The sequence below is a fragment of the Virgibacillus sp. W0181 genome (genome assembly GCF_051846915.1).
Taxonomy (GTDB): domain Bacteria; phylum Bacillota; class Bacilli; order Bacillales; family Amphibacillaceae; genus JBPYCR01.
In genome coordinates, this window is the sequence record NZ_JBPYCR010000002.1 from 1 (window position 1) to 57,671 (window position 57,671).

Annotated in this window: 62 protein-coding genes (1 of these 62 running past the window's edge); all 62 read right to left on the reverse strand. The window is 37.6% G+C overall.

Annotated features, from left to right (window positions below; all coding sequences use genetic code 11):
- Positions 1-225: 225 nt before the first annotated feature.
- Positions 226-495 carry a 30S ribosomal protein S15 gene (gene rpsO / locus ACLIBG_RS01300; RefSeq protein ID WP_439310895.1) on the reverse strand — a complete coding sequence of 90 codons (270 nt, stop codon included), beginning with the start codon at positions 493-495 and terminating at the stop codon, positions 226-228.
- Positions 496-618: 123 nt separating this feature from the next.
- Positions 619-1,572 carry a bifunctional riboflavin kinase/FAD synthetase gene (locus tag ACLIBG_RS01305; RefSeq protein WP_439310896.1) on the reverse strand — a complete coding sequence of 318 codons (954 nt, stop codon included), beginning with the start codon at positions 1,570-1,572 and terminating at the stop codon, positions 619-621.
- 18 nt (positions 1,573-1,590) lie between these two features.
- The gene (truB, locus tag ACLIBG_RS01310) at positions 1,591-2,484 is read right to left on the reverse strand and encodes a tRNA pseudouridine(55) synthase TruB (protein ID WP_439310897.1); all 894 of its coding nucleotides are present in this window, start codon (positions 2,482-2,484) and stop codon (positions 1,591-1,593) included.
- Between the two features lie 86 nt (positions 2,485-2,570).
- The gene (rbfA, locus tag ACLIBG_RS01315; RefSeq protein ID WP_439310898.1) at positions 2,571-2,912 is read right to left on the reverse strand and encodes a 30S ribosome-binding factor RbfA; all 342 of its coding nucleotides are present in this window, start codon (positions 2,910-2,912) and stop codon (positions 2,571-2,573) included.
- A gap of 85 nt (positions 2,913-2,997) precedes the next feature.
- The gene (locus ACLIBG_RS01320) at positions 2,998-3,276 is read right to left on the reverse strand and encodes a DUF503 domain-containing protein (protein WP_439310899.1); all 279 of its coding nucleotides are present in this window, start codon (positions 3,274-3,276) and stop codon (positions 2,998-3,000) included.
- Positions 3,273-5,402 (reverse strand): translation initiation factor IF-2, encoded by a 2,130-nt coding sequence (infB, locus tag ACLIBG_RS01325; protein WP_439310900.1) that lies wholly within the window; start codon positions 5,400-5,402, stop codon positions 3,273-3,275. Before infB ends, ACLIBG_RS01320 begins: the two co-directional genes overlap by 4 nt.
- A gap of 20 nt (positions 5,403-5,422) precedes the next feature.
- A complete protein-coding gene (locus ACLIBG_RS01330; RefSeq protein WP_439310901.1) occupies positions 5,423-5,728 on the reverse strand; it encodes a L7Ae/L30e/S12e/Gadd45 family ribosomal protein in 306 nt (101 codons plus the stop codon).
- Complete coding sequence (gene rnpM, locus ACLIBG_RS01335; protein ID WP_439310902.1) at positions 5,725-6,000, reverse strand: RNase P modulator RnpM; 276 nt, start codon at positions 5,998-6,000, stop codon at positions 5,725-5,727. Before rnpM ends, ACLIBG_RS01330 begins: the two co-directional genes overlap by 4 nt.
- A gap of 12 nt (positions 6,001-6,012) precedes the next feature.
- On the reverse strand, positions 6,013-7,110 hold the full coding sequence (gene nusA / locus ACLIBG_RS01340; RefSeq protein WP_439310903.1) for a transcription termination factor NusA: 1,098 nt from the start codon (positions 7,108-7,110) through the stop codon (positions 6,013-6,015).
- A gap of 14 nt (positions 7,111-7,124) precedes the next feature.
- On the reverse strand, positions 7,125-7,595 hold the full coding sequence (rimP, locus tag ACLIBG_RS01345; protein WP_439310904.1) for a ribosome maturation factor RimP: 471 nt from the start codon (positions 7,593-7,595) through the stop codon (positions 7,125-7,127).
- A 353-nt stretch (positions 7,596-7,948) separates the two neighbouring features.
- Positions 7,949-12,238: a PolC-type DNA polymerase III gene (locus tag ACLIBG_RS01350; RefSeq protein ID WP_439310905.1), complete on the reverse strand. Its 4,290-nt coding sequence runs from the start codon at positions 12,236-12,238 to the stop codon at positions 7,949-7,951.
- A 231-nt stretch (positions 12,239-12,469) separates the two neighbouring features.
- Complete coding sequence (rseP, locus tag ACLIBG_RS01355) at positions 12,470-13,732, reverse strand: RIP metalloprotease RseP (protein ID WP_439310906.1); 1,263 nt, start codon at positions 13,730-13,732, stop codon at positions 12,470-12,472.
- Positions 13,733-13,808: 76 nt separating this feature from the next.
- Positions 13,809-14,603, reverse strand: a complete 795-nt coding sequence (locus ACLIBG_RS01360; protein ID WP_439310907.1) for a phosphatidate cytidylyltransferase — start codon at positions 14,601-14,603, stop codon at positions 13,809-13,811.
- Between the two features lie 14 nt (positions 14,604-14,617).
- Complete coding sequence (locus ACLIBG_RS01365) at positions 14,618-15,379, reverse strand: isoprenyl transferase (protein ID WP_439310908.1); 762 nt, start codon at positions 15,377-15,379, stop codon at positions 14,618-14,620.
- Between the two features lie 180 nt (positions 15,380-15,559).
- Positions 15,560-16,117: a ribosome recycling factor gene (gene frr / locus ACLIBG_RS01370; protein WP_439310909.1), complete on the reverse strand. Its 558-nt coding sequence runs from the start codon at positions 16,115-16,117 to the stop codon at positions 15,560-15,562.
- A 1-nt stretch (position 16,118) separates the two neighbouring features.
- On the reverse strand, positions 16,119-16,841 hold the full coding sequence (gene pyrH / locus ACLIBG_RS01375; protein WP_439310910.1) for a UMP kinase: 723 nt from the start codon (positions 16,839-16,841) through the stop codon (positions 16,119-16,121).
- An 87-nt stretch (positions 16,842-16,928) separates the two neighbouring features.
- Entirely contained in the window at positions 16,929-17,813 is an 885-nt protein-coding gene (tsf, locus tag ACLIBG_RS01380; protein WP_439310911.1) for a translation elongation factor Ts, read from the reverse strand.
- A 139-nt stretch (positions 17,814-17,952) separates the two neighbouring features.
- Positions 17,953-18,696 carry a 30S ribosomal protein S2 gene (gene rpsB / locus ACLIBG_RS01385; RefSeq protein WP_439310912.1) on the reverse strand — a complete coding sequence of 248 codons (744 nt, stop codon included), beginning with the start codon at positions 18,694-18,696 and terminating at the stop codon, positions 17,953-17,955.
- A 164-nt stretch (positions 18,697-18,860) separates the two neighbouring features.
- Positions 18,861-19,307 (reverse strand): helix-turn-helix domain-containing protein, encoded by a 447-nt coding sequence (locus ACLIBG_RS01390; protein ID WP_439310913.1) that lies wholly within the window; start codon positions 19,305-19,307, stop codon positions 18,861-18,863.
- 11 nt (positions 19,308-19,318) lie between these two features.
- A complete protein-coding gene (locus ACLIBG_RS01395; RefSeq protein WP_439310914.1) occupies positions 19,319-19,627 on the reverse strand; it encodes a hypothetical protein in 309 nt (102 codons plus the stop codon).
- A 118-nt stretch (positions 19,628-19,745) separates the two neighbouring features.
- Positions 19,746-21,107 (reverse strand): DUF342 domain-containing protein, encoded by a 1,362-nt coding sequence (locus ACLIBG_RS01400; protein WP_439310915.1) that lies wholly within the window; start codon positions 21,105-21,107, stop codon positions 19,746-19,748.
- A gap of 21 nt (positions 21,108-21,128) precedes the next feature.
- On the reverse strand, positions 21,129-21,908 hold the full coding sequence (locus tag ACLIBG_RS01405; RefSeq protein WP_439310916.1) for a FliA/WhiG family RNA polymerase sigma factor: 780 nt from the start codon (positions 21,906-21,908) through the stop codon (positions 21,129-21,131).
- Positions 21,909-21,954: 46 nt separating this feature from the next.
- Complete coding sequence (locus ACLIBG_RS01410; RefSeq protein WP_439310917.1) at positions 21,955-22,452, reverse strand: chemotaxis protein CheD; 498 nt, start codon at positions 22,450-22,452, stop codon at positions 21,955-21,957.
- Positions 22,445-23,086: a chemotaxis protein CheC gene (locus ACLIBG_RS01415; protein ID WP_439310918.1), complete on the reverse strand. Its 642-nt coding sequence runs from the start codon at positions 23,084-23,086 to the stop codon at positions 22,445-22,447. The genes ACLIBG_RS01410 and ACLIBG_RS01415 overlap by 8 nt, the downstream gene beginning before the upstream one ends.
- A 3-nt stretch (positions 23,087-23,089) precedes the next feature.
- On the reverse strand, positions 23,090-23,560 hold the full coding sequence (locus tag ACLIBG_RS01420) for a chemotaxis protein CheW (RefSeq protein WP_439310919.1): 471 nt from the start codon (positions 23,558-23,560) through the stop codon (positions 23,090-23,092).
- Between the two features lie 66 nt (positions 23,561-23,626).
- On the reverse strand, positions 23,627-25,642 hold the full coding sequence (locus tag ACLIBG_RS01425; RefSeq protein ID WP_439310920.1) for a chemotaxis protein CheW: 2,016 nt from the start codon (positions 25,640-25,642) through the stop codon (positions 23,627-23,629).
- Positions 25,643-26,713 (reverse strand): chemotaxis-specific protein-glutamate methyltransferase CheB, encoded by a 1,071-nt coding sequence (gene cheB, locus ACLIBG_RS01430; protein WP_439310921.1) that lies wholly within the window; start codon positions 26,711-26,713, stop codon positions 25,643-25,645.
- A gap of 5 nt (positions 26,714-26,718) precedes the next feature.
- Positions 26,719-27,582: a MinD/ParA family protein gene (locus ACLIBG_RS01435; protein WP_439310922.1), complete on the reverse strand. Its 864-nt coding sequence runs from the start codon at positions 27,580-27,582 to the stop codon at positions 26,719-26,721.
- Positions 27,575-28,702 (reverse strand): flagellar biosynthesis protein FlhF, encoded by a 1,128-nt coding sequence (gene flhF, locus ACLIBG_RS01440; protein ID WP_439310923.1) that lies wholly within the window; start codon positions 28,700-28,702, stop codon positions 27,575-27,577. Before flhF ends, ACLIBG_RS01435 begins: the two co-directional genes overlap by 8 nt.
- Complete coding sequence (gene flhA / locus ACLIBG_RS01445) at positions 28,692-30,728, reverse strand: flagellar biosynthesis protein FlhA (protein ID WP_439310924.1); 2,037 nt, start codon at positions 30,726-30,728, stop codon at positions 28,692-28,694. Before flhA ends, flhF begins: the two co-directional genes overlap by 11 nt.
- A gap of 15 nt (positions 30,729-30,743) precedes the next feature.
- Entirely contained in the window at positions 30,744-31,826 is a 1,083-nt protein-coding gene (flhB, locus tag ACLIBG_RS01450) for a flagellar biosynthesis protein FlhB (protein WP_439310925.1), read from the reverse strand.
- Between the two features lies 1 nt (position 31,827).
- Entirely contained in the window at positions 31,828-32,607 is a 780-nt protein-coding gene (gene fliR / locus ACLIBG_RS01455) for a flagellar biosynthetic protein FliR (RefSeq protein WP_439310926.1), read from the reverse strand.
- A gap of 3 nt (positions 32,608-32,610) precedes the next feature.
- On the reverse strand, positions 32,611-32,880 hold the full coding sequence (gene fliQ / locus ACLIBG_RS01460; protein WP_439310927.1) for a flagellar biosynthesis protein FliQ: 270 nt from the start codon (positions 32,878-32,880) through the stop codon (positions 32,611-32,613).
- A gap of 198 nt (positions 32,881-33,078) precedes the next feature.
- Positions 33,079-33,744: a flagellar type III secretion system pore protein FliP gene (gene fliP / locus ACLIBG_RS01465; protein WP_439310928.1), complete on the reverse strand. Its 666-nt coding sequence runs from the start codon at positions 33,742-33,744 to the stop codon at positions 33,079-33,081.
- Complete coding sequence (locus ACLIBG_RS01470) at positions 33,728-34,381, reverse strand: flagellar biosynthetic protein FliO (RefSeq protein WP_439310929.1); 654 nt, start codon at positions 34,379-34,381, stop codon at positions 33,728-33,730. Before ACLIBG_RS01470 ends, fliP begins: the two co-directional genes overlap by 17 nt.
- A gap of 16 nt (positions 34,382-34,397) precedes the next feature.
- Positions 34,398-34,760: a response regulator gene (locus ACLIBG_RS01475; RefSeq protein ID WP_439310930.1), complete on the reverse strand. Its 363-nt coding sequence runs from the start codon at positions 34,758-34,760 to the stop codon at positions 34,398-34,400.
- A gap of 22 nt (positions 34,761-34,782) precedes the next feature.
- Positions 34,783-35,955, reverse strand: coding sequence for a flagellar motor switch phosphatase FliY (gene fliY, locus ACLIBG_RS01480; protein ID WP_439310931.1), 1,173 nt, complete (start codon positions 35,953-35,955; stop codon positions 34,783-34,785).
- Between the two features lies 1 nt (position 35,956).
- A complete protein-coding gene (fliM, locus tag ACLIBG_RS01485; protein ID WP_439310932.1) occupies positions 35,957-36,943 on the reverse strand; it encodes a flagellar motor switch protein FliM in 987 nt (328 codons plus the stop codon).
- 33 nt (positions 36,944-36,976) lie between these two features.
- On the reverse strand, positions 36,977-37,396 hold the full coding sequence (gene fliL / locus ACLIBG_RS01490) for a flagellar basal body-associated protein FliL (protein ID WP_439310933.1): 420 nt from the start codon (positions 37,394-37,396) through the stop codon (positions 36,977-36,979).
- The gene (locus ACLIBG_RS01495) at positions 37,389-37,607 is read right to left on the reverse strand and encodes a flagellar FlbD family protein (RefSeq protein WP_439310934.1); all 219 of its coding nucleotides are present in this window, start codon (positions 37,605-37,607) and stop codon (positions 37,389-37,391) included. The genes fliL and ACLIBG_RS01495 overlap by 8 nt, the downstream gene beginning before the upstream one ends.
- Positions 37,608-37,661: 54 nt before the next feature.
- A complete protein-coding gene (gene flgG / locus ACLIBG_RS01500; RefSeq protein WP_439310935.1) occupies positions 37,662-38,588 on the reverse strand; it encodes a flagellar basal body rod protein FlgG in 927 nt (308 codons plus the stop codon).
- A gap of 83 nt (positions 38,589-38,671) precedes the next feature.
- Positions 38,672-39,037, reverse strand: coding sequence for a TIGR02530 family flagellar biosynthesis protein (locus ACLIBG_RS01505; protein WP_439310936.1), 366 nt, complete (start codon positions 39,035-39,037; stop codon positions 38,672-38,674).
- A gap of 1 nt (position 39,038) precedes the next feature.
- The gene (gene flgD, locus ACLIBG_RS01510) at positions 39,039-39,512 is read right to left on the reverse strand and encodes a flagellar hook assembly protein FlgD (RefSeq protein WP_439310937.1); all 474 of its coding nucleotides are present in this window, start codon (positions 39,510-39,512) and stop codon (positions 39,039-39,041) included.
- Positions 39,513-39,521: 9 nt separating this feature from the next.
- Positions 39,522-40,841: a flagellar hook-length control protein FliK gene (locus ACLIBG_RS01515; RefSeq protein WP_439310938.1), complete on the reverse strand. Its 1,320-nt coding sequence runs from the start codon at positions 40,839-40,841 to the stop codon at positions 39,522-39,524.
- Between the two features lie 33 nt (positions 40,842-40,874).
- Complete coding sequence (locus ACLIBG_RS01520) at positions 40,875-41,459, reverse strand: MotE family protein (protein WP_439310939.1); 585 nt, start codon at positions 41,457-41,459, stop codon at positions 40,875-40,877.
- A 5-nt stretch (positions 41,460-41,464) separates the two neighbouring features.
- The gene (gene fliJ / locus ACLIBG_RS01525) at positions 41,465-41,896 is read right to left on the reverse strand and encodes a flagellar export protein FliJ (RefSeq protein WP_439310940.1); all 432 of its coding nucleotides are present in this window, start codon (positions 41,894-41,896) and stop codon (positions 41,465-41,467) included.
- Positions 41,897-43,216, reverse strand: a complete 1,320-nt coding sequence (gene fliI, locus ACLIBG_RS01530) for a flagellar protein export ATPase FliI (protein ID WP_439310941.1) — start codon at positions 43,214-43,216, stop codon at positions 41,897-41,899.
- Positions 43,216-43,971 (reverse strand): flagellar assembly protein FliH, encoded by a 756-nt coding sequence (fliH, locus tag ACLIBG_RS01535; protein WP_439310942.1) that lies wholly within the window; start codon positions 43,969-43,971, stop codon positions 43,216-43,218. The genes fliI and fliH overlap by 1 nt, the downstream gene beginning before the upstream one ends.
- Positions 43,964-44,977: a flagellar motor switch protein FliG gene (fliG, locus tag ACLIBG_RS01540; RefSeq protein ID WP_439310943.1), complete on the reverse strand. Its 1,014-nt coding sequence runs from the start codon at positions 44,975-44,977 to the stop codon at positions 43,964-43,966. The genes fliH and fliG overlap by 8 nt, the downstream gene beginning before the upstream one ends.
- 11 nt (positions 44,978-44,988) lie before the next feature.
- Positions 44,989-46,581 (reverse strand): flagellar basal-body MS-ring/collar protein FliF, encoded by a 1,593-nt coding sequence (gene fliF / locus ACLIBG_RS01545; RefSeq protein ID WP_439310944.1) that lies wholly within the window; start codon positions 46,579-46,581, stop codon positions 44,989-44,991.
- 108 nt (positions 46,582-46,689) lie between these two features.
- Positions 46,690-46,995, reverse strand: a complete 306-nt coding sequence (gene fliE, locus ACLIBG_RS01550; RefSeq protein WP_439310945.1) for a flagellar hook-basal body complex protein FliE — start codon at positions 46,993-46,995, stop codon at positions 46,690-46,692.
- An 18-nt stretch (positions 46,996-47,013) separates the two neighbouring features.
- Complete coding sequence (flgC, locus tag ACLIBG_RS01555) at positions 47,014-47,469, reverse strand: flagellar basal body rod protein FlgC (RefSeq protein ID WP_439310946.1); 456 nt, start codon at positions 47,467-47,469, stop codon at positions 47,014-47,016.
- Entirely contained in the window at positions 47,470-47,865 is a 396-nt protein-coding gene (flgB, locus tag ACLIBG_RS01560) for a flagellar basal body rod protein FlgB (RefSeq protein ID WP_439310947.1), read from the reverse strand.
- A 356-nt stretch (positions 47,866-48,221) separates the two neighbouring features.
- Entirely contained in the window at positions 48,222-49,001 is a 780-nt protein-coding gene (gene codY, locus ACLIBG_RS01565; RefSeq protein WP_439310948.1) for a GTP-sensing pleiotropic transcriptional regulator CodY, read from the reverse strand.
- Positions 49,002-49,116: 115 nt separating this feature from the next.
- Positions 49,117-50,520 (reverse strand): ATP-dependent protease ATPase subunit HslU, encoded by a 1,404-nt coding sequence (hslU, locus tag ACLIBG_RS01570; RefSeq protein WP_439310949.1) that lies wholly within the window; start codon positions 50,518-50,520, stop codon positions 49,117-49,119.
- 19 nt (positions 50,521-50,539) lie between these two features.
- Positions 50,540-51,085, reverse strand: coding sequence for an ATP-dependent protease subunit HslV (gene hslV, locus ACLIBG_RS01575; protein ID WP_439310950.1), 546 nt, complete (start codon positions 51,083-51,085; stop codon positions 50,540-50,542).
- A gap of 29 nt (positions 51,086-51,114) precedes the next feature.
- A complete protein-coding gene (xerC, locus tag ACLIBG_RS01580; protein ID WP_439310951.1) occupies positions 51,115-52,017 on the reverse strand; it encodes a tyrosine recombinase XerC in 903 nt (300 codons plus the stop codon).
- Positions 52,018-52,292: 275 nt separating this feature from the next.
- Positions 52,293-52,601 carry a hypothetical protein gene (locus tag ACLIBG_RS01585; RefSeq protein ID WP_439310952.1) on the reverse strand — a complete coding sequence of 103 codons (309 nt, stop codon included), beginning with the start codon at positions 52,599-52,601 and terminating at the stop codon, positions 52,293-52,295.
- Positions 52,602-52,719: 118 nt separating this feature from the next.
- Positions 52,720-54,798: a type I DNA topoisomerase gene (gene topA, locus ACLIBG_RS01590; protein ID WP_439310953.1), complete on the reverse strand. Its 2,079-nt coding sequence runs from the start codon at positions 54,796-54,798 to the stop codon at positions 52,720-52,722.
- Positions 54,799-55,358: 560 nt separating this feature from the next.
- On the reverse strand, positions 55,359-56,255 hold the full coding sequence (gene dprA / locus ACLIBG_RS01595) for a DNA-processing protein DprA (protein ID WP_439310954.1): 897 nt from the start codon (positions 56,253-56,255) through the stop codon (positions 55,359-55,361).
- A 189-nt stretch (positions 56,256-56,444) separates the two neighbouring features.
- Positions 56,445-57,347, reverse strand: coding sequence for a succinate--CoA ligase subunit alpha (sucD, locus tag ACLIBG_RS01600; RefSeq protein WP_439310955.1), 903 nt, complete (start codon positions 57,345-57,347; stop codon positions 56,445-56,447).
- A 57-nt stretch (positions 57,348-57,404) separates the two neighbouring features.
- On the reverse strand, positions 57,405-57,671 hold the end of the coding sequence (gene sucC / locus ACLIBG_RS01605; protein WP_439310956.1) for an ADP-forming succinate--CoA ligase subunit beta. 894 nt of this gene lie beyond the right edge of the window; only the last 267 of its 1,161 coding nucleotides appear in the window; its start codon lies off the right edge, out of view — the gene reads right to left on this strand; the stop codon is at positions 57,405-57,407.

The following is a 57,671-nucleotide window of genomic DNA, read 5'->3' on the forward strand; positions in this document are numbered from 1 at the left end:
CCCAAGTATTAAATGTATAATTTTACCAAATGGACAGTGCCACCTTTATTAGGTTGTTATCTTTTTTGTCTTATAGAGAAATAAATAATTTACCGAATAATTAAAATACATTTATGCAACGCTAGTGATCTAATGTACAAAACAACAATCTTTTAGAAAACAGCCTTTTTGATATAATAATAGCAAAATGACGTAAAAAAAGCAGGATTGCTCCTGCTTTTAATATTACCTGCGTAATCCGAGTTTTTGAATCAAGTCACGATAACGCGTAACATCTTTTTTACGTAAATAATTCAATAAATTACGGCGTTTACCAACCATTTTCAAAAGACCACGACGTGAATGATGATCTTTTTTATGCGTACGTAAATGATCATTTAATGTAGTAATTTCTTCTGTAAGCACAGCAATCTGCACTTCAGGAGAACCCGTATCATTATCATGAACCTTATGCTCGTTAATAATCTCATTTTTACGTTCTTTCGTTATAGCCAACAGGCCCACCTCCTATAATTTTTAAGATCCCCATTCCCCCAGCAATCGTCGGAGTAAACGTACTGCCAAGCGAAGGTTACGTGTTTAATCGTACATCTTTCACAGTAAAATTGCAAGCAAAATTTATTTTTCGGGGTCTTGAAAAATTGCTCTTATTGTCTGTTCATCCTCTTGTATTTGCTTGATAAGATCATTTACATCATCGTATTTTTCTTCGTCACGAATAAATTGATGCCATTCAATTGTAAGGTTCTTTCCATATAAATCTGCATCGAAATCAAGTAGATGAACTTCCAGTGAGACATCAGTATCATCTGTAAACGTTGGGTTTGTACCTAAATTGGCCATTCCTTCCCACGCTTTTTCATCACCTTGTATATACGTTTTAACCGCATATACTCCCGTCTTAGGCAGTAAAGCTTCTTTATCTATTTGTAAGTTTGCAGTTGGATACCCGATCGTTCTTCCCCGCTTAGCTCCATCAATCACTTTACCACTTACGGTTAAATGTCTGCCCAATAATGTGTTTGCTTTTTTCATATTTCCTTCATTTAGAAGCTTTCTAATTTTCGTAGAGCTAATTTTTTCATCATCTTCCTCAACTTTATCAATAGCTTCTGAGGAAAACAAACCGCTGGAAAACTGGTTAATATTCTGCATATTTCCTTTTCCTTTGTAACCGAAAGAAAAATCAAATCCGGCAACAACATGTTTAATATTAAGGCCAATAATAAAATGATCTATGAATTGCTGTGGAGGTAATGCTGAGAGTTCATTATTAAACGTAATAATATATAGTCGATCCACCTGTAATTTTCTCATAAGCTCTTGTTTTTCCGGAAGAGGCGTAATATATTTTACGTCGACCGTCTGATCCCTTTTTAAAATGACAGAAGGATGTGGAGAGAAAGTAATAACCGCACTTGCCATCTTTTTTTTCTGCGCTTGTTTGACTGCAGTTCTAATTACTTTCTGATGTCCCTTATGAATTCCATCAAAAAAACCAATTGCAGCTGTTGTTTCCGGCAGATTCTCAACTTGATATGGATGTGGATATGTTAAATAAATTGTTTCCATATTGTTCACCTTCACTTTTTATCCATTAAAAATACGAACAGGTTTTATTTTATTCGAGTCTCTTGGGTGTGTTTGATAAATTCCGAGCAACTGATCATGATTAATCATTAAAAAGGGATCGGTTGCTATTGGGCTTGTTGGCTTATCAAGAACTTGCCCGTGCAAAATTTTTCCTTTTTCTTCATCTGTTACTTCGATTCGGCCCATTCCTTTCAGACCAGATACCATCGGCATCAGTAGAGAACGCTCTTTCTGTTCTGCTTTCGCTTGCTCTATAGTAGCAAAATCAACCGTATCTTCTGCTGCAATGGTACAGCTTTCCACACGAATTAAATGAGCCATGTGGGCGGGGTATCCTAATTGCTTACCAATATCAACACATAAAGTTCGAATATATGTCCCTTTGGAACATACGACCTTGATTTGAAATGTGTTATCTTTATCTTTGTCGTTCAATTTTGTAATTTCGTGGATCGTCACTTTTCTTGAGGGCCGCTCCACCTCTTGATTAGCGCGTGCATATTCATAAAGCTTTTTTCCATTCACTTTTACTGCAGAATACATCGGAGGAATTTGTGTAATAACTCCTTCAAATCGCTTTAAAGCATAAGTAATTTCATCATCGGTTGGCGGTGTAATCACTTCTTTTTCCGCGATGACCGCTCCTTCTGCATCTTCCGTTTCCGTTGCTTTCCCTAAAGCTACACGAGCAATATATGTTTTCTTTGCTTCTTGCATGAAAGGTACAAGTTTGGTTGCTTGTCCTATGCAGATGGGCAATACCCCTTCTACTTGCGGGTCGAGCGTGCCGGTATGGCCAACTTTTTTCGTTCCATATATTTTTCTTACTTTTATAACACAGTCATGGGATGTCATCGCTGTTGGTTTCCATAAAGGTAAGATACCATTCAACTTCATCCCCCCATTCTTGTTTTTTTAATGTAATCAAATGGAAAAATCTGACTCGCGGTTACTTAAATCGTGAGTCAGACTTTAGTTTATTTATCTAAATCTCGCAGCAGCGTTTCGATTCTATTACCGTACTCGATTGATTCATCTATTTCAAAAAAAAGTTCAGGTGTTTTTCGTAGCCTTATTCGATTGCCTATTTCGGCTCGGATAAAACCATTTGCTTTAGCCAGGCCAATTAGAGATTCCTTTTTTTCTTCTTCATCCCCAAGTACAGAAATAAAAACTTTTGCTTGCTGCAAATCTCCTGTCACTTCCACATCCGTAATCGTAACAAAACCTACTCTAGGATCTTTAATTTTACGATTTAAAATGTCTCCAATTTCTTTTTTCATTTGCTCTGCTATTCGATTTGCTCGTACATCGCTCATTCCATTCACCTCAAATTAGAAGATAGGAAAAGATCTTCTTATTCTTTGGATAATTAAACATTTTAATACGAAAGAAACATAACGGTTAAATACGATTTACATTTGTTATTGTGCGTTCCAACTCCGTATTTTGATCAATTGTTTTTAATGCTTCTTGAATGATTTTTTCGGCCATTTTACGTTCATTGGATATAGTCACAATTCCAATTTTTGTCCGCTGCCATAAATCATGATAGTCCAGTTCAGCTACCGTAACATTAAAATCTTTACGCAATTTGACAATCATACTTTTTAAAATGGAGCGCTTTTGTTTTAGCGATTGCGTATCGTAAATAACGCATTCCACCTCAGCATACATTATCATTTCCGTTCGATTTCTTCCATGACGAATGCTTCAATAATATCGCCTTCTTTAATATCATTAAAGTCTTTGATCGTGATTCCACACTCGTAATTTTGCTGCACTTCTTTTACATCGTCTTTAAATCGTTTAAGCGCGTCAATCTCCCCTTCATAAAGGACAACGCCATTTCTTATTAAACGAATACTTGCATTGCGCAAAATTTTTCCATTCGTTACGTAGCTTCCTGCAATGGTTCCAATTTTAGATACCTTAAATGTTTCGCGAACTTCTGCTTGCCCAATAACTTTCTCCTCATATTCCGGATCAAGCATCCCTTTCATCGCAGCTTCAATTTCTTCAATAGCTTTATATATAATCCGGTGCAACCGTACATCGACTTTTTCCAATTCAGCTGCTTTTTGTGCGTTTACGTCAGGCCGTACGTTAAAACCGATGACAACACCGTTAGAAGCAGATGCTAAAATTATATCAGATTCGGTAATCGCTCCAACACCGATATGAATAATTTTAATTTGTACATTTTCGACTTCAATCTTTCTTAAGGACGAAGCAAGCGCCTCTGCCGAACCTTGAACATCCGCTTTAATGATAATATTAATTTCTTTCATATCACCTTTTTTAATTTGTTCGAATAAATCATCCAAACTTACTTTCGCTTGACCGCCACGTGATTCTTGGATGTGTTTTTGCTCTCGGGTTTCACCAATTTGCCGGGCTTTTTTCTCGTCGGAAAATACGAGGAATTGATCGCCAGCTTGTGGCACAGCATTTAATCCGGTTATTTCTACTGGAGTGGACGGCCCTGCCGCTTCTACTCGCTTACCAAGGTCACTGACCATAGCACGAACACGACCATACGTGTTACCAATTACAAGCGTTTGTCCAACCCGTAGTGTTCCATCTTGAACTAACAGACTTGCCACTGAACCGCGTCCTTTATCCAACTGGGCTTCAATCACCGTACCAAATGCCTTGTTTTTCGGATTAGCTTTTAATTCTTCCATCTCTGCAGTAAGAAGAATCATTTCGATCAATTCTTCTATTCCTTCACCTTTAACCGCAGAAAGCTGAACAAATATGGTGCTTCCACCCCAATCTTCAGGGATCAATTCATATTCGGTCAGTTCCTGCATGACACGATCTGGATTAGCCGCTTCTTTATCCATTTTGTTAACAGCGACGATAATTGGTACCTCTGCAGCCTTCGCATGGTTGATGGCTTCCACTGTTTGAGGCATAACCCCGTCATCTGCAGCAACAACCAAAATCGCAATATCGGTTACCTGTGCTCCTCGGGACCGCATGCTCGTAAAGGCTTCGTGACCCGGGGTATCAAGAAAAGTAACTTTTTGTCCTGCACTTTCCACTTGATATGCACCAATATGTTGGGTGATCCCGCCTGCTTCACCCGCAGTTACTTTTGTATGGCGGATGGAATCAAGTAATGTTGTTTTTCCGTGATCAACGTGACCCATGATCGTCACAACAGCTGGACGGCTCACAAGATCTTCTTCTTTATTTTCTACCAAATACTTTTCAAAATCAGTATCTTCCAGAATGATTTCCTTCTCTACTTCTACACCATATTCTGTGCAGATTAATTCAATAGTATCATCATCAAGGTCTTGATTTTTTGTGGCCATAACACCTAAAAGCATCAGCTTTTTAATAATTTCAGAAGTGTCTTTATGAAGTTTTTCAGCTAATTCATTTACCGTCAATGTCTCATGGTAAACAATTTTCTTCGGTGTCTCTTTGACTGGGGCCTGTTGCTTGGGCGCTATATTTTTCTGTTGTCTCCGCTGGTTATTCTTATTCGATTTACTCTTTCTTTGTACTCCACTATTATTCTGTTGTTTTTGTTTCGTTTGGTTTTTATTCATATTCCCTGCCTTGGGTTGTGATTTATTTGTTTGATTTACCTTATTGTTCTTGTTCGTAGGTTCACTTTTTTTGCTCGCTGTTGTTGCTGGTTTTATTTTTTCATCAAGTTTCGCAGCCGTGCTTGCCGATATTGTAGACATATGATTGGAAACTTCTATATTTAAATCTTTTAATTTCTGAATAACATCTTTACTTGCTAAATTGTTTTTCTTGGCATATTCATATACACGCATTTTACTCATACGTTCACCCCCGAGTTTATTTAACCAAGTAGTGATTTTATTTTAGTGGCAAAGCCTTTATCTAAAATAGCAACACCTACTCTTTTCGTTTTACCAATTGCTTGAGACAATACTTCCCGATCTTCTTCCAATACGACGAATGGAATTTCATAAGTTCTACACTTATCAATCAATTTTTTCTTTGTTCTAGGACCAATATCATTTGCCAAAAGTACAAGCGCTGCTCGTTTTTTCTGGATATCTTTCACAATATTTTCTTCCCCGACTGAACATTTTCCGGCTCGTAATGCTAATCCTACAATATTTAAGTAGCTGTTTTTTTTCATTTCTGTTTACCTTGTGCTAGTGAAACGAGTTCATCATAAATACTGGCATCAATTTCAATTTGAAACGTTTTTTCTAAAACATGTGCTTTTTTCGCCTTTTCAATAGTATCCATATCCAAAGATACGTAAGCGCCTCGGCCATTTTTCTTACCGGTTGGATCTACAAAAACTTCGCCTTCTTTATTACGGACAATTCGTATTAATTCTTTTTTAGGCTTCATTTCATTTGTTACGACACATTTACGCTGTGGGATTTTTCTTTTTTTAGCCATGTAAACCGCTCCTTATTCGAACAGGTTATCATCTAAATAAGTAGAGTCTTCATCTTCATCTGTCAACAATCCTTCTTCTTTTGCGACTGTTTCACTTTTTATATCAATTTTCCAACCTGTAAGCTTGGCCGCCAATCTGGCATTTTGCCCACGCTTTCCAATAGCTAATGAAAGTTGATAGTCCGGTACGATAACCGTAGTGGCTTTATCCTCTTCATCTACGAGAACGTTAATAACTTTGGAAGGACTGAGTGCATTGGAAACATATACAATTGGGTCGTCTGACCATTCTACGACATCAATTTTCTCACCGTTTAATTCATTTACAATAGCTTGCACACGTTGTCCTTTTTGACCAACACAAGAGCCTACTGGGTCTATTTCAGGGTCAGGTGCATGAACGGAGATTTTTGAACGGTCTCCTGCTTCGCGGGAAATCGATTTAATTTCCACAATGCCTTCGTAGATTTCCGGCACTTCCATCTCAAAAAGACGTTTTAATAAGCCCGGATGTGATCGGGATATATATATTTGAGGCCCTTTACTCGTATTTTCTACTTTGGTAACAAATACTTTGATCCGATCATGAATATGATATGATTCAGATGGTATTTGTTCGGCTTCAGCAAGTTTTGCTTCAATTTTTCCCAAATTAACATAAATAAATCTGGAATCTTTTCGTTGAATAATCCCGGTCATGACATCTTCTTCTCTATCGGCATATTCACTGAAAATGACACCACGTTCCGCTTCCCGTACACGTTGCGTAACTACTTGCTTTGCTGCTTGTGCCGCGATCCGGCCAAAATCTTTCGGTGTAATTTCCACCTCGACCACATCATCAATTTCATAATTTGGATCAATATCTTGTGCTTCTTCCAACGATATCTCTTCCTGATTATTTTCAATTTCTTCTACAACTGTTTTTCTGGAATACACTTTCATTGAACCTTCATTTTCATTCAAAGCAACACGTACGTTTGTCGCTGACTTGAAGTTTTTCTTATAAGCTGAAATTAAGGCTGCTTCAAGAGCTTCCAATAAAATTTCTTTATCGATCCCTTTCTCTTTTTCCAAAAAATTAATTGCATCGAACAATTGATTGCTCACTCTTTTCTCCCCCTTTAAAACACGACAGCAAGTCTAGCATGGGCGATTTTATCGTATGGAATTTCAACTTGCTTTTTTTGTGTTTTTAATTTGTATTCAATTGTTGCGGAATCATTGATAAACGCTTTTAATGTACCTTCATATTCTTTTTCTCCGTTAAGAGGTGCGTATAATTTAATATATACATGATTGTTTACATTTTTAATGAAGTCATCTTTCGTTTTTAATGGACGTTCCGCTCCCGGAGAGGATACTTCAAGAAAATAAGTACCTTTAATCGGGTCCAATTCATCCAACTTCGCGCTTAACTGCTCGGAAACTTGGCCGCATTCGGTAATATCCAAACCTTCCTCTTTATCAATATAAACACGTAAAAACCAATTTTTTGCTTCTTTTACATATTCAACATCAACCAGTTCCAATCCTTTTTCTGTTAAAATAGGCTGCACTAGTTCTTCTGTAATATCTATAATTTTTGAACTCAAGTTAGCATCCTCCTTTATTTCGTAATATGTATACTTATTATTAACAAGTCTCCAGTTTTTCATTTCACGATATCACGATATCAACACAAAACCCTTGCCGGGTGCTGTGGCAAGGGGGAAGTTAGAAAGCTGTTGTATGAAGAAAGAGTGGGAATGTCCCCACTCTTTTAGTCCGTACATTATGATTACTTACCAAAAAAATCATATCACAAGTATTTCGTTCGTGCAAGTCTTACCTGTTTTGCGGGCTTGTACAGGATGTACTGACTTCGACATTCGACACACGATGTGTCGGTACTTAGTCGAAGATCCCCATGATCAAAACGTTTTTTACCGTACTTTTTGAACAGCCCCTAAAAAAGAGACAGTTGATTTTCTTCGGCCATTCCTTGCAAACAACCGTGTGTATCCAAGTATTCCAGTACCGTTTTTGATATTCGGCTACGTACACGAAGATCTTGTTTGGACAGGAATTCACCGTCTTCTCTTGCTTTAACAATATTGATGGCCGCATTCGTCCCAAGCCCGTCCACCGCATTAAATGGCGGTATTAATGTATTGTCCTCGACAATAAATTCCGCTGCATTCGATTTATACAAGTCGACTTGTTGAAAAGAATAGCCACGTTCACACATTTCCAGTGACACTTCCAGAACAGTTAATAAGTTTTTTTCTTTTGGCGAAGCATCGTTACCTTTCTCTTTAATATTTTCAATTCTTTCTCTTAACGCCACTGGACCTTTAACCATTGTTTCCAGTTCAAAATCCGCGGCTCGTATGGAAAAGTAAGAAGCATAAAATAGGATTGGATGGTGCACTTTAAAATAAGCAATTCTTACAGCCATTAATACATAGGCTGCAGCATGGGCTTTTGGAAACATGTATTTGATTTTTTTACATGATTCAATATACCAATCCGGAACATCGTGCTTTTTCATTTCTTCAATCCATTCCTCTTGCAGCCCTCTGCCTTTCCGGACAAATTCCATAATCTTAAAAGCAAGGGATGCTTCTAGCCCTTTATGCATCAAATACACCATAATATCATCACGACAACCGATGACATCAGCGAGCTCACAAATACCATTATTTATTAACTCTTCTGCATTGCCAAGCCATACATCAGTTCCGTGCGAAAGACCTGAAATAATAACCAACTCAGCAAACGAATTTGGCTTTGTGTCTTCTAGCATTTGTCGAACGAAAGATGTGCCAAACTCTGGAACACCTAGTGTCCCGGTCTTACAATTGATCTGTTCTGGTGTAACACCGATCGCTTCTGTTCCGGAAAATATTTTCATGACTTCCTTATCATCCGTTGGAATTGTGAATGGATCAATGCCGCTTAAGTCCTGTAGCATGCGGATCATCGTTGGATCATCGTGTCCAAGAATATCCAGCTTCAGCAAATTGTTTTCAATGGAATGAAAATCAAAATGGGTCGTCCTCCACTCACTTTTTCTATCATCAGCAGGAAACTGTATCGGCGTAAAATCATAAATTTCTTTGTCGGTAGGGACAACGATAATTCCACCTGGATGCTGTCCGGTTGTTCTTTTAACACCCGTACATCCTTGAACAAGCCGATCGGTTTCCGCCCCTTTATAAAAAAGTTGTTTATCGGAAGCATAGCCTTTTACGTAGCCATAAGCCGTCTTATTTGCAATTGTTCCAATCGTTCCGGCTCGAAAAACATTATCAACGCCGAAAAGTTCCTTTGTATAGTTATGGGCCTTTGGTTGATACTCACCGGAAAAGTTCAAATCAATATCCGGGACCTTATCTCCTTTAAATCCTAAAAATGTTTCAAACGGGATATCCTGCCCATCTTTCATTAACGGTTTTTCACAATTCGGACAGTTTTTATCCGCTAAGTCAAAACCACTAGCGACCGAACCATCGGTAATAAATTCGTTGTAATGACAGCTTGTGCAAGCGTAATGAGCAGGTAGTGGATTTACTTCTGTAATTTCCATCATTGTTGCTACAAGCGATGAGCCAACTGAACCTCGGGAGCCTACTAAATATCCATCTGTCAACGATTTTTTTACTAGTTTATGAGATATTAAATAAATAACCGCGAATCCGTGACCGATAATACTACTCAACTCTTTTTCCAGCCGTTGTTCTACAATATCAGGTACAGGCTTTCCATATATCGCTTCTGCATTACTATAAGTCAAATTCCTAACCTCTTCATCGGCACCTTCAATATTTGGCGTATACAAACTATCTTGAATTGGCGAGAGTTCCTCCATTTTATTGGCAATATTGTTCGTATTCAAAACAACTATTTCATGTGCTTTATCTTCACCTAGAAACTGAAAGGCCTCTAACATATCGGAAGTTGTGCGAAATGGTGTGTCAGGTATTCTTTGTCTGTTTAACGGGTTACCTTTTTGTGATGCAATTAGTATTTGTCTATATAGCTTTTCATGATCGTCTATATAATGGACGTTACCGGTAGCTACTACAGGTTTGTCCAGCCGTTTTCCTAAGTTTACGATATTGGAAATAATGTCCAGTACTTGTGCTTCGTTCGCGATCAGATCACCTAGTAGATTACTGTAATTGGACGGCGGCTGCACTTCTATATAATCATAAAACGCAGCAGCTTTTTCCGCTGCATCTGCTGATTTTTGCATCATCGTCTCAAATACTTCTCCTTGCGCACAACCGGATCCTACTAATAATCCTTCCCGATGCTTTGTTAGAAGCGACCGTGGTATTCTAGGAACACGATAAAAATAATGAATATGCGAATAAGATACCAACTTGTACAAATTTTTAAGTCCGGTTTGATTGGTAGCAAGCAATATACAATGGTTCGGTCTGGAATTTTGATATGCATTCCCTTCGCCCATATGATCATTCAATTCATTATGGTTCGTTATCGCCTTATTTATGAGTTCTTGGACAAATTTCCAAAATAAATAGCCGGTTGCTTCTGCATCATAAATCGCACGGTGATGTTGAGTCAATTCAATATCAAGTAATTTACACAATGTATTCAAACGATGGTTTCCTAGATCAGGATATAAAAATCGAGCTAACTCCAATGTATCGATCACAGAATTTTTCACTTGCTCAATTTCTATTCTTTTAAACCCTTCATTGAGAAATCCAATATCGAAGCTTGCATTATGAGCAACTAAAATACTATCTCCCATCCACTCATGGAAATCTCTCAGTACGTTATTTACTTCGGGGGCATCTATAAGCATATCATCTGTAATACCGGTTATTTCTGTTATACGGGACGACAACGCTTTATGCGGATTTGCAAAAGATTCGAAACGGTCAATAATTTCCCCTTGATAAATTTTAACACCAGCAAGCTCAATAATTGTGTCATATACAGCGGAAAGACCTGTCGTCTCCACGTCAAAGACGACATAAGTCGCATCTTTCAAGTCGATATCTTTTGAATTGTAAGCAATTGGTACGCCATCATCGACAAGGTTCGCTTCCACCCCATAAATAACTTTCACTTGATGTTTTTCTCCGGCAGCATGGGCTTCTGGAAATCCTTGTACACCAGCATGATCAGTGATAGCAATGGCTTTATGCCCCCATTTTGCTGCTTGTCCGATAAGTCTCGCAGGAGATGTAACGGCATCGAGTTGACTCATTGTCGTATGGGCATGCAATTCCACACGTTTATCATCTTCTGGAGCGGTGTCCATTCGCGATGCAACATTTATTTGATTAATATCATTTGCCATCATCGCCAATTCATTTGAATACATATCTGTTTGAATGCGGCCTCTTGCTTTAATCCATATTCCTTCTTTTACCGCACCAAACATAATTTCATCCTCATCATTTCTGGAGAACATCTTTATTTCAAGAGAATCTGTATAATCAGTCGCTTTAATAATTAATAAACTACGCCCCGAACGAAGTTTTCGGACTTCTGCATTAAAAATATATCCCTGAACTACTGCCCGGCGCTCTTCTTCTTGAATCTCCACCATTTGCATTGGTTCATCTTTTACTTCATAACCAAGCATTAAAGTTTTCGGTATATCATGGTTTTCCTTTTCTTTATCTCTTTTTTCTTTATCCTGCATCGTTTTTAATACTAGTTCTTTGTCTTCCAAAGACTTTTGCTCGCGAAATTTTTGCATGTCTGTTTCTTTTGTCTTAACAGCAACTTCCAATACATAAGGACGTGAACCTATTTTTTGACAAAAAGTTTGAAACTCCGCTTCGAGTCTCCGCTTTAATGAAAACGCCTCTGCTTCATTGCGAGCTGTTAAATGCAATTTATTTTGATGTACTTCGGGCGTTTGTTTATGTATTAAATCGTTATATGCCGGGGATAAATTGGATATGGATTGCAGAAAAAAGTGCCAGTACTCACAAATCGTTTCTTCTTCACACACATTATTTTCTGCTAGAATAACAAGATCTGTTTGAGCAATTTCTTGAAATTCTTCTCTACACTTCGTCAACAGAAGTTGATAAACAGACAAAGGCAGAATCGATGGTACTCGGAGATGAAAGATCCACGTTTTCGTTTGCTTGAAAATTTCAAGTTTCTCTAACATGCTCTGTTTAAAATACGTATTTACAATGTCTTCAGGCATTTGCAGTTGTTGGAGCAAAACATTCATTTTTTCTTGTTTTGATATATTCATACATAAATCCCCCCGCGCTGGAAAACTAATTTTAAATATAAAAGCCCCCAAGTGGTTTTTAACTCCACATAGAGGCATCAGGAACAAAAGCGCAAGCGTCTTGCTCACAGAAGAGGCTAATGCTTGCCCGCCTTGGACAAACGCCTACCGGATAAATGTCCTGCATACCGAAAATAATTACACCATTCATTTAAGTAGGCTTTCCATTAGTCACCTCTGCTTTAAATACATTTATAAAAACAGCCGTTGGATATCATTCCAAGTCACGACAATCATCAGCAGCATTAACAAAGCAAATCCGATAAAATGAACGACTCCTTCTTTTTGCGGGTCGATTGGCTTGCCCCGAACCGCTTCTAATCCCACAAACAGAAGTCTGCCTCCATCGAGAGCCGGAAGCGGTACAAGATTAATAATCCCCAAATTGATACTTAACATGGCCGTCCACATTAAAAAGTTCATAAACCCCGTTTGAACGACCTGGTCTGTAGCATCATAAATTCCGACAGGACCCGAAATCATATCCAGTGAATATTGTCCTGTTATTAACATACCGAGATTAACTAAAATGAGTTTAGTCGTTTCATATGTTTGGACAAATCCATATTTAAACGTACCGACAAATGATTTTTCAAAGGCAAGCCTCACGCCGACTTGACCAATTTCATTCCCTTCCATATCGGTTGCTTCTTTGGGAATGACCGTTAATGCTTCCTCAACGTCATCATTTCGCTGAACGATCATCTCAAGCTCTTTTTCCGGATTCGTTTTTACGATGTCGGTAAATTCCTCCCACGACGACACAGAATTACCTTCAATTTGAACGACTTCATCGCCACTCTGCATTCCTGCCTCTTGTGCCGGACTATTCGGTTCTACCTCACCAATCAGTGCGCGTTCAGAAGGAACACCTTGTACAAGCCCCAAAATAAGGAAGATGACAATGGCAAGTATAAAATTCATCATGGGTCCGGCAAATAGTTGCATTGCCCTTTGTCCAGGTGTTTTAGAAGCAAATTGCCGATCAAATGGAGCGATTTGTGTTTCTTTTTCGTCCATGACGAAAAATGCATTCCGGTCTACTTTAAAAGTCAGCTTCTCATGTTCGTCCACTTCATAGCCTTCAATGACAAGGTCATGATCGAGATCCGCTCGTTCTACTTCTATTATCTGTGCATCCGGATGTTTTGATTTGTTGTTCACAATGATTTTTTTTACATAACCTTCATGGTTATATTCAAGTCCAATGTGATGCCCGGGTTTTAACTCAATGATCTCTGGGTCTTCACCGGCTACTCGTACATACCCTCCAATTGGCAATAAACGAATCGTGTATAACGTTTCATTTCTAATAAACGACAACACTTTCGGCCCAAAACCTATTGCAAATTCACGGGCTAGCATTCCTGTTCGCTTTGCAAAGATAAGATGTCCCCATTCATGAACAAACACAAGCAGGCCAAACATAAGTATAAATGCTATAATGGTGTTCACAAGAAACACTCCTTTTATCGGTGTAGAAATAGGTACTTGTTTAGGAAGATGATACTATTCTACTTAGTAACCGGATTTAATATGCAATAAATTCGATCAAGTACAAAAATGGTAATACAAATAATAAACTGTCCAACCGATCGAGAATACCGCCGTGACCGGGTAATATATGTCCGAAGTCCTTGATTTGATAATGTCTTTTACAGGCAGATGCAACTAAATCACCCATTTGTCCAACAATCGATATAATAATGGCCACTGCAATGATTCCCATCATATTAATTGGAAAAGGATGAACAAACTGGAATACAACTGCGGTCAAAACAGTAAGGATAATGCCGCCGATCGCTCCGGCAACTGTTTTATTAGGGCTTATAGCCGGCCATAATTTTCTTTTGCCTAAGGCTCGTCCAAAAAAGTAAGCACCCGAATCCGTTGCCCAAATGGAAAATAGAATAAACAATAAATAATTTAATCCCATAATCCGTGCTACGGTAATAAAGTAAAAACCAAAACTTATATAAGCAACTACAATAAGTATAAAACCGGCATCCGCAAAGGTAAACTTATTTTTTGATAGAACAGTATAAGTTAATAATAACAGAACAAACAAAACAATAAGTTTTGGACTCAATTCATCTGCAAACAGAATAAGTCCATCTTTATCCGGCAACAGCATGAACCATAAAAAAAGAATTGCTAAACAGGTAGGTACAACTAAATGACTTTTTTTTGGGTAAGCTTTTATAAGCTCAACGAGAGCAATTGTAGCCAGTACATATGTAAATAAAATAAATGGCCACGAACCAATTAACAAAATTGGAAAAACAACTACCAATCCTGCTATCGCTGTCCATATGCGTTGTTTCATTAATAAATCACACCTTATATTCCGCCATAGCGCCTTTTGCGTTGCTGGTAATCGAGCAATGACTGTCGAAAAATTTCTTCATTGAAATCCGGCCAGAGCACATCCGTAAACCAAAATTCGGTATAAGCAAGCTGCCATAGAAGAAAATTGCTTAATCGTTGTTCTCCACTCGTACGAATTAATAAGTCAGGATCAGTTAATCCATTTGTATATAGGTAGTTGGAGAACAATTGTTCATCTAGCTCATCAACAGAAAATTTTGATTCATCTATATCGGTCATCATCTGTTTAATTGCACGCAATATTTCAAATCTACTTCCATAGTTTAAGGCAAAATTCAGTAACAATCCATCATTATTACTTGTCTTCTCTTTGGCGTATTGAATTGCTGCTTTTGTATGATTCGGCAGAACATCAAATTCGCCTATCGTTTCGATTCGAACATTGTTTTCCATCATTTCGGGTAAATAAACGTGCAAAAACTCTTTTGGCAATCTTAATAAAAAATCAACTTCTGCTTTAGGCCTTTTCCAGTTTTCGGTTGAAAAGGCATAAAGTGTTAAAATTTTAACGTTATATTTATTTGCCACGGTTACAATGTTTTTTACTACATCCATGCCTTCTTTATGTCCAGCTATGCGTGGCAGCCCTCTCTTTTTGGCCCAACGTCCGTTACCGTCCATGATTATAGCTACATGGTTTGGCGGGTTTTCAAGCGTTATATCTTCAATTGCCGCTGCACGTTTTTTTCTAAAAAAAGGAAGTTTCATTGACATCATTTGTCCCCCAAATTGTCGAGTATCTCTATACGATATCCTTTTAACTCAAGTCAGTATGAAGGAAAAAAGAATAGTATGACTGATGATTCTCAGCATTGTTTCATTATAATACATTTAACGAAAAAAAGCCCCTCTTAAAATTAAGAGGGCAACTATTTCGATTGAAAAGGCGACAAATTATACTTCCATAATTTCTTCTTCTTTATTTTTTGCAAGTTTATCGATTTCGTTAATATAGCGATCCGTCTCTTTTTGTACATCGTCTTGTGAAGAACGTAATTCATCTTCAGTTAGTTCATTATCTTTTTCAGCTTTTTTCAACTGATCATTCACATCTCGACGAATATTTCTAATTTGAACTTTTGATTCCTCGGAAAATTTCCCGACTACTTTTACAAGCTCTTTCCGTCGATCTTCCGTTAGTGGTGGAATGTTAATCCGAACAACATTCCCATCACTCGAAGGAGACAATCCTAGATCCGCTTTTTGTATCGCTTTTTCAATGTCCCCAATAGCCGATTTATCGAATGGCGTAATAACAAGCAACCTCGCTTCTGGTGCGCCAATAGTTGACAACTGATTAAGCGGTGTTGGTGCACCATAATAATCAACATAAATACTGTCCAATAAACTTGGATTTGCACGTCCAGCTCTAACTGTAGCTAGGTTTTTTGAAAACGCCTGTACAGCTGACTTCATTTTGTCTTGCATTTCCTTCATTATACTTATCGTCATTTTATTTCCCCCTAATCGTAGTTCCAAGTATTTCGCCTTGGACAACCCTTTTAATGTTACCCTCTTCCGTAATGGAAAAGACAATTAGTGGGATATCGTTATCCATACACAGAGAAGAGGCAGTGGAGTCCATTACTTCCAGTCCTTCATTCAGCATTTCCATATAAGAAAGTTTATCATATTTTTGGGCATCTTTGTTTCGTTTTGGATCGTCCGTATAAACACCGTCTACATTATTTTTTGCCATTAATATGACATCTGCTTCAATTTCAGCTGCACGTAAGGCTGCAGTTGTATCAGTCGAAAAATATGGGTTTCCAGTACCGGCTGCAAAGATGACGACACGCTTTTTTTCCAAATGACGAATTGCTTTTCTTCTTATGTAAGGTTCAGCCACTTGGCGCATTTCGATTGAGGCTTGTACTCTTGTCTGAATCCCCATTGTTTCCAAACTATCCTGCAATGCCAAGGAATTCATCACGGTTGCAAGCATCCCCATATAGTCGGCCGTCGCACGATCCATTCCCATTTCGCTGCCTACTTTGCCACGCCAAATATTTCCGCCACCAACTACGATAGCTATTTCAATCCCTAATTCTGCCACTTCTTTTACTTGCGAAGCGATAGATTTAATTATTTTAGGTTCTATACCAAAACCTTGAGTGCCACACAATGCTTCTCCACTTAATTTTAGTACGATTCTACGGTAGCGAGCTGAAGTCATGGTAACCTCCATCAATATTTTTTATTTTCTTTATTCATTATATCATTGAGAAATAGGGAACACAAAGTGTCCCCTATTCAAATTATGTTAATTTTTCATTTGACTCATAACTTCTTCGGCAAAGTTTTCTTCTTTCTTTTCCATTCCTTCTCCAACCTCATAACGTACAAATGCTTTAACTGTTGCACCTTTATTAGCTACATATTTTTCAACTTTATTATCAGGATCTTTAACATAGTTTTGATCAAGCAAGCAAATCTGCTCGAAGAATTTGCCTAAACGTCCTTCAACCATTTTTTCAATAATTTTTTCCGGTTTTCCTTCACTTAATGCTTGTTCTTTTAGTATTTCTCGTTCACGATTTACTTCTTCTTCTGCTACATCTTCTCGTGATACGTAAGTCGGGTTAGCTGCAGCAACGTGCATCGCTATATCCTTTGCAACTTCTTCATCTTTCGTACCTTCTAACAGTGTAAGTGCTCCAATGCGTCCGTCCATATGAAGGTAAGCGCCAAACGCATCGCTATCTGTTTTCGTTAAAACAGCAAAGCGGCGAAGCGAAATTTTCTCACCAATGGTTGCTACAATGGAATTAATATGCGATTCTACCGTATTTTCTGTTCCTTGCAGATTTTGTTGCAAAGCTTCTTCCACAGTTCCCGGCTTATTGACTACAATGTGGCTGCCTAAATCTTGTAGCAATTGTTTAAATGTGTCATTTTTTGTTACAAAGTCAGTTTCGCAATTTACTTCAAGAAGAGCCGCTGTATTGTTATCAACTTCAATATAAGTCGAGCCCTCAGCTGCTATCCGATCTGCCTTTTTAGCTGCTTGTGATGCTCCTTTTTTACGTAAGAAGTCAATGGCTTCTTCCATATTACCGGAAGTTTCTTGTAATGCTTTTTTACAATCCATCATTCCGGCACCTGTTTTTTCACGCAGTTCTTTTACCATTTTTGCAGTAATTGCCATTATAAATCCTCCCATACATCTTTAATTAATTGTTTTATAGCTTTTTTGAATCTCGCAACGGAAATAATACGTAACCCTTCCTTGCTTTAAAAAAGGTGATAAAAGGCTATTCCCCTTATCACCTATCTTATCCAAAAAACTATTCTTCCACTACTTCTTTCTGTTCTATCGCTTGTTCTTCCTGAGGTACTTCTTGCTCTTCACCTTGTCTTGCTTCCAAAATAGCGTCAGCCATTTTAGATGTCAACAATTTGACGGCGCGAATTGCGTCATCATTTGCAGGAATTACATAATCAATTTCATCCGGATCACAGTTCGTATCAACAATTCCCACAATAGGGATATTTAATTTATGTGCTTCGGCAATTGCAATGCGTTCTTTGCGAGGATCGATAACGAACATTGCATCTGGAATTCTTTTCATATCCTTTATTCCACCAAGAAATTTCACTAAACGTGCTTTTTCTTTTAGCAGTTCAACTGTTTCTTTTTTCGGTAACACTTCAAACGTTCCATCTTCTTCCATACGCTCAATCGTTTTCAAGCGATTGATCCGTTTGCGGATTGTTTGGAAGTTCGTAAGGGTCCCGCCCAACCAGCGCTGGTTTACATAGAACATCCCAGCACGTGTTGCTTCATCACGAACAGACTCTTGCGCCTGTTTTTTCGTACCAACAAAAAGTACGGTACCGCCATTGGCTGCCAAATCTTTAACGTATTTGTACGCCTCATCAATTTTTTTGACTGTTTTTTGCAAGTCAATAATATAAATACCGTTACGCTCCGTGAAAATGTACTTTTTCATTTTCGGATTCCAACGGCGTGTTTGATGCCCGAAATGAACACCAGCTTCTAACAATTGCTTCATAGAAATAACTGCCATCTTTTTTTCCTCCTAATGGTTTTTCCTCCGTTCGGATCTTATTTGTATATATACTGCTTCACCTGAAGCAGCACCATATATCCAAATCACCAAACGTGCGTTTTTAAATATGGTGTTAATGAGATTTACACCAAAAATAAAGATACCATATGATGCTTATTCAATCAAGTATTAACTTCTTTTTCACGTAACATTTTTATAGTAAGATCAACCTCTGTTTTCCCGCAATTCAATTTCTTAGCAATTTCATCAACCGATAATCCCTCGTCATAAAGCTGTAAGATTTGCGATTGTAAAGAAGTTTCCACAAAATCAGTCGGCGGTTTATTACTATCTAATGGTATATAATTGTTAACAATTTTTCTTTGGTGTGATGAATTATTGGAAGCATGAGGTTGTTTGCGTCTTTGTTCTGCTTGTTTTGATTCATTTATTTCTAATTGTAAACTTCGGTTTTCTTCCTTAATTTCTTGTAAATAAGCATCAAAAATTTTTTCCATTTCTTCCGTACTATCTTGTTTTAACATTCGTAGTTGTTTTAACAATTGATAAATGATAACAAAAGTAACGATGTGAAGTAAAAAACTAATCGTTAATAAAAATAATGTCATATAATTCCCTTCTATCTGCTCAGGTCAAATTTTCTTCCCAAATATGGATGATCAATCAACGAATCTTCTTCTTCGTTCTTTTGTCTTTCCTGTGCATCTGTGTCCTCATTTTTAGAATGTTCACGATCTTTTTCAACGACCGCACCTTGTACATCTTCAAAGTCGTTCACTCTTTTTCTGTTTAACTCTTGTTCTTTTAATCGACTTTGAGAAAGTGATTCTTGAAAATGTTGACCTTGTCGCATCAATTGATCTTGCAATTTGCCCGCATCCTGTGTTCGCGGAAGTGCCACTTGCATTTCGGTTGATTTCCAGCTCATAAAATCCCATCCTTTTTATAGGTCCTTTATTAACTTCATTGGAAAAACAAATATGCAGTTTCATTACGGCGAATAAAACAAAGTGCGGATTTGCTAAAATAATCTTTGTAGTAAAGTGTTACATAGGAAGAATGACAATTTCATTTTGATCCGCTTTCACTCGAATAGCACCATAGTTTCTTTCTATTGTACGCTTATACTTACCGAAAGCAACTGTGACATTCGGATACAATACACCTTTAACCGTCAGTACCGGGTCTTCTTCGCTTCTAAGCTGTATATCCATTTGCTTCAGCGCTTGATTTATTTTTTCAATTTGTGACGCTGTTTTATTATATGAATGACGTTGCCTGAGCAATGTAATACGCAATTTACTGTTTTGTTCTGCTTTATTAAGCTGTAATTTTTCACCTAGTGTTGTTAACTTGGTCAGCGTATGCTCTAGCTCCGCTTTTGTTTTCAACAGCTTTTTTTCCTTCTCATTTTCCGCTTTATTGATGCCAAAATATATTTCAGTTTTTGTATTCATACGGGTTCCAACGTCTTTCGCCTCTATCGATTGGCCAACTGACAGCGAGCCGCCGATAATGTTGCCATTTTGACAATGAATAGCTCTTTTTGCTATGCATTCGCTATGAAGAATGGAATTTTCTACATGGATGGAATTTCCCGCAGCTACATTACCTTGATTAATATAGCTAATATATACATTTTCTGCAGCCCTTAGTGTGCCTGTTTTTAATCCTGCCAATCCTTCAGAAACAAAAATCGAACCATCAGCAATTAGCGTAGCAGCTTCGACCATTCCGAATACTTTAATATCTCCCTTTGCTTTGATTGTATAGCCTGTCGGAACATCTCCGCGAATAACGACAGATCCAACAAAATCAATGTTACCTACTTTCATTGATATCGCTTCGTTAAGCTCGTACACTGAATGGACGTGAATATATCTGGATGTTACACTAATCTGTCCTTCCGCTGTAGCGTAAAAGGTTAAATCACTTTCGTTAAGCTGTACATTTTTGCCAGCTTTTATTAATACTGGTTTTCCTTGGCGAGCACGTATCACTTTTCCATACACATTTTCACCTGGTTTGCCTGCTGTTGGTTCAATGATGACTGCAATTTTATCTCCTTCATTGACACTCGGAATTCGCATAATATCCCGAAAGTTCCTACTCGGTGAATGTTCAATATGTGAATTAAAATCCGCTACATACTTTAGTTCCCCGTCCACACCGTCAATTTCCGGCCGGCCTTCAGCAATTGTTAAGGGGAATACGTCAGCAGGTGGGGTGGACAGAAGCTGTAGTATGTTCTCTTCATGAATTCCGAATACAATATTTTCTGCCTGAAGAAATTGTCTTAATTCTTGTTCCTTCAGATCTTCCCTTATATTTTCATAGTTTTCCGTAATATCAATTTCTGCTTTCATTTTATCCTCGCATACGGTTATATGAAAGTATTCCTTGAGCATTGTTATTCCCCTTTGTCCTTGTTATTGCAGCATTTCCATTTTACGTAAAGTGGAACGTAATTTAAAAATTGCTTTCTTATGTATTTGTGAAATTCTGGATGTTGTCAAGTCAAGGACTACACCTATTTCTGTTAACGTAAGTTCTTCATGATAAAATAGACTAATAACCATTTGTTCATTCGTATTCAATGATTTTATACTGTTTGTTAATTCTTTCTTGATTTCCACATCGACCATATGCTCATCCGGTAGAGTGCTAGTTGAATCGGGAATAGTATATCCGACGCCTTCATTATGATCGTCTTTGTTGTAAGCAGGCTTTTCTTCAATCGATAAAATGTTTGCAAACAAAGCGTCTTTAGTGACCGATTCAACTTCATCTACTTCCATCTCCAACTTATGCGCTATTTCTTTCGAAGTCGGTGTACGATGAAACTTCTGTTCCAGTTCTCGTGAAGCTTGTTCGATTCGTTTTGTTTTCTCACGAAGGGATCTAGGTAGCCAGTCTTCTTTTCTTAATGCATCAATAATGGCTCCACGTATACGAAAGGATGCATATGTATCAAATTTCAAATTCCGACTTATTTCAAATTTTGTTAATGCATCATATAACCCCAGCATACCGTAGCTTTTCAGATCTTCTTTGCTGACATTTTCAGGTAAATGGGTTGCAATCCTTTCCACATGAAAGTTTACAAGATACATATAATGGTCCATTAATTCGTTGGCTGCTTGTTCATTGTGACCGTGCTGCCAGTTATTCCAAAGTTGTTGTACGAGAGGAGAATGGTTCGTTGGCATCGTTGCTCCTCCTATCCTTTTTTCAGTCGTTAAAAAATGTAGTTATTTATATAATGGTTTCTCCTTGCTTTATCGTTCGTATTTTAAGTTTCCCTGTTGCTGGATCAAATTCAATTGTTCTTCCTTTGTTCCCTCCAACATCAGCAGCAATAACGGGGATGTTAAGTTCAGTTAATTTTTTCTCCACAGCATCCACATTCCTTGGTCCGATGCGCATGACATCCGAATTCGAGGAAAATTGAAACATTTGAGCGCCGCCGGCAATTTTTGCTTTCAGGGCATGATTTCTAGCCCCATTATCAATTAACATTGTAACTAAAATATCAAGTGACGTATTTGCATATTTATATTTATTAAATTTTCCTTCTCTCGTCAAAGCAGCATCAGGTAACATGATATGGGCTAACCCGGCTACCTTTTTTGATAAGTCATATACTACTGCTCCCACACACGATCCAAGACCTGATGTACGGATTGTATTAGGTGCTTGTACAATTTTTAGATCAGAAATGCCTACTTTAACAACCGACTGAACGTTATGCATAATCATCGATTCCTAGTGCAGAAAATATTTTTGTAAATGAACCAGGATCCGGAAGTAAAAGAAATTGCCCTTGAATCCCTTTAGCTTCAGTCATTTCCATATCGTCTATTTTTGTATCAATAATTAATGCATAGTCGCTTACGTGTGATAATTCAACTAGTCCAGCCGTTAGTGCTGCACCTGCCATATCGATGCTTAAATAAGGAACAGATGGATGCATATTTACCTTTGTAAAATCCGCCAATGCAGTTAAATATGATCCGGTTAAGATATTACCGACTTCTTGAAGTGCGGAAACTGCGAATTCATTCAGCTCTCCGTTATCAACTATGGGAAAATCGGAGTTAAATGTTAACTCATCAACCAGATTCTCCGCTTCTTCAATAGTCAATAAGAAGTAAACCGTACCCGGCATATCGCCCATTATTCGAAATAGAATAGCTACGATTACCTCTTCTGGCCCCCCGATTAATTCCATCATGTCATCAAAGGTTACGATTTTAACGGAAGGGACTTGCATGTTTATTTTTTTATTAACAAGCTTTGACATCGATGTGGCTGCATTTCCTGCTCCGATATTTCCAATTTCACGCAGTAAATCCTTCTGTTCGGTCGATAGTCGTTTAAAGCTCATACGTTATCCTTCCACTGCTTTTAGTTCTTTTATTTCCTCTTTTGATAAAACTTTTTGTAAATCGAGTATAATCAACAACCGATTTTCCAGTTTGGCTACACCTTCAATGTAGTCTACATCGACCGTTCCAACTACTTCCGGTGCAGATTCAATTACACTTTCCGGTATGTCAATTACGTCATTCGCCTCATCAACAATTAAGCCGACTTCCATATCATCCAAAAACACAATGATAATTCTGGACAACTCATTGTATTCTGTTTCTTCAATTCCAAAGCGAACTCTTAAATCAATAATAGGCGTTACGATCCCCCGCAAGTTGATTACGCCTTTGACAAAGGCAGCTGTTTGTGGGACCCTCGTAATTGGCACAATTCGTTCTATCGCCCTTACTTGTTCTACCGAAACGGCATATTCTTCATCTTTTAACTGAAATACAATGACCTTCTTATCCGATCCTTTGGTATTATCCATGAAATGACCTCCTGAATTCGTTTTTTAAAATCATAATAAAATGTTGAGCAGTCCTACATGCATTATCTATTTCACTAAAGCGTTACTGTCAATGATCAAAGCTACTTCCCCATCCCCAAGTATCGTTGCTCCTGAAATGGAAAAAACATTCGTCAAATAGTTGCCGAGCGATTTCAAAACAACTTCTTGTTGACCAATAAACGAATCAACAACAAGTCCGGTCATTTTGTTTCCTTTTCTTATAATTACGATCGATACATATTCATCTTTGGGACTACTGCTATTAGAAACAGAATAAATTTCACTTAAATAGGTTAACGGTACAACATTTCCACGAAAATCAATAACTTTTTTATTATGTGCTTTCAATATTTCATTTTTATGTAAAATGGCCGTTTCGATAATTGATGAAAGTGGAACAGCATATTTTTCTGAACCTAGCTCGACGAGCAATACAGAGATAATCGATAACGTCAACGGTAACTGGATAGAAAAAGTTGATCCTTGATCTAACGCAGCATCAATTGTAATACTTCCACCTAAAGATTCTATCGTATTTTTGACGACATCCAGCCCAACCCCCCGGCCCGATATGTCAGAAATTGTCTCATTCGTTGAAAACCCACTCGCCATAATTAATTCATATACTTGCTGATCTGTTAAAGATTCCGCCTCACTTTGACTGATGATCCCACTCTTAATTGCTTTATTGACCACTTTATCTTTATTAATTCCCGCACCATCATCTCGTATCTCAATAAATACATGATTACCACTATGGTAAGCTTCCAGCTGTATTGTCCCCTGTTCGGATTTCCCTTTCGCTTTCCGTTCATCAGGCATTTCGATTCCATGGTCTATTGCGTTGCGGATCAAATGTACTAACGGATCACCAATTTCATCAATTACAGTTCGATCCAGCTCGGTATTCGCACCAATGATTTCAATTTCAACATTTTTATCAAGTTCACGTGCCAGCTGTCTAATCATTCTTGGGAATCTATTAAACACATGATCTATTGGAACCATGCGCATCGTTAATATGATATTTTGTAAATCACCGGAAACACGTGACATATGCTCAACTGTTTCCTGAAGATCATGATGATCCAGTTCAAGAGATATCTGTTCCAACCGTCCGCGGTCAATTACTAATTCTTCAAATAAATTCATCAATACATCAAGCCGATCAATATTGACCCGAATCGTTTTGCTTTGTGCATTTGTGGTATGTGCTACTGTTTTATTCGTTTTATGATCCGATCGCGATTGACCTGCTGCAGGAGGTTCGGATTGCTTATTTTCTTCCAGTTTATCCTGCTCCACTTTATAGGCCGATACCGAAAATGGTTTTATTTCAACAGATTGAATTTCCGATACTTTATTAATCTTCTGGGAAATCTCTCCTTGTTCATGTGTCGAAATGAATATGATGGTAAAGGAGTGGTCAAAGTTTTCTTCTTCCAAATCATTAACAGTCGGCTGTGACTTGATTACTTCGCCCAATTTTTCCAGCACTTCAAAAACCATATAAACACGGGCACCTTTTAATAAGCAATCTTCATTCAATTCAATATGGATTTCATAGTTGTAATACCCGCGATCAGAAGATTCATTTAAGATTGATAGTTGAAATTCGTCCAACGTGGTCACTGGATTGGCATAATCAAATATTTGTTCCGACTCCAGTAATATCGGATTTTCGCCTCGTTCAATTTGTTCAAGTAACTGAACAGTGGATGTGACATCCCTTTTTCCCTCTCCACCGCTGGCAATATCTTCAATCATCGCATTTAACTGATCGACGGAATCGAATAATGCATCCATCATTTGCGTATTTACATTAATTTTGTTATATCTAATTCCGTCAAAAACATTCTCAAGAACGTGTGTTAAATTTGCCAAATCACTGTATCCCATTGTTGCGGACATGCCTTTTAGCGTATGAGCTGCACGGAATATTTCCTCGATAATTGATTTATCCGCCGAATTCTTTTCGAGATTAAGCAGTTGCTGATACAATGTATCTAAATGTTCCATGCTTTCATCAATAAAAACATCTAAATATTGTGTCGTATCCATTTACATTCCCCCTGACACTCTATCAAATTTCGCAATTACCTTGCCGATATTCCGAAGATGAAGTGATTCATTCACCAACGTCGTTTGCACTGCAGCTGCAGGCATTCCATAAACGACGGATGATTCAATTGATTCTGTTATAATAATTGCTTTTTTATTCTTTTTCTTTATCTGCTCAATTCCTTCTGCCCCATCTTTTCCCATTCCCGTTAAAACAACTGCCATAATGTTAATATTAGCTATGAGTGCCAATGAATCGAATAAAACATTAACCGAGGGGCGATGCCCGAGCCTTTCTTTTTCCTGCGTTAATTTAATTTTAAAACCATTGTTTTTAACAAGTTTCATATGATAATTTCCAGGTGCGATATAGGCTGTCCGTGTCTGGATTGTTTCACCGTCCACAGCTTCCTTAACAGTAATAGATGCTATTCTATTTAATCTTTCCGCCAACGATCGGGTAAAGCCTGCCGGCATATGCTGAACAATCAATATAGATGCATCAAAGTCATTTGGCAAGTCTAGTAAAATTTGTTGTAAAGCGCGTGGACCACCAGTGGATGCACCGATAGCAATAATCGTTTGTTCATACTTTTGTTCCTTCTGAATATCGATGTTAATTTCAGGCGCTGCTTTTTGCTCCTTATTTAATTTAGAAATTCTTCCTGCTCTTGCATGAGCGGCGGATTGAATCTTTTTAATGACCTGTTCTTTGAAAACTTCGCTCGTTAAATCTGTAGTTTCCTTTGGCAATCGAATAAAGTCGACTGCACCGTTGGAAATTGCACGAACCGTTTTCGCGGTGGATTCTACCGTTGACTTAGCCAATATAACAATAGGTGCAGAAGATATACGCATTAATGCTTCTATCGTCGTGACTCCATCCAGTACGGGCATTTCAACACTAAGTAATATGATGTCAACGCTTGAATTTTCCACTGCTGAGAGTCCTTGATTACGATTGTAAGACGATACGACCAATACCATCTGTGAATCATTATTGACAATGGCCTCTATCGCCTTCCGAGTTGGATTTGATTCGTCAATAACGGCGATCCGAATACGATGCATAACTTCTACCTCGCTGACATAAGTTGTTTTATTCGTTGGATGAAAGTAAATGGTTCATTTTCATTTATCGTGCCGAAATATATCATATATTGATCGATCATTTGTTTTATTGCTTTTGAAACAGGAGCATTCTTATTCAATAAAATGTATGGGACTTGTTTAGTCACTGCTTGAACAACTTGTTTATCTTCTGGTAACATTCCCAGCACGTGAACCTCGATATGTAAAAACTGATTAACGATTTGTCGGAATTGCTTCAATGCTTTTAAACTTTCCTTCTTTTTGTAACAGCGGTTCATTATTACATATATCGGCATGTTCCGGCGGTTATTAATAATATGTTTAATCATACTATAGGCATCTGTTAGCGCTGTTGGTTCTGGGGTTGTAATCACAATACATTCATCTGAGGCCAAGGTGAAATATAAACTTTCTCTTGTCACTCCGGCACCTAAATCAAAAACAATAAAATCATACGTGCGTATCAATTTTTCATATTGATCGTAAAAATATTGAATTTTTTGATCATTTAAGGAAAAGAACTCTGTTATGCCCGAGCCTCCTGCAATATAAGCTAAGCCTTTTGGCCCTGTTTCTATGATATCATGAATTGGCATAAAATCATTAAACATATCAACTATCGTGTTTTTAGTATAAATACCAAGCAAAATATCAATATTCCCCATCCCGAGATCAAGATCAATTAGCAATACTTTTTTACCACGTTGCTGTAGTTCAATCGACATATTCAATGCAATGTTCGATTTTCCGACTCCGCCTTTTCCACTTACAACAGCGATTGTTTTTGCCTTTTTCTTGTTAGGATTTTGTTGAAATTTATGTCTTAAACGTGCTGCCTGGTCACTCATTGTTATACCTGCCAATGATTAATTCACTTATTTTTTCCGGGGTTGGTTCTATTAAGTCGTCAGGTACATTTTGTCCATCAGCCAAGTATGCAATTTCGACATATCCACGCAAAGCCATGTTCACTATATTTCCATACTGATGAGTCTCATCAATTTTGGTGAATATTATTTTTTTTATGGAAAGGTGACTAAATTGATCATAAATTTCTGTTATGTCATTTGATTTAGCAGTTAAAGAAAGCACAAGATACGTTTCCATGTCTTCATTAAAATCAATTGTTCTTTTCAGTTCTTTAACATATCTTTCATCAAGGTAGTTACGACCAGCTGTATCGACTAGAATTAGATCATATGATGCAAATTTTTGAAGTGCATTTTTATAATCTTCAATGGAATATGCTATTTCAATCGGTACATTTAAAATTCTTGCATATGTTTTTAATTGTTCAATTGCCGCAATCCGATACGTGTCTGCAGTAATAAAAGCGATTTTCTTTTCTTCGTTTAACATACGATGGGCTGCAACCTTGGCGAGAGTTGTTGTTTTCCCCACACCAGTTGGTCCCACAAATTGAACTACTCTTTTATCATCCGAACTACCTGCAAACGAAGTATTTTTTAACGCTTTTTCGATTTCCAAACGAACAGTTTGCAAAATGTCAACAGGAGAAGGCGTTGCGTTTGCACTTTTATACTTTTCCATTACTTGATCAATGAGTTGTTTACTATATTGATCCTCGATTTCCTGTTCTAATAAATATTGATATATAACCTCATATTCTGGTAAATAATTATTTGTCGATTGAAACGCCTGATGCTGCAGCATTTTTTTTAACTGTTTAATTTCACTCACAACATCCGTGGAATCGCTGTTTGTTTTGGATAGTTCATTATCGGACAATAATTTTTCCGGCATGAACTGTTTTTTGTTATCGGTTGTTTGTATAGGCTGTGAATCCAGTGCTGCAACAACTTCAATTCTATTTTTCCTAAAAAACCCGAAAAAGCCATTTCCTTTTAATTCTCTAGAGTTTAAAATAACTGCATCGGGTCCAAGCTCTTTGCGAATCTCGTTCATTGCTTCAGGCATTGTTTCAGCTACATATTTTTTAACTTTCATTACCATTCACCACCCCAACACTTTGAACTTGGACGTTTGGTTCCAGTTCATTATAGGAAAGAACAACAACTTGCGGCAGCGATCTTTCCAGCAGCTGTTTCATATACATACGTATGGCCGGCGAGCATAGGACGACCGGTTGTTCTTCGTATAAAGAATTTTTTTCCGCTTGTTCATTTACATCCGTAATAATCACTTGTTGTGCTTCCGGATCCAATGTTAAATAGTTTCCGTGTTCTGTTTGCTGAACATTTTCCAAGATGAGCTGTTCGATCCTACTTGATACTGTGATTACTTTCAATAGTTCTTCGTTGTTTGTATATTGTTTCGTTATTTGCGCAGATAGAGCTTGTCGCACATATTCAACGAGCAGATCGGAATCACTCGTCAATTTGCCAAAATCAGCTAATGTCTCAAAAATAATAGGCAAGTTACGGATGGATACTTTTTCTTTTAATAACTTAGCCAAAACTTTTTGAATCTCTCCGATACCCAGTGGCTCAGGTGTTACTTCCTCCACTAATATTGGATAGTTCTCTTTTAAGTGATCAATCAATTGTTTTGTTTCTTGTCTACCGAGTAATGTATGCGCATGCGCTTTTATTACTTCCGTTAAGTGAGTCGAAACAACGGATGGAGGATCTACTACCGTATATCCTGCTAATTCGGCATCATCTTTTTTATCTTCGCTTATCCACGTAGCAGGTAACCCGAACGCTGGCTCTTTTGTTTCAATTCCTTCCATCTCATCATTTTCAAAATCAGGGGTCATTGCCAAATAATGATCAAGCAACAACTCACCAAATGCAACCTCATTACCTTTTATTTTCAGGCGATATTCATTGGAGTTTAACTGTATATTATCCCTTATGCGAACGACTGGAATTACAATTCCGAGCTCGATTGCCAACTGCCTTCGAATCATAATGACACGATCAAGCAAATCGCCGCCCTGATTGGCATCCACCAGTGGAATGAGCGCATAACCAAATTCAAACTCGATTGGATCCATACTTAGCAGGTCCACAACATTTTCTGTTGACTTCATAGAGGAACTTTCCGCTTCTTCCATTTCTTCCTGTTCTTCTTCCTTTTCTTCTGATTGTCTCAATAATAAATATCCGCTTAGTCCGAGTAATAAAGCAATTGTCGTTGTTAACAGAAAATTAATCGGCGTGAATCCCAACAAAAATATCGTCCCAGAAGCTATAAATAATAGTTTCGGGTATTGAAGCAATTGGCCCGTAACATCACTTCCAAGGTTACCTGTAGTCGTAACACGAGTTACAACAATCCCGGTAGCCGTAGCTATTAAAAGCGCAGGGATTTGACTGACTAATCCGTCTCCAACTGTAAGTCTCATATATGTATTAATCGACTCTTGGAAAGATAAATCCAGTTGAACCATGCCTATAATCAGTCCAAAAATAATATTTATTAATACGATAATAATTCCTGCTATGGCGTCCCCTTTGACGAATTTACTGGCACCATCCATTGCTCCGTGAAAATCAGCTTCATTTTCCACTTTTTCCCGGCGTTCTTTTGCCTGTTGTTCGGATATAAGCCCTGCATTCAAATCTGCATCAATACTCATTTGCTTTCCCGGCATGGCATCCAGCGTAAATCGGGCAGCAACTTCTGACACACGTTCAGCACCTTTAGTAATGACAATATATTGAATAATAACAAGAATAATAAAAACAACAAATCCAACCAGTGGATTATTGCCGATAACAAAGGTACCGAATGTGTCTACAACCCCGCCAGCATCCGCTTTCGATAAAATTGATCTAGTCGTTGAAACATTCAACCCGAGTCGAAATAATGTTAATAATAATAAGAGGGAAGGAAAAACGGAAAATTGCAACGCTTCTTGTGTATTCATGGATACGAGAATAACGATTAACGCTAGTGTAATGTTGCATAATATCAAGACACTTAACAGCCATCCAGGTAAAGGGATGACTAGCATGATTATTATTAAAATGACCCCTAATAGGACTGATAAGTCGCGTGCTTTCATTCATAAATCCCCTTACTAATTAACTTTTTTCTCTATCTGATATACGTAAGCCAAAATTTCGGCAACTGCTTGATAAAAATTTTCCGGTATCGCATCATCTATTTCGACCGATCCATATAATGCACGGGCGAGCGGCTTGTTTTCAACCGTTATAATCTTATGCGCCTGTGCAACTTCCTTTATTTTCAGTGCGAGGTGACCGGTTCCTTTTGCCACGACAATAGGTGCAATTGCTTTAATTTCATCGTATTTGATTGCGATAGCATAGTGGGTTGGGTTGGTGATGACGACATCCGCAGAAGGAACTTCACTCATCATTCTCCGCATTGCAATCTGACGCTGTTTTTCTTTTATTTTCGATTTGATCAATGGATCGCCTTCAATATTTTTATGTTCATCCTTTACATCTTGCTTAGACATTCGAATGTTTTTTTCAAAATCGTATCGTTGATAAATATAGTCCATAACAGATAATAGCAGGAGTGCAATTGTTGCGGAGATGCCCATTATCATAGTAACCATACCAAAAAAAGAAAGGGAACTTTCAGCACTTTTCAATGACTGCATCATCATTTCATCTTTATATATCCAAATAATCGCAAATGTAATAACACCAATAAACACAATTTTAAATAATGATTTCAGCAATTCAACCAATGCACGGATCGAGAAAATTCTTTTAGCACCTTTTATTGGATCAATTTTTTTTAAATCAAATTTAAGTGGTTCTGTCGTAAATAAAATACCAACTTGCAATAAATTTGCAGCGATTCCGGCAATAATAGCGATAACCATGAGCGGAGCAACAATTTTCGTCAGTTGAATCATAACTTCTTTAAAAATCTGTACGATTGTATTTGTTGTAACGTCCCAATGAATATATTCCGTAAAAGTATATTCATATAATGCGAGCATATTATTTTTCATAAAAGTTCCAAACACAGCCAGAATAATAAATGAAAATAGAAGCAGAATCGCTGTGTTGACATCCTGACTTTTTGCTACTTTTCCTTTATTGCGCTCATCAGTCCTTTTTTTCGAAGTTGCTTTTTCGGTCTTTTCACCGGCAAAAAATTGCAAATCCAGTTGTAATGACAAATTAGGCACCTCCGAACAGTTGCATTAATCCTCGCATTGTCTCAAACATTAACTCAAATAAGCTTTTAACAAGCATTACGTACAAACTTAGAAAAAATAGCAATACGGCAAAGCTAACAAAAATTTTTATAGGCAAACCGACAACAAATACATTCAGCTGCGGTACAGTTCTTGCAATCATGCCTAATGCCACATCAACGAGAAACAAACAACCGACAATCGGGATAGCAATTTGAAACGCAATGACAAACATTCGATTAAATATCGAAATTACATATTCTGCAATGGAGCCATTTGCAAATGGTACAAAAGCATCCATAGGAATAAATTGATAACTATTTACAATGCCATCTATCAATAAATGATGACCATTGACCGATAGTAAAAACAATAGCGCAATGATATAAAAATATTGTCCGATTAGCGGACTTTGAGCTCCTGTTTGCGGATCGATCACATTGGCAATAGCAAATCCCATCTGAAAATCAATAAATCCCCCGGCTATTTGTACAGCAGATAAGATAATAAAAGCGATCAATCCGATAAGCAGCCCAACAGATGCTTCTTTCAATAATAGAAAAACAAATGTGTCATCAATGGTAATAGTAGACTTGTCAAGTGTATAGAACATAATAAAAGATAAAAAAATGCTAAAGCCAATTTTAAATTGCGTTGGTATCGTTCGATAAGAAAATAAAGGCAAAGCAACAAAAAAAGAGATAACTCTCACAAAAATCAACAAAAAGATAGGTATGCTTGATAAATTAATTAATTCTAGCATCTGTTAACCTACAAACTGATTTAGATTTTGATATAAGTCGATAGTAAATTCGATCATTTGCCCGAGCATCCACGGACCAAAAAATACTATTCCTAATAATACAGCAACGATTTTCGGGATAAAGGCCAAAGTTTGCTCCTGTATTTGAGTTGTTGCTTGAAATATACTTACTAAAAGACCAACCGCCAATGCCAGAATGAGTAATGGACCTGCAACCAGTAATATCGTATAGATGCCTTTTTCCGCCAATGACAGTACAAATTCATTACTCAAGCAAACCAACACCTTTTTTCTTTAATCTCTTTATTCATCTAATGTACAGATGAAGGGTATTCGGATTTTTGTGGAAAACTAAAATGGTACGCAACTTTAGCGAATGGAATATGCGAGCCTCCTGCGGAAAGCGAGTATATTCCATGAGCTGAAATGCAGCTATATTTATTCCACACCCTTTTCCAAATACACAAATTACTAAAACCCTTGAAGCAAAGAATGCGTAATAAGATACCATCCGTCGACAAGCACAAATAATAAAATTTTAAAAGGCAAGGAGATCATAACCGGGGGCAGCATCATCATACCCATGGACATTAAGACGCTAGCGACAGCCATATCAATAATTAAAAAAGGAACAAATATCATAAACCCCATTTGAAATGCCGTTTTCAATTCGCTGATGGCAAAAGCGGGAACGAGTGTCGTGAGCGGAATATCCTGAACTGCTTCCGGTTTATCCATTTCTGTATAACTCATAAATAATGCCAAATCTTTTTGTCTTGTATGCTTCGCCATAAAATCTTTCAATGGTACACTTGCACTTTCGTACGCTTCATCCAACGTCATATTTTCATTAAATAATGGTTGAAGTGCTTCGTCATATACTTCATTGAATGTTGGTGCCATAATAAAAAATGTTAAAAACAAGGCAAGCCCGATCAGTACTTGGTTAGGGGGCATTTGCTGTGTCGCAAGTGATGTCCGTACAAAAGACAAGACAATAATAATTCTAGTAAAACTTGTCATCAATATTAATATTCCAGGTGCAAGCGACAGTACGGTGAGCAACAATAAAAGCTTTACAGATGTAGCAACGTCTGAAGGATCAGAACTGGCAAACATATCAATAAATTCCGTCATGTTCATCTTCCTTCTTTTTTTGTTGATCAATTATTTCTTTTCTCGTCTTTTTTAATTTATCAAGTTCATTCGAAAACAGTTGATTGAACTTTTTCGAAGAGCCTTTATTGGATTTTTGATTGAACAAATTATTAAACATGGCCGTTGGCTTGGATTCATCTGTTTGATCGTTTGTGAACAGCTCCTGCTTTAACGTTTCATCCGTAATTTCTTGCAAAAGTTCCACATTTTCTCCGACACCGATGACGTACAATTTGGATCCAATACGAACAATCTGTATCGATTTATTTTGTCCGACCGATATTCCACCCATGTTCTCCAATGCTTTCACCTGTTGATATAATTTGCTTCGTTTATTTAAAAATTTAAGTAAAAAATAAATTAGAGCAAGAACTAACAGCAAGGCAAAAACCATTTTGATCAAATCAAAAACTATGGACTGACTGTTTGTCCCCTTTGTTTGTGCCTCATCATTTAGTTCCATTTCTGCATCATTCGTCTCACCCAATTCGGGACAATCCGCACTTCCGTCTAGGCAATCCTTTACATTAGGCACCTCCGCATGCACCGTCGTAGATAAAACAAACATGCCAAGGAAGAGGAACATTAGAACTGATATATATCGTTTTTTTCTCATTTTATTCACTCGTTTCTTAGCCAAGTGCTTTTTGAATTGCTTCAAGCACTCGATCTGCCTGAAACGGCTTCACAATAAAATCTTTGGCACCGGCCTGAATCGCATCAATAACCATCGCTTGCTGTCCCATTGCTGAACACATAATAATCGTTGCATCTGGGTTCAATTCTTTAATTTCTTTTAATGCAGTAATTCCATCCTTTTCCGGCATCGTAATATCCATGGTAACGAGATCCGGTTGAACTTCTTTATATTTTTCTACCGCTTGTATACCATTTTCTGCCTCTCCTGCAATTTCAAATCCATTTTTAGTTAAAATATCTTTAATCATCATCCGCATAAATGCTGCATCATCTACAATTAGAATGCTATGTGCCACTTTATGTTCACCTCATACAATTTTATTTTAAATTTAATAATCGATCTGTTTGACTCACAATATCCGAAACTCGTACACCAAAATTCTCATCAATGACTACTACTTCTCCTTTAGCAATCAGCTTTTCATTAACTAATACATCGACTGGTTCACCAGCAAGTTTATCGAGTTCAACGATTGATCCTGACGATAGTTCAAGTATATCTTGTATGGTACGCTTCGTCCGACCTAGCTCCACCGTTACTTTCAGAGGAATATCAAGTAGCATATCCAAATTGCGTTGTTCGCTTCTGTTTAATCCCACCTGATCAAAGGTAGAAAATGACGCTTGCTGAACATTTGCATTTTGCTGAACGGAATCACCAATATATTGGGTAGTTGCACTATCCTGATCTTCTGTATGCTTCATTGCAGGCTGTTCCGATTCCATTGGCTTTTCAGAGGTTTCTGTTTTAGCAATTTGATCTCGGGTTGTCATTTGTTCTGGTCCTTTTTCATTAGACGGAGTATGAAGCAACATCCCGACTAGCTCTTTCGCAAATGATAATGGAATAAGCTGCATAATATTTGAGTCTATTAAATCTCCAACTATAATTTGAAAGGATACTTTAACGAAAATTTCATGATCGGAATCTCCTTTCAGTTCAGTTGCCTGTTCAATATTTTCATATTGTACAGAAGGTGGAGAAATATCGATTTTTTTATCAAAAACGGTACTCATACTGGTCGCTGAAGCACCCATCATTTGATTCATTGCTTCTTGTACAGCGCTGAGATGAATTTCACTTAAATCTTTTTCGGGATTCGACCCATCGCCTCCAAGCATAATATCTGAAATAATTGCAGCATCCTCTGCTTTAACGACGAATAAATTTGACCCTGTAAACCCTTCAATGTAATTAACCCGTAAACTTACATGGTCAAAAGGAAATTCTTCATCTAATCCAGGCTTTTTTACAACGGATACTTCAGGTGTTGTAATTTCGACTTTATGATTGAGCAATGTTGATAACGTTGTAGCAGAGCTGCCAAATGAAATATTACCAATTTCCCCTAACGCATCTCTTTCTAACCCGGTAAGATAGTTTTCTAGGTTCACTTCCTCCGCGTTTCCTGATTTAGTATCTTCGTTATCATCATTTCCAATATTTAACAGCGCATCAATTTCATCTTGGGAAAGCATGCCATCATTCATTTTATTCCTCCCCCTTTATTTCTTCCAATACTTGGACAGATAATTTATTTTTATGTTTTCCTGGCTGCACGTACAATTTTGGTTCATCATTAATTGCAAGCTGAAGCGGTTCATCAATTGCTTGATTAAGGGCAATCACATCACCCCTACTTAATTTTAAGAGTTCTTTCATATGGATGGTTGTTTCCCCTAACAATGTTTTTGCTTCAACTTGGACTTTTTGAATGTTCTTTTGCAATTTTTCATACGCTTCCGGGTCTCTTTTATTCGTAGCTGTCTGCATCCAATAATGTACGGACAGTTTAGGTATGATCGGTTCTAGTACAATGTGGGGAATACAGATGTTGATCATCCCACTCGTATCCCCGATTGTCGTATTTAATGAAACAACGACAACTGTTTCGTTTGGCGATACCATTTGTAAAAATTGCGGATTAATTTCAAACTCATCCAATTCCGGCTCAATTACCACTAAAGAATCCCACGCTTCTTTCATATTTACTACCGCTTTTTCAAAAAGCTGAGACATCAGAAGTGTTTCAATTTCCGTTAGACTATCTACTTTCTTGTCGCTGTTTCCTCTACCACCCAACACACGATCAAGCATACTGTACGCTATGTTCGGATTAACTTCCATTAAAATTCTGCCTTCCAATGGGGCAACACTGTATATGTTCAATATCGTCATCTTAGGTACTGATCGAATAAATTCTTCATATGGTATTTGATCTACAGATGCTACTGAAACATTGACATAAGTTCGTAATTTAGCGGAAAAAAAAGTAGTCATTAATCGAGCAAAATTCTCATGAATTCTGGATATACTACGTATTTGATCCTTGGAAAAACGCAAGGCACGCTTAAAGTCATATACACGAATTTTTTGTTCTTTTTCCTCTTGTTTCAGCTGATCTGCATCCATTTCTCCTGAAGTAATGGCAGATAAAAGAGCGTCAATTTCATTTTGGGAAAGTACTTCTTCAATCAAAAGTTTCCACCTCCATATTGGAGTAATACATCATCATTGCAATATTTTTCCGGTTGTATATACATCTGTGATATTGCCTTCGGTCATTACTTCATTCAATTTGGATTGAAGTGTGTCTTCCAGTTTACTAAGGCCGGATTTGAAGTCTTCCTCATTCATAACAGCAAGCTCTTTTATTAAAATATTTTTAAGCTGAAATTCGCGTTTGGTTACTTCATTTCTAGCTTTCTTTCCATCCGTCAAAATTTGGAATTGAATTCGCACAAAACTTCCATCGTTTAAGTCCGTCGTTACTTCAGGAGTTTCATACGAATACTCGGCAATTTCATCAATCGATTGCGCTTCGCCTTTGTTTTGATTGCCTGTATAATTTAAAACAATAATGAATGCAATTGCTCCAGCAACGAGCAAAACAATTAAAGAAGTTACCATCGTCTTTGCTAGACTACTCATTCACTTCACCCGCCTCTTTTAACCTTCCGTATAATCCGACTTTTTGATAAAAAACAGACGCTTTATCTATTACTTCCTGCTCGGTTGTTTTTACTACAATTTTTTTGCCATTCGTTAACGTAATCGTCGTATCCGGATGTGACTGAATTTGTTCGATCATCAAGGCATTTAAAGAAAATTCTTCCCCATTTAACCGTTGTAATTGAATCATTTTATGGCGGGAGTGTTCAGTTCATAGAGCTACTGCCCACTCCCTACCTCCTCATTATCGTTTTAGATTGACGAGCTCCTGCAAAATTTCATCCGATGTCGTAATGATCCTAGTATTTGCTTGGAATCCACGCTGAGACGTAATCATCTCCGTAAATTCCTCTGCCAAATCTACATTCGACATTTCCAATGAATTACTGATAATAGAAGAAGCAATATCGTCTGATTCTCCTGCAACTAATTGAATATTATCGTTTGCATCTTTTCTTAAACCGGCATTCGGCGTATCCAAGTAAAGATTACTTCCTGCCTTTTGCAAACCCAACGGATTGGAGAAACTAGCTAATGCTACCTGACCGGCAACTTGTTGACTTCCATTTTCATCAATGTAGTTCACTGAACCGTTTGATGTAACACTAAAGCTTTGTGCGTTTCCGGGTATTTTTATTGTTGTTAAATTACCAGTATTAATGTTTCCTGCTGCGTCGGCTGCAAATCCTATTAAATACTGCCCTTGGGGATTTGCAACATTTCCATCTTTATCCAATCCAAAATTACCAGCACGCGTATAGGCGATGTTTGAATTTTCAAGATTAATGTAATCGACGTGTGTATCAGCGTTTGGATCAAAAGCAGTATTGTTCTCTGTTGCTAGATTATTACCAACAACAAACATCCCATCCCCTTCGATAGAAAAATCGAGTGGGTTATCCGTTGGCTGACGAAATCCTTGGGAATGAATATTATCAATTGTTCCAAGCTGTGAACCAAGCCCAACCTGTGCCGGATTTGTTCCACCTCTTACACCGGTTTCCGTCGGGGCTTGTGCACCTCTAGTCGTTTGACTCATCATATCTTGAAATGTTACTCGACCTTTTTTAAATCCTGCTGTATTTACGTTGGCGATGTTATTACCTATAACATCGAGTTTTGTTTGGAATCCTCGCATTCCTGAAATACCTGCATACATAGAACGTAACATAATTTTTTTCTCCCTTTTTTTTGGATTGAATACACTGTATCGATCAATCAACAGCATAAGTGGCTTCCCTTAAAGGGTCCAGCCTATTCATTAAGTACAATTGTTCCGTTAATGTTTGTGAAAATTTTAGCGGAAGCTTCTTCCTGACTCATTGCGGTTACCACCGTATTATTTTGTGTACTAACTAGCAGAGCAGCGTTTTTCATTACAACCAATGAATCGGTTACCCCTTTATGCTTCGCTTCCTGCATTTTCTTTGTAATTATTTCCCACTGCTTATCGTTAATCTGAATGTTTCGTTCGCTAATGCGTTGTTGTGCATGTTTACTAACTTTTATTGCTTTAACGTCTTTAAAAATTTCCTTAAAACTTGTCTGGTTATTTTTCACCTTTTGACCCGGAACAGGAAATGGGTGATGCTGCTGTATTCCACTGACACGATGAGCCATTTTATTCACTTCCTTTACTCTCAGCGCCAGCATCAGGCTTATCAGCAGTCGGTTCACTCACCTGTATAACAGAATCGGCATAAATTTTTTCTCCGTTTTCCAACTCTAATATTGCCCAGCCTTCTTTTTGACTAACTGCAATTACATTACTCGTTACCGTGTTTTCTTTTTCTGTTTCTTCATTACGTTTTTTATAAGATACATCTTTGCCAATCATGTGACTATATTGAATTACCGGTGACACCATTTGACTTTGAACAAGTGTATCAATCGACTTTGACATGTTCATCATTTGCTCCAAAGAAGAAAAGTTTGCCATTTGTGCAATAAAATCCTGATCTTCCATCGGATTTAACGGGTCCTGGTTTTGCAGCTGCGTCATTAATATTTTCATAAACTCATCTTTACCGAGATTTGAGCTTGGTGTGCGTTTCGGTTGATTATGAAAATATAAAGAAGCATCGATTTTGTTCATCTGCTTCACCTACACTTTCTCGTTCATAATTTGTTCCAGAAATTCTGTTTTGAAATCTTTATTTGCTTGATCTTCATTGTCTTCCGATGGATCGGACTCGGAACGCTCCTTTTCTTGTTCTTTCGTTTGTTCATCATGCGCTTCTTTTAATATATCCTGCCTGCTTCCATTCACTAAATCTTCCTTCTCGATAACGACTTGGTGTGGCGCGAACATATTTTTTAATTGATGAATATTCGACTCCATCATTTCTTTAGCTACCTGGGATGTAACAATAATTTTAACTGCCATCTCGCCATTCATTTGTGTTAGGCGTACAACCATTTCACCTAAATTTTGCGGACGCAACGAAAATGATAAATGAGTCGTTCCGTTATTTAATGATAAAAACTGGCTCGATCGAATGGCTTGTTGAAATTGTTTCAATAGTTGCTGTTCAGCAGGAACAGCTCCTTCCCCTTTATGAACATGGATAACAAGTTGTTCAACCGTCGACATTGGCATGGACTGGTCATATGGAATAGTAGCCGGAATGACTTGCGGATGATTCGATACCATTTTATTTGTCGTTAATGCGTGAAGCCACTTGGCAACGTCGGTGCTTGTAACTTGTGCATTTGCACGGTAGTGCTGTTTTGCAGCAAGTTCATTGCGATTTTTAAAAGCATGCAATATTTCTTTAAAGATAGTTTGTTCGTTTGAATCCTTGTCTAAAGTTTGTTGCAGTATACCCATCTGCTCGGTCGTAAGCTTTTTTTCCAAAACAGTCCATTGATGCAGCACCTGTAATATTTTAGGTGACAGTTTCAGCAGGTTATCATTGTTTGTTGAAAGTTTGGAAACTAGTTGTTCAAACTTCGCTATAAGCTGCTGGAATTGACCTTCTTTATGAAATACCATTGTTGTCTGACTTTCCAATTTTGATAACAAATTTGTCATCATGCGCTGGTCAAAAGTTGCTTCCTTATTCATGTTTGGTTCTGTTTGTTGTTGAGTTATCAATTGTTCAATGAGAGTTGAAATATCAAGTCCGGTAATCGTTTGTAATTCATTCAGGATTTCCAACTCTTCGGGATTTGCTTCAGTAATCGGCTCATTGGGATTGGTCAATGCTTGTAATTGGGCGATTAGTGACTCATTATTTAGGGGTTCATCAAGCTGTTGATATATTTCTCGGTCCAAAAGGATGGAATTTTGTTCCCCTGCTGTTTGTTGCTGCAATAGTCCATTAAAGATGGAATGTCTTTCCTGATTTGAAGAATCCAAAGGTACCTTTTCAACCTTACTTTTTGAAAGATTCGATGGTACTGTTAATGTAATTGCATTCACTATTTTCACCTCCCTTCACGGCGTTATAACATATTACTGCTCCATTAATAATTCCGTTAGTTCCGCAGCAAGTGACGGTTCCATTTCTCCCATAATTTCCCCACGCACATCATTTGATAATTCCTTTAAAATGGCAACCGCTGATGACTTGTCCAAACTTTGGAAAATGAGTGCTGCTTTTTCCTTGTCCATTTTCCGAAATGATGTCGCCGTTTTCTTTACCGAGTCTACCGTTTCCGGTTCAGCTTGTTCTTCCGATTTATTATCTTGGGCGCTTTTTTCTAGCTTTAAAATCTTTTGTTGTAATTCATCATTCGTTGCTTGTAAATTTTCAATTTCATCATTTAATTCACCAATTTCACTTTGCTGTTTATCAATCATTTCCGCAGCTTGTTCACTTTGTTGCTCTAATTGCTTCTCTTCATCCGTCTTTATTACGGTTGAAACAATCGGTATTTTACTGCCGTTTGTTTTTATCCAATCGCCAACATTTACACCTGCCACTGATAGAATTATGACGGTTAGAACAATTGCGACAATCAAAGGAACGACGATAACAAATATAAACCAGATGATCGGATTTGACTTATTCTTGCGACTTTTACTTTGCTTTTCCATTCTACTCACCTATTTTGGCTTAAATATTGTCGAATAGATAGTTCATCCATTAGAGTTTGTTCATGTTTTAGAGTAATTTTTTCCGCTTCTATATTTCTATTTTCAATGACTTTTTCAAACTTTTTCACTTCTACATATGCTTCAGTTAAGATTGATTGCTTTTCTTCCATTTCTTTTCTCGCTCTATTGACATGGTCTTGCAATCTCATGATTTTAACGTTTAGTGCTTCTATGTAAGCTAGTTGCTCTTTGATTTTGTCAATTGGCATTGATTTACTTAGCGTTGATGCATAGGAGCCTTCTGCTGTTTCTTTTTTTTTGAGTAAGGTATACAGTTCTGTTGCAATTTCTTCAAATGCCTTTTGAGATTGATGATGTGCGATTTGAGCGTTCTCTTTTTCCTTTTCTCGTAATTGCAGTACTGTTGTTAGTGGCAATTAAAGCACACCTCCCGAAAGCAGCTTGTCCATTTGTGCAATTGACTGTTCGATTGATACGTCTTCATTCATTTCTTGCTTTAAAAAGGCTTTAATCTTTGGATAAAATGCGATGGCCTTATCTATTTCCGGATCTGTTCCGCGTTTATATGCTCCAATATGAATGAGTTCATTGTTTTCTTCATAAGTAGCCATAAGGGAACGTATTTTCTGAGCAGCGACGATGTGTTCTTTATCAGCAACTTGATTCATTACTCTACTGATCGATTTTAATATATTAATAGCGGGAAACTGACCTTGTTCTGCCAATTTACGATCTAGAACAAAATGACCGTCCAATATCCCTCTAACGGTATCAGCAATTGGTTCATTCATGTCATCCCCATCTACTAAAACGGTATAAAAGGCTGTAATCGAACCATGTTCACTTGTACCTGTCCGTTCAAGCAGCTTGGGCAATATCGCAAATACTGATGGTGTGTATCCTTTAGTGGTAGGCGGTTCACCAACTGCCAATCCAACCTCCCGTTGAGCCATGGCCACGCGAGTTACAGAATCCATCAATAGGTTCACTTTAAAACCTAAGTCGCGAAAATACTCACTAATTGCTGTAGCTGTATACGCACCTTTTATACGCATTAAAGCCGGCTGATCAGAAGTCACGGCAACGACGATTGATTTTTTCAAACCGTCCTTGCCAAGATCATTTTCCACAAATTCTCTTACTTCACGACCACGTTCACCTATCAAGGCGATAACGTTAATATCGGCATTGCTGTTACGGGCAATCATACCTAGTAATGTACTTTTCCCTACCCCACTTCCAGCAAAGATACCAACTCTTTGACCTTCGCCGACCGTAAGCAAACCGTCAATTGCTTTGATTCCAATCTGAATCGGTTTTGTAATAGGGGTGCGCATCATCGGGTTTGGCGATGATTGTTCTGTTATATAGTTCGTCAATCCTTTTGGTAGCTTCGCAGTATTCAAGCTGTTCCCTAATGGATCTATCACATTACCGATAAGCCCGCGTCCAATTTTAATCATCAAGGGATGACCCGTTGCCTCCACGAGACAGCCGGGGCCAATTTCAGTTACTTCAGCATAAGGCATAAGGATAATCTTCTCATTGTTAAAACCGACTACTTCAGAGAGAATAGTCTTTTTATTATGGTTAGCAGCGTGAATATAGCAAACTTCACCTACATTTGCTGCCGGGCCAAGCGACTCGATCATCAAACCGACTACGCGCAACACTTTTCCGTACCTTTTATACGTATCAACTTGTTCAATTGCTGAAATATATGTACTAGTATCCATTACTTCAACTCCATGGATATTTCGTGCAGTGCTTTTTCAATTTGCTGTAATTGTGTGTCTACACCCGCATCGATTTGTCCAAATGGGTGAACAATCAAGCAATCGTTTTCCGATAGCTTCCGATCAATGTAAATTGAAATTTTTGTGTCTCCATCCAGCGATTTCATTAAGTCTTCTTTTTGTTGCAGTACAAATTCATAATTATTCGGATGTAAGTATATGGAAAGTCTCGATTGATCTTTCAATTCCGTTATTGCTGCGGTTACGATTGGCAAAAACGACTCTGGGTGCTCTGAAAGGCTATGCGTTAAAATTTTTTGGGATGCTTGAATTGCTAAACTAATAATGGTTTCGTTGCTTTCCTCAATAGTCGCATAGTAATCTTTTGTTGCGGCTTGTACGAGAGCATTTGCCTTGTCTATCAATTGTTCGTATTTGTTTAGGCTATCTTGTTTTCCTAACTCGAAGCCGACATGATACCCCTCTTCTTTCACTCTTTCGATCAATTGTTCTTTCTCTTGTTCCCATCTTTGTTTTTCTTGCTCAATTTCTATTGAAATATCCTGCACCATTTTTTCCCTGTGGTGCTCTAATTGCTTCAATTCAATTTTCATCTGATCCAGTTTGGACTGAACGATAATTTGTTCCTGCTCTTCGGAATTGGCTCGATCGTCCGTTTGCACAATTTTTTTAATTGGTTTAACCTCAATTACCTTTTTTTCCTTAACATGTATGGTTGATGATGATCTAGACAATGATATCGTCACCTCCACCACGTGCTATGACAATTTCTCCGACTTCTTCCAGTCTGCGAATAACACTGACAATTCTTGTTTGAGCCTCTTCTACATCGCGCAGCCGAACCGGCCCCATGTATTCCATTTCTTCTTTGAATGTTTCTGCCATGCGCTGTGACATGTTTTTGAATACGACATCCTTTACTTCATCACTTGCTACGCGTAAAGATAGTCGCAAATCTTCATTATCTACCTCTCGAATAACACGCTGGATCGCACGATTGTCCAATATAACGATGTCATCAAAAATAAACATTCGTTTTTTAATTTCATCAGCAAGCTCCGGATCTTGAATTTCCAACGCATCCAAAATGGTTCGTTCAGTACTTCTATCTACTTCATTTAACACATCAACGACTGAAGCAATACCACCTGTCTGTGTATAATCTTCTGTCAATGAAGATGAAATGTTTCTTTCAAGTACCTGCTCCACCTGGCTTATTATCTCAGGAGAAGTTGAATCCATTACCGCTATTCGCTTCGCAACGTCTGCTTGAACGTCTTGTTGTAATTCAGACAGTATTTGCCCTGATTGTTCAGGATCCAAATAAGATAAAACGAGTGCAATCGTTTGTGGGTGTTCACTTTGAATAAAGTTCAGCACCTGATGTGGATCAGCCTTTCTAGCAAAATCAAACGGCCGTACTTGTAAAGAAGAAGTTAAACGATTAATAATATTCGTAGCTTCCTGCTTGCCAAAAGCTTTTTCCAAGACGGTTTTTGCATACCCGACACCGCCTTGAGAAATGTAATCCTGAGCAACTGCAATTTGATGAAATTGTTCCAGAACATCTTCCTTTACGTCCGTATCCACTTTTTTTACTGATGAAATTTCCAGGCTAAGTTTTTCGATTTCTTCATCTGATAAATGCTTATATACTTGCGCAGAAACATCCGGGCCTAAAGAGATTAGTAGAATAGCAGCCTTTTGCCTTCCGGTAACCTCTCTTTTTTGTCTCGCCATTTAATAGCCCCCTAATCATCCGTAATCCAGGTCCGAAGCAGCTTTGCAAACTCTTCTGGTTTGTCTTTTGCCATTTTCTCCAACTGTTTCCTCTGAATATCAGATTGCGAATCGGTTTTTTCGCTAATTTCCGGAATCTCTTCCGGTGCCGATTCATTTACTTGTGGAACTTCCGTTATTTCTTCTTCCTGTTTTCGATTGCGTAACAACAATACAAATAAAACGATAATAATTAATAATAACAGTCCTCCGACAACATACATCCATATAGGTATAATTGGCTTTGGACTTTCAGGAATCGTTTGCTTCCCAGTAAACTCTTGAAATACGATTGATATTTTCTCTTCCGGATTAACTTCCCCATATTCTTTATCAATGGACGTACTGATCATTGAATTTAAAATGGATGTGATCGTTTGTTCCACTGTGCTTTGCTCTTGGGTTGATAAATATTGAATTTCATCGTTTTCATCGGTTGCTTTTAAATTGTCTACCGCAACTTGTATACCGATATCTCTAATTTTAAAAGGACTTTCTACAATATCTTTACGAACGCGATTAAATTCATTGTTTATTGTTTCTTTCACCAACTCATACTCGCCATCATCGCCGGTTTGTGCCTCGGGATAGTTCGCAATATCTTCTTCTCCAGTACCGGCAACCCCACCAATTGGCTGGTTTCCGGAATACGTTTCATGAACAGTTTCAATGCTTACTGGTAATCCTTCCATATTCTCCAGATCTACTGGATCGACTAGTTCCTCTGTTCGGTTTTCATTCGTAAAATCAATATCGGTTGTTACCGAAACGATAACCTTTTCCATTCCTACCATTGCTCCAAGCATTTGCTGCAATCGTTTTCGTATATCCCTTTCAACATCTTTTTTCACTGTTTGTTGATATGTATACTCGTTCTGGGCATTCGAAGCAGCGTTTTGTTCAAAATACTCGAAATACTGATTCATAATAACAATATTATCCGCCGGTAAGTTAGGGACTGCTTTAGAAACTAGATGATATAATGTTTCCACTTGATTACCCTGAAACTCATAGCCGAGTTTTGTATTTAACACAATAGAGGCACTTGCTTTTTCCATTGTATCTGTAACGAAAACAGTTTCCTCTGGTATGTTTATCATTACTTGGGCATCATCGATACCTTCAATGCCTTTCATCAAATTTGCTAATTCCGTCTGCATGGCATCGAGTTTCATAATGTTGAATTCATTATCGGTTATTCCCCATGATGCATTCTCACTAAAAAAAGAATAATCTATATTCCCGCTATGTGGTATTCCTTGACCTGCCAATTCCACAATTAGGGAATCCACTTGATCTTCGGGGACAGAAATGGTTGTTCCCCCTGCGTCCAATTCATAAGGAACACTCTTTGCATCCAGTTCCGTTTTTATTTGATCAATTTCCTGCAATGATAAATTACTGTATAAAGGAACATATTTCGTATTGGATGTTAAAAAAATGATCGAACCAATTAAAATAAAAATGATTGCTATTGATCCAACAAAAGTTACTTTTTGGCTTTTTGTTCGACTTGTCCAAAAAGTAGTAAGCCGCTCCTTTATTTGCTTAATTTTTTCTTTCATATATTCCCCACCAGATTTTCTATAATAAAATTACTGCGTCCATACGATACATTAGTACGTCTTAGGACCTGATAACAATTTACTTCTGTCCTCTGTTGAATATGTTAACTATACTTGCATCCGCATAACTTCATTATAAGCATCAAGTACTTTTTGCTGTACCTGTACCGTAGTCTCTAGCGTAATACTAGCTTTTTGCGCTGAGATCATTACATCATGCAAATCGTTTACTTTCCCTAGGGCCAGTTGCTCTGTTTTATGATTGGAAACTTGTTGCAGTTCATTCGTATGATGTATGGCAGATTTAAGCACATTAGCAAATTTGGATTGAGATTCGGCAGGTTCCTGTTGCCCATATTTCTGTGCTTGCATGAGCATGCCGGGAGAAATACGATTAATTGCTGCTTCATTCATGGCGATCGCTCCTTATTGTTATTTTCCGATTTCTAACGCCTTCAACAACATATTTTTCGTAGCATTCATGGACGTAATATTCGCCTCATATGATCTCGTAGCGCTCATTAAATCTACCATTTCTTTTAATGGGTCCACATTAGGCAATTGAACATAACCAGCTTCATTTGCATCTGGATGCGAAGGGTTAAAAACAACCTTAAACGGTTCGTCATCTTCAATAATATTGGCTACTTTTACACCGCTCGCTTCCTTTGTTCGATTTGTCGTTGCTTTATGTAAAAAAGAGTGAAAAGAACGTTCTTTTGGCTCGAGAACAACCATTTTTCTTCTATACGGCTCATACTCTCCTGCTTCATTAACAGTTGCTCGAGTTGTTTGTGCGTTTGCAATATTTGATGAAGTGACATCCATTCTCAACCTTTGAGCGGTTAGCGCACTAGCACTTGTATTTAATGCATTAAATATTGACATCTATCTGCCTCCTCTTATAACCGTTTGCAGACTGCCGAACTTACCATTCAATCGATCAATTAAACTTTGGTAATATATTTGATTTTTTGCTAAATTAGCCATTTCTTTATCCATATCAACATTATTCCCATTATGATTGTAATTTGTCGTGGAATTGGTGACTGTTTCGAAAGGCTTATTTTCAGATTGAGATGTGAATGGAATGTGTTTGGGATGGGTCCGTTGTGCTGCCAAGTCGCTCATAGAGTCGTTCAACACGGATTTGAACATAACATTCTTCGACTTATAGTTAGGAGTGTCAACGTTCGCAATGTTATTGGAAATTGTCTCGTTTTTTGCAGAAGCGTATTGCAGTGATTGTTCCAATGTTCGAAAAGTATTATTAAATAATTTCAAAGTAATCTCCCCCGCTGCTTCCTATAGGCGATATGTACAACCATTTTATTTTCATTGATATCGATATTGTAATTTATATTAGTAAGAAAGTCTACCATATTTCGACAACAATTTTGACAATTCCATTAAATAGTACAAATTACCTAGTGTTTAATGAGGGTGTTTCAGGTTATTTGGAATATAAACAAGGATAGGGGATTCAAACCAATTATGGTGGAAAAGGAATGATGGAGCAAATTGTTCATTAATTGACGACTGCAAATGTAGGAGGTTGTAATGGAGTAATAGGAGCTATATAAAAAACAGCCAATGCATTCACTGGCTGTTTTTTTCCATTATGAAGTAAAATGATGTTATTATCTTGTACGTAATTTCTCAAGTTCAACTAGAAACTTGTCATTTAGAACTTTAATGAATGTTCCTTTCATTCCTAGTGAACGAGATTCAATTACACCAGCACTTTCGAGCTTTCTTAATGCATTTACAATAACTGAACGTGTAATACCGACTCGGTCTGCTATTTTACTTGCTACAAGAAGCCCTTCTTTTCCATTTAGCTCTTCAAATATATGATCGATCGCTTCCAATTCACTGTATGATAAAGAGCTGATGGCCATTTGTACGACCGCTTTACTACGAGCTTCCAATTCAATTTCTTCGGCTTTTCCTTGTAAAATTTCCATTCCTACTACCGTAGCCCCATATTCTGCAAGGATAAGATCATCATCACTGAATTCTTCTGACAATCTGCTCAATATAAGTGTGCCAAGTCGTTCACCGCCACCAATGATAGGCACAACAGTTGTTAAGCCACCTTGGAATAACTCGCGGTTCTCATATGGAAAAACAGTATGCACACTGTTAATATCGATATTGGCTGTCGTTTCATGAATGTTGAAAAGCCCTTGTGTATATTCTTCAGGAAACTGCCGTTTTTCGAGCATTTCTTTCATACGTTCATTTTCAATCTCTTGATTTATTGCGACGCCTAATAGCTTTCCGCGCCTGCTTAAGATAAATACATTTCCATTTATTACTTCTGTTAACGTTTTTGACATATCGTTAAAGTTAACTGGTTTACCTGCTGATTTTTGTAGCATGGCATTGATTCTGCGGCTTCGATCTAATAATTTCATTTCAAAAAATCCTCCATTCAATATCCTCTGTTTTATATTTAAAATAAGCGGTTATAATTATTTTACCACTGATTTAGCCTAACTTTATCGATTAAATTCGACAATTTATTGCCAATTATAAAATAAATTGTGTTAAGTCTTTATCATGTACTATTTTATTAAGTTTTTCATTTACATAGCCAGTCGTGATTTCAATTTCACCCATACCTATTTCCGGAGCTTCAAATGATAGATCCTCCAATAGTTTTTCCAATATCGTATGAAGTCTTCTTGCCCCGATATTGTCGGATTGCTGATTTACTTGAAAGGCAATTTCTGCAAGTCTATCTACAGCTTCGTCCGTAAAAACAACTTTTATACCTTCTGTTTGCAATAACGCTTCATATTGTTTCAGCAACGCGTTGGATGGTTCTTTTAAGATGCGTTTAAAATCTTCTACTGTAAGCTTTTCAAATTCAACACGTACTGGGAAGCGACCTTGTAATTCCGGAATTAAGTCGGACGGTTTAGCCATGTGAAAAGCTCCTGCAGCTATAAATAACATATGATCTGTTTTCACCGGCCCGTGTTTTGTTACAACAGTGGAACCTTCAACAATCGGTAAAACATCTCGCTGTACACCTTCTCTGGAAACGTTCGCTCCATGTTCCTGTTTTGCTGCTACTTTATCAATTTCATCAATAAACACAATTCCTGACTGCTCGGCACGAAGGACAGCTTCTTGTGCAGCCTCTTCCATATCGATAAGCTTTTGCGCCTCTACTTGAGTTAGTACCTTACGCGCTTCATGTACCGGTAATTTGCGTTTCTTCTTCTTTTTGGGCATGAATTGACTAAAGGCGTCTTGCATGTTCATTCCCATTTGTTCCATACCAGAGCCTTGCAGCATATCGAACATGGATGGAGGCATTTCATCAAGCTCTACCGTTACTATGTTTTTTTCCAGTTCGCCCATTTCCAATTGACGCTTGACTCTTTGCCGCTTGTTTTTTATTTCCTCATTCTCAGCATGTTCTTGTTTATTGGTGTCATCATCATCCTGTTCCTGGTTCGGAAACAACATTTCGAACGGATTTTTCATCGTGTTCGATTGTTTTTTTGCTTGCGGGACAAGCAGTGTTACGAGTTTCTTATTCGCTTCTTCCTCCGCTTTCCCCATAACTTCATTCATTTTTTCTTCTTTTACCATACGCATGGCCATTTCTACCAGATCGCGGATCATAGACTCAACATCTCGACCGACGTAACCGACTTCCGTAAACTTTGTAGCCTCCACTTTTATAAAAGGTGCGTTTACCAACTTAGCAAGTCTTCTTGCGACTTCCGTTTTACCGACACCGGTTGGGCCAATCATTAAAATGTTTTTTGGTACAATTTCTTCTTTTATTGATTCATCAAGTTGCATTCTTCGATAACGATTTCGTAAAGCAACGGCTACTGACCTTTTAGCTGTATTTTGCCCGATGATAAAACGGTCCAGTTGATCAACAATTTCTTTCGGGGTTAAGCTTTCTGCCATTATGTCGAGGCCTCCTTCGTTAATCAAGTACTTTCAACGTTATTTGATCGTTCGTATAAACACATATTTCTCCAGCGATCTCGAGAGCTGCTTTAGCAATTTCTTTTGCCGACAATTCGTTGGAATACTTCACTAATGCTCTGCCAGCACTAAGTGCATAATTACCACCGGAGCCAATTGCCAGCATCCCATCATCCGGCTCAATAACTTCACCTGTTCCGGATACAAGAAACATGTGATCTTTATTCATCACAATAAGCATAGCTTCCAGTTTACGAAGGACCTTGTCGCTACGCCATTCTTTTGCAAGTTCTACTGAAGCGCGCATTAAATTTCCATCAAAAGCTTCCAATTTCCCTTCGAATTTTTCAAATAACGTAAATGCATCGGCAACAGACCCTGCAAAGCCCGCCAACACTTGCCCATTAAATAACGTACGTACTTTTTTTGCCTTATGTTTCATTACAACTGCATTTCCCAAAGTTACTTGACCATCACCGCTCATTGCACATTTTCCGTTGTGCTGAATGGCGAAAATAGTTGTTGCATGCATATCAGTTGGCATATGATCCCTCACTTATACATAGTCGTTTATTATCGTTTTGCCCGTGGATGACTATTCATATACACATTACGTAAACGATCTTTTGTAACATGGGTATATATTTGGGTCGATGATAAATTTTCGTGACCTAACAATTCTTGTACGGTACGAAGGTCAGCACCTTCATTCAACATGTGAGTCGCAAACGAATGGCGTAATTTATGGGGATGAATATGTACCGTCCCAGCTGTATCCTCAACTATTTTATTTAGAACGAGTCGTATGCCTCTCGTTGTTAAAGGTTTGCCCCGTGCGTTTAAAAATAAATAATTGGCAGTTTTATTACTTTTTTCCAATAGTATTTCTCTTCCGTCATTTATATATTCCTCCAAAGCGGCTGATGCAAAGCTCCCAAATGGAATATAGCGTTCTTTTCTCCCTTTCCCTGTAACTAGGATGGTGCCAATCGAAAAATCTATATCGTCGATTAATAACTGTTGACATTCACTCACTCTAATACCCGTTGCATATATAATTTCTAATATCGCTTGATTTCTTTGGCCAAGAGGTGTTGTTAAGTCATTTGCCTTAAAAAGTGCATCCATCTCTTCTAAGTAAAAAAAACCAGGAATTGGTTTCGATTGTTTCGGCAATACAATTTGACGAAAAGGATTCGTTTTTACAATTCTTTCTCTGGCAAGAAACTTGTAAAAACTTCTTAGAGCTGAAATCTTTCTGGAAACGGATCTTCTGCTTAATTGTTCATCATAAAGGGTTGTTAAAAACAGCCGAACAACACGTTCGTCTACTTCTTCCAAACTTTGAATCCCTTCTTTATGCAAAAAGCGAAAAAAGATTAGCAAATCATCAATGTAATATTTAACGGTATACGGTGAAGCATTCTTTTCAATTTGTAAATATTCTTTAAACATTTTTTGAAATTGACTAAACATTCCTTCACCTCAGTGAACAGCGAATAAATCATAACATACAAAAATACAGATAGCAATCAATTTAACTAAATTGTAACAAAATTCTGAAACGAAAGTAAAGATAGTACAAAGTGTTATGTTATTTATTGAGCATTATTATGCAACGGCACCTAAGAATCTTTATCATTTACCAAAGAACAATTATATATATTTCGTAATAAGGAGTCAACAAACAAGATTTCGGATTGCTCATTGTTTCTTTGTATCGGTAATTATTCGTAAATCATCTTCAAAAATTAAAACAAACCTAACTGTTTAATACTTAATTTTGTTTCTTCCGTCCCTAGATCATGTACACGTTGGTAAATATATAATAGATCCGTATCATATTTATTTCTTTCTATATCAACCGGTCTTTCATCGAACGGTTTTAAAATATGCTTTAAAGCTTCTTTTGATTCATTCTCCATATTTGTAAATATCATGCGAAGTTCTTTAGCCTCATCTTCCGTAGCTAAAATAGTATAATTCGTTCCATCCGGCAATGGACTTGTGCGAACTTCCTTTGCATCTATCGTTACATAATATTTATTACGAGTCGTCATTTTCATACCCCCATAAAACATATTCTCAATATATGGATTTCCCTTATATGTTATCAATCAAACATCCTTTGTTGCTTAAGTATAATTTAAAAAACTGCACGCCTAGGCGCACAGTTTTTTAAGTTTGAGTGTCTTCCTTATAATCACAAGCTATACATTTGACTTGTGTTTGTTTTTTACTCTTCTTTTCCACAAGTACTGAATCACAAACCGGACATGTTCTGGCAATCGGTTTATCCCATGAAACAAAATCACAGTCAGGATATTGATCACATCCATAAAAGGTCCGTCGTTTTTTGGATTTCCTTTCTACAACATCGCCTTTTTTACACTTTGGACAAGTGACACCGATTTTTTTCAGGATCGGCTTTGTATTACGACAGTCAGGAAAATTTGAGCAAGCTAAAAACTTCCCATATCTGCCCATTTTATAGACCATTTCATGACCGCATTTTTCACAATCAATTCCAGCAGGTTCATCTTTAATTTCTATTTCTTCCATTTCTTCTTCGGCTTTTTCCAGACGTTTGTTAAAATCTTTATAGAAGTCATCTATGATATGGATCCACTTTATCTTGCCTTCTTCAATCGAGTCAAGGTCACCTTCCATCTTAACAGTAAAATCAACATCGATAATTTCCGGAAAATACTTTTCTAATATATCTATCACGATCATACCTAATTCAGTCGGAACAAATCGACGATTATCCATTCCTACATAACCGCGTCTTTGAATAGTATCTAATGTAGGCGCGTATGTTGACGGGCGGCCGAGTCCTTGTTTTTCCATCGTCCCGACTAACGTTGCTTCTGTATAACGTGGGGGCGGTTGTGTAAAATGCTGTTTTGGTAAAATTTCTTTGGCATCAACAACCTCTCCCTCTTCCAGGTCGGGTAAAATTTTATCTTCTTCTTTTTTATTCCCATCATTACCTTCAACATAAACTTTCATAAACCCTTTAAATTTTACCTTAGAACCTGTTGCACGAAACTCAATACCATTGTTGTCCAACTGAACCGACATTGTATCCATAATCGCCGGGGCCATCTGACTTGCTAAAAAGCGCTCATAAATTAATTTATATAATCTGTACTGATCACGTGATAAGACATCTTTTAGTGATTGAGGATCTTTAGAAGCAGATGTTGGTCTGACAGCTTCGTGTGCATCTTGGGCGCCTTGCTGACTTTGTTTCTTTTGTTTGGGTCCCGTGTATTCCTTGCCATAATTTTCTTCAATATAACTTTTCGCTTCTTCTTTTGCTGAATCAGCAATACGCGTAGAGTCTGTACGCATATAAGTGATTAACCCGGTTATACCGCCTGACTTTTTGCCCAAATCGATTCCTTCATACAGCTGTTGAGCAATCATCATTGTCTTTCTAGCTTTAAAATTAAGCTTGCGTGCAGCTTCCTGTTGTAAAGAAGATGTAATAAATGGTTTGGAAGGATTTCTCTTGCGCTCTCGCTTAGTCACCTTACTTACGGTAAACTTTTTATTTTTAATTTTTTCCAGTACTTCATTCACATTTTTTTCTTGTTTCAATGGTTGTTTTTTACCATCGAAACCATAAAACAACCCTTCAAAATTCTTTTTCCCCTTTTGAAATTGAGCTTCAATCGACCAGTATTCTTCCGGTGTAAAGTTTTCAATTTCCTTTTCCCGATCAATAATCATTTTGACGGCTACGGATTGAACGCGGCCGGCACTAAGTCCCTTTTTTACTTTTTTCCATAATAATGGACTGATATTGTAACCTACTAGCCGATCAAGAATTCTTCTTGCTTGCTGGGCATCTACCAAATCATAGTCAATTTTACGCGGATTTTTAAACGATTCTTTAATGGCATCTTTTGTAATTTCATTAAATACGACTCGGCATTCGGATGTTTCATCTACTTTAAGTGCATGGGCTAAATGCCATGCTATCGCTTCTCCTTCTCTGTCGGGGTCAGCTGCGAGATAGATTCTTTTTGCTTTTTTAGCTTCTTTTCTTAATTCTTTTAAAACATCGCCTTTCCCGCGGATCGTTATATATTTTGGAGAAAATTCATTTTCTACATCGACACCCATTTGACTTTTAGGCAAATCAATCACGTGGCCCATGGATGCTTTAACTTTATACTTTTTACCTAAATATCGCTCGATTGTTTTTGCTTTGGCGGGCGACTCTACTATTACAAGATAATCTGACATATGCTTTCCTCCCCAAATGAGGTGACAATTTAAATGCTCTATATGGTTAATAAAAAAGTATTGCAAAAATCGTTCCAATCAAGATAAGCTTCAACTGAGAACTAGCGCTCACTAGCTTGTTTTTCTCCAGAATATAAGAAACTTTCGTTAAAGCCACCTACGTCATATGAGCAACACCGTACTCTATGGAAGCCCATCCCAATACACTGGAACTGCGCTTTATTGAATATTTTTGTGTTTTTGGAATGTGATATATTTAAATAGATGTTTTCATACATATTGTTGTTTATATCCATTTTTTTAAACATGAAAATAAAAAACGGAAATCTCCACTAATAGTAAGTACATCTGATACTTTTGTCAAATATACAATCGTTTTCCTTTAAATAACCCTGATCAATATTAGCATTAATCAATGTTTCGTATACGGATTTTAATTAGTTCGAAAAACAAGTCTTGAATGAATAATATTTTAAATAATACTTTTTTAACAAAAGGTGCTACAGCCATCTGCATATCTATAACATTCCTATGATTTTCTACCGGAAAAAGAAGTTTACCTACAGATTATATACATTTATTCGTAAACGATTCCAATCTTCGGTAATATCTTCTGAACCAATTACTAATTTTGCCCCTTCTTGAATCATTTGATGACATCCTTTTGTCTGAGGATCAAGGGGTGAGCCTGGCAATGCGTATACTTCCCGCCCCTGTTCCAGTGCCTGGTCCACGGTAATCATTGTTCCACTTCTTTCTTTTGCTTCAACGACAAGTGTTCCAAAACTCAGGCCACTAATAATCCTATTGCGTTCCGGAAAGTGATATTTTTGGGGAGCAACTGATGGAGAGTATTCACTGAGGACAAGGCCTTTACGTGAAATTTGTCGGAATAAATGTATATTTTGCTTTGGGTAAATATGCTCAAATCCACCACCTAAAACAGCAATCGTATGCCCGCCATATTTTAATGCAATTTGATGTGCATAACTATCAATCCCTTTTGCCATTCCACTGACAATAAGCCAATTATTATCCACTAGTGGACGAATGATATATTCCATTTTACTAAAAGCGTCCCTTGATGGATTTCTTGTGCCTATAACGCTTATAGACGGAGTATGATTCAGTAAAGATACATTACCATTTGCGTATAAAATAATAGGCGGGTCACTAATTGTTTTCAAAAAGGCAGGATAAATCGAATCATAAATCGTGATTATTGGAAGAGAGGATACGGCTTGCTTAATTTTTTCAAATCGCCGGCTATCATGGAGATCTTTGTAGAAAGATGTGGCTTTATCAAAGGGGATGGATAATCGGTGGCTTATGTCTGTTGGAGTAAGTGTGTATATTTCTTTTAAATCGGAATCATGTTGTATTAATGTGTGAAACTTTCGTCGTGATATGCCACGGCAATGGTAAACATGAATTAATCTATTTCTTATTGGGTTCAATAACATCAATCCTCCATTATTATAAAGAAGAACCTGATATTCGCTCTCTTCAGGTTCTTCTTAGTGTAGTATTTATAGGCGATGTTCAAAAAGCTACCAAATTATGAGTGGCGAATTACTTCACAGGCTTGTTTTATGCATCGCTATTAATTCGGTGCTTTTGAAAACATGCTTATTACAAAAACATTTTTAATGTGTTTTACATTTTGCAGTTAAACCATTTTCTTCAAGCAATTGAATCATTGTTTTACCCATTTTTGCAGGTGATTCAGCAACACCAATACCGCACTCTTTCATGACACGTTGCTTTTCAGCAGCTGTACCTTCCCCACCGGAAATAATCGCACCTGCATGTCCCATTCTTTTTCCAGGAGGGGCAGTTGCTCCGCCGATAAATCCTGCTACCGGTTTTTTCATATTTTCTTTAACCCATCTGGCAGCATCTTCTTCAGCTGTTCCGCCAATTTCTCCGATCATCATAACGGCATATGTATCGGGATCTTCATTAAATTCCTTTAAAACATCAATAAAGTTCGTTCCGTTCACAGGGTCTCCACCGATACCTACTGCAGTTGATTGCCCATAGCCTTCCTCGGACAGTTGATGAACTGCTTCGTACGTCAATGTACCGGAACGCGAAACAACACCAATATGACCTTTTTTATGAATATAACCAGGCATAATGCCAATCTTACATTCTTCGGCAGTAATTACTCCTGGGCAATTCGGACCAATTAAACGTGTCTTTTTGTCTTCCATATACCGTCTAACTTTTACCATATCCAAAATTGGAATATGTTCTGTAATACAGATCGTAAGTTCCAAATCTGCATCAGTCGCTTCTAAAATCGCATCTGCCGCAAATGGGGCAGGGACATAAATAATTGAAACTGTTGCACCTGTAGCTTCCACAGCTTCTTGAACTGTATTAAAAACAGGTACACCTAAAATCTCAGTACCACCTTTGGTAGGCGTTACTCCGCCGACAATTTTCGTGCCATATTTAAGCATTTGTTCTGTATGATATTTACCGGCAGCGCCAGTAATTCCTTGAACAATTACTTTCGTATCTTTATTTACATATATACTCATTATTTTCGTACGTCCTTTCTCTTCGCCATAGTACGTTTTTTTCTTGTGTTTATTGTTTTAACGAACCATTGATACGATTTTTTCGGCACCGTCAGCCATTGAATCTGCTGCGGTTATATTCAGGTTAGATTCATTGAGCAATTGTTTCCCTAAATCCACATTCGTTCCTTCCAATCGAACGACAAGCGGAATATCCAAACCAAATTTTTCTGTTGCAGCAATAATTCCTTTGGCGATAAAGTCGCATCTCATAATTCCACCAAACACGTTTACAAATATTCCTTTTACTTCAGAATCGGATAAAATAATTTTGAATGCTTCGGC

Bases quoted from the DNA above. Each gene is read 5' to 3' on its own strand.
- hslU (WP_439310949.1), bottom strand. From the start codon at position 50,520: ATGGCAGAAAGCTTAACCCCGAAAGAAATTGTTGATCAACTGGACCGT.
- ACLIBG_RS01405 (WP_439310916.1), bottom strand. From the start codon at position 21,908: ATGCCAACGAACCATTCTCCTCTCGTACAACAACTTTGGAATAACTGG.
- cheB (WP_439310921.1), bottom strand. From the start codon at position 26,713: ATGCATCGTATTCGGATCGCCGTTATTGACGAATCAAATCCAACTCGG.
- xerC (WP_439310951.1), bottom strand. From the start codon at position 52,017: ATGTTTAGTCAATTTCAAAAAATGTTTAAAGAATATTTACAAATTGAA.
- ACLIBG_RS01395 (WP_439310914.1), bottom strand. From the start codon at position 19,627: ATGAGCTGGAAATCAACCGAAATGCAAGTGGCACTTCCGCGAACACAG.
- ACLIBG_RS01330 (WP_439310901.1), bottom strand. From the start codon at position 5,728: ATGAAAAAAAACAGCTACTTAAATATTGTAGGATTAGCATTACGAGCC.
- fliG (WP_439310943.1), bottom strand. From the start codon at position 44,977: ATGGCGAGACAAAAAAGAGAGGTTACCGGAAGGCAAAAGGCTGCTATT.
- codY (WP_439310948.1), bottom strand. From the start codon at position 49,001: ATGAAATTATTAGATCGAAGCCGCAGAATCAATGCCATGCTACAAAAA.
- ACLIBG_RS01425 (WP_439310920.1), bottom strand. From the start codon at position 25,642: ATGGATACGACACAATATTTAGATGTTTTTATTGATGAAAGCATGGAA.
- infB (WP_439310900.1), bottom strand. From the start codon at position 5,402: ATGAGTAAAATGCGTGTATATGAATATGCCAAGAAAAACAATTTAGCA.
- fliI (WP_439310941.1), bottom strand. From the start codon at position 43,216: ATGGATACTAGTACATATATTTCAGCAATTGAACAAGTTGATACGTAT.
- fliE (WP_439310945.1), bottom strand. From the start codon at position 46,995: ATGAATGAAGCAGCAATTAATCGTATTTCTCCCGGCATGCTCATGCAA.
- rbfA (WP_439310898.1), bottom strand. From the start codon at position 2,912: ATGAGCGATGTACGAGCAAATCGAATAGCAGAGCAAATGAAAAAAGAA.
- flhA (WP_439310924.1), bottom strand. From the start codon at position 30,728: ATGAAAGCACGCGACTTATCAGTCCTATTAGGGGTCATTTTAATAATA.
- ACLIBG_RS01410 (WP_439310917.1), bottom strand. From the start codon at position 22,452: ATGCATAACGTTCAGTCGGTTGTTAAAGTAGGCATTTCTGATCTAAAA.
- ACLIBG_RS01420 (WP_439310919.1), bottom strand. From the start codon at position 23,560: ATGGATAATACCAAAGGATCGGATAAGAAGGTCATTGTATTTCAGTTA.
- flgD (WP_439310937.1), bottom strand. From the start codon at position 39,512: ATGAACAAAATCGATGCTTCTTTATATTTTCATAATCAACCGAAACGC.
- tsf (WP_439310911.1), bottom strand. From the start codon at position 17,813: ATGGCAATTACTGCAAAAATGGTAAAAGAACTGCGTGAAAAAACAGGT.
- hslV (WP_439310950.1), bottom strand. From the start codon at position 51,085: ATGCCAACTGATATGCATGCAACAACTATTTTCGCCATTCAGCACAAC.
- ACLIBG_RS01305 (WP_439310896.1), bottom strand. From the start codon at position 1,572: ATGGAAACAATTTATTTAACATATCCACATCCATATCAAGTTGAGAAT.
- fliR (WP_439310926.1), bottom strand. From the start codon at position 32,607: ATGCTAGAATTAATTAATTTATCAAGCATACCTATCTTTTTGTTGATT.
- ACLIBG_RS01520 (WP_439310939.1), bottom strand. From the start codon at position 41,459: ATGGAAAAGCAAAGTAAAAGTCGCAAGAATAAGTCAAATCCGATCATC.
- ACLIBG_RS01400 (WP_439310915.1), bottom strand. From the start codon at position 21,107: ATGCTCAAGGAATACTTTCATATAACCGTATGCGAGGATAAAATGAAA.
- ACLIBG_RS01415 (WP_439310918.1), bottom strand. From the start codon at position 23,086: ATGAGCTTTAAACGACTATCGACCGAACAGAAGGATTTACTGCGTGAA.
- ACLIBG_RS01435 (WP_439310922.1), bottom strand. From the start codon at position 27,582: ATGAGTGACCAGGCAGCACGTTTAAGACATAAATTTCAACAAAATCCT.
- ACLIBG_RS01320 (WP_439310899.1), bottom strand. From the start codon at position 3,276: ATGATAATGTATGCTGAGGTGGAATGCGTTATTTACGATACGCAATCG.
- ACLIBG_RS01470 (WP_439310929.1), bottom strand. From the start codon at position 34,381: ATGAGAAAAAAACGATATATATCAGTTCTAATGTTCCTCTTCCTTGGC.
- pyrH (WP_439310910.1), bottom strand. From the start codon at position 16,841: ATGACTTCAGCTCGCTACCGTAGAATCGTACTAAAATTAAGTGGAGAA.
- fliP (WP_439310928.1), bottom strand. From the start codon at position 33,744: ATGACGGAATTTATTGATATGTTTGCCAGTTCTGATCCTTCAGACGTT.
- ACLIBG_RS01365 (WP_439310908.1), bottom strand. From the start codon at position 15,379: ATGTCAATGAAACTTCCTTTTTTTAGAAAAAAACGTGCAGCGGCAATT.
- flhF (WP_439310923.1), bottom strand. From the start codon at position 28,702: ATGAAAGTTAAAAAATATGTAGCTGAAACAATGCCTGAAGCAATGAAC.
- ACLIBG_RS01350 (WP_439310905.1), bottom strand. From the start codon at position 12,238: ATGAATATATCAAAACAAGAAAAAATGAATGTTTTGCTCCAACAACTG.
- fliF (WP_439310944.1), bottom strand. From the start codon at position 46,581: ATGAAAGAAAAAATTAAGCAAATAAAGGAGCGGCTTACTACTTTTTGG.
- ACLIBG_RS01360 (WP_439310907.1), bottom strand. From the start codon at position 14,603: ATGAAACAACGCATATGGACAGCGATAGCAGGATTGGTAGTTGTTTTT.
- flgC (WP_439310946.1), bottom strand. From the start codon at position 47,469: ATGTCAATATTTAATGCATTAAATACAAGTGCTAGTGCGCTAACCGCT.
- rpsB (WP_439310912.1), bottom strand. From the start codon at position 18,696: ATGGCAGTTATTTCTATGAAGCAATTGTTAGAAGCTGGTGTTCATTTC.
- ACLIBG_RS01495 (WP_439310934.1), bottom strand. From the start codon at position 37,607: ATGATTCAATTACAACGGTTAAATGGGGAAGAATTTTCTTTAAATGCC.
- ACLIBG_RS01390 (WP_439310913.1), bottom strand. From the start codon at position 19,307: ATGACATTATTTTTATTAACGATTAGTTTTTTACTTCACATCGTTACT.
- frr (WP_439310909.1), bottom strand. From the start codon at position 16,117: ATGACGATAAGTATAATGAAGGAAATGCAAGACAAAATGAAGTCAGCT.
- topA (WP_439310953.1), bottom strand. From the start codon at position 54,798: ATGTCAGATTATCTTGTAATAGTAGAGTCGCCCGCCAAAGCAAAAACA.
- fliY (WP_439310931.1), bottom strand. From the start codon at position 35,955: ATGAATGATGGCATGCTTTCCCAAGATGAAATTGATGCGCTGTTAAAT.
- sucD (WP_439310955.1), bottom strand. From the start codon at position 57,347: ATGAGTATATATGTAAATAAAGATACGAAAGTAATTGTTCAAGGAATT.
- ACLIBG_RS01505 (WP_439310936.1), bottom strand. From the start codon at position 39,037: ATGGCTCATCGTGTCAGTGGAATACAGCAGCATCACCCATTTCCTGTT.
- rnpM (WP_439310902.1), bottom strand. From the start codon at position 6,000: ATGGCTAAAAAAAGAAAAATCCCACAGCGTAAATGTGTCGTAACAAAT.
- ACLIBG_RS01585 (WP_439310952.1), bottom strand. From the start codon at position 52,601: ATGACGACTCGTAATAAATATTATGTAACGATAGATGCAAAGGAAGTT.
- flgG (WP_439310935.1), bottom strand. From the start codon at position 38,588: ATGTTACGTTCTATGTATGCAGGTATTTCAGGAATGCGAGGATTCCAA.
- fliL (WP_439310933.1), bottom strand. From the start codon at position 37,396: ATGAGTAGTCTAGCAAAGACGATGGTAACTTCTTTAATTGTTTTGCTC.